Here is a 57068-nt window from a genome sequence, read left to right as displayed (position 1 = left end):
CAAAGTAGGGCAGAACCGCGGCGAATCTGCGTGCTGGGTGTGACTACCGGCGCCCGCGCCGGGCGGTGGCCTTCTTGGCCGGCGACTTCTTGGCAGCAGACTTGCGGGCCGGAGCCTTGGTTGCAGTCTTGCGCGCCGTCGACTTCGTCGCTTTGCGTGCCGTCGACTTAGTGGCTTTCTTGGCCGGCGTCCGCTTGGTTGCGGCCTTCTTGGCCGGTGTCCGCTTGGTTGCGGCCTTCTTGGCCGGAGCCTTCTTCGCGGCCGTCTTCTTGGCCGGAGCCTTCTTCGCAGCCTTCTTGGCGGTCGACTTGGTCGCCTTCTTGGCCGGTGATTTCTTCGCCGCCTTCTTGGCGCCGCTTGCTACCACACCACGTTTCACGGCAGGTCCTTCCGATGGGAGACGCTGTGCGCCAGAGACAACGGCTTTGAATTGTGCACCGGGGCGGAATGCCGGCACTGATGTCGGCTTGACCTTCACCGTCTCGCCGGTGCGGGGATTACGGGCAACGCGTGCTGCGCGACGCCGCTGTTCGAACACACCGAAGCCGGTAATGGTGACGCTGTCGCCCTTGTGCACCGCACGCACAATGGTGTCGACGACGTTCTCCACGGCGGCGGTAGCCGACCGACGATCTGAGCCCAATTTGTCTGTGAGTACGTCAATGAGCTCTGCTTTGTTCATCCAAACCCTCCGAAGCCAGTGGCCCTTGTTGGACCGACTAGTGGACACGGTAAACCCTGACACCACTGATTTCCAAGAGCCACGCGCAATTTCAGGCGGCAATAACGGACTTTTTTGGAATCCGGTTGCCGCCCTTGGTCGGTGGGGAGCCCGCCAAATGGGCCCGATGTAAGCCCGGAATTCGCGCCTTTCCGGTCGGGTCAGGAAGCCGGAAGAGTACGCGGTTTCCAGGCTTTCCGCGCCTCCTCGAAAGACTCAATCTGATCGAGTTTCTGCAGCGTAAGGCCTATATCGTCGAGTCCTTCGGCCAGTCGCCAGGCCGTGTAGTCGTCAATCGTGAACGGCACCACCACCGTTCCGGCGGCCACATTCCGATCTTGAAGATTGACAGTGATTTCCAACCCCGGATGCTCCTCGATGAGCTTCCAGAGCAGTTCGACATCATCTTGGGCGACTTCGGCCGCTAACAAGCCCGCCTTGCCCGCGTTGCCGCGAAAAATGTCGGCGAAGCGCGATGAGATCACCACCCGGAATCCGTAGTCCATCAGCGCCCACACCGCGTGTTCGCGGGATGATCCGGTTCCGAAATCAGGCCCGGCGACGAGTACTGAACCCCTGTCGAATGGACTGAGATTGAGCACGAATGACGGATCGGTGCGCCAGGCCGCGAACAATCCGTCTTCGAAACCCGTTCGGGTCACGCGCTTCAAATAGACGGCAGGAATGATCTGATCGGTATCGACATTGGACCGCCGCAGCGGAACCCCGATACCGGTGTGGGTACGAAACGCTTCCATGCCCGTTCCTTTCCTGCTACCTCAGTCCAAGTCGGCAGGGGCCGACAGTCTCCCGCGCACGGCGGTGGCGGCGGCGACCACCGGAGACACCAGATGGGTGCGTCCGCCTTTGCCCTGCCGCCCTTCGAAGTTGCGGTTGGAGGTCGCGGCGCACCGCTCCCCTGGCGCAAGTTGATCGGGATTCATCCCGAGACACATCGAGCAGCCGGCCTGCCGCCACTCGGCGCCTGCCGCGGTGAAAACCTCGGCCAGCCCTTCTGCTTCGGCCTGCGCACGCACTCGCATCGACCCCGGAACGACCAGCATCCGCACGCCGTCGGCGATGTGCCGGTCACGCAACACGTCGGCCACCGCACGCAAATCCTCGATGCGGCCGTTGGTACACGACCCGATGAACACCGTGTCGACGGCGATCTCGCGCATCGGGGTCCCGGGCCGAAGATCCATGTAAGCCAATGCCTTCTCGGCGGCCTGACGCTGCGCGTCGTCGGTCATCAACTCGGGGTCGGGCACCGAGGCGGCCAGCGGGACGCCCTGCCCGGGATTGGTGCCCCACGTGACAAATGGACTCAACTCGGCGGCGTCGAGATAGACCTCGGTGTCGAATTCGGCGCCCTCGTCGGTGCGCAGCCCTTCCCAGTAGGCCATCGCGGCATCCCAGTGAGCGCCGGTCGGTGCGTGCGGTCGGTCACGCAGAAACTCATACGTCGTCGCGTCGGGGGCCACCATTCCAGCGCGAGCGCCGGCTTCGATGCTCATGTTGCAAATCGTCATCCGCGCTTCCATCGACAGCGATTCGATGGTGCTGCCGCGGTATTCGATGACGTGGCCCTGGCCGCCGCCGGTGCCGATTTTGGCGATCACCGCCAAGATGATGTCCTTGGCGGTCACCCCCGGCGGCAATTGCCCGTCGATGTTGACCGCCATTGTCTTGAACGGCCGCAGCGCCAGCGTCTGGGTGGCCAGCACGTGTTCGACCTCCGATGTGCCGATACCCATTGCCAAAGCACCGAATGCGCCGTGGGTGGAAGTGTGGCTGTCGCCGCACACAATCGTCATGCCGGGCTGGGTGAGGCCCAGCTGCGGACCGATGATGTGCACGATGCCCTGGTCGATATCGCCCATCGGGTGCAGCCGGATTCCGAACTCGGCGCAATTGCGCTGCAGTGTCTCGACTTGAGTCCGCGATACCGGGTCGGCGATCGGTTTGTCGATGTCGATGGTCGGCACGTTGTGGTCTTCGGTGGCGATCGTCAGGTCGGGTCGGCGCACCGGGCGGCCGGCCAGCCGCAGACCCTCGAAGGCCTGCGGGCTGGTGACCTCGTGCACCAGATGCAAGTCGATGTAGATCAGGTCCGGCTCGGTGCCGCCGCCGGAGACCACGACGTGGTCGTCCCATACCTTCTCGGCCAGGGTGCGCGGGCGGTCCGTCGCTGATGTCGTCATTGCAAAGCCTTCTCGAGTCTTGTTCTCACTATATGAGACGTTAGTATCTCTATGTGAGACATGATAGCGGCATCGGCGTCCTCGACAAAGCCGTGGGCGTGCTGCACACGATCGCGGAATCACCGTGCGGGTTGGCCGAATTGTGTGACCGCACTGGTCTGCCCAGGGCGACCGCGCACCGGTTGGCCGCCGGCCTGGAGGTCCATCGGCTGCTGGTGCGCGACGGCGCGGGCCGGTGGCGGCTCGGGCCGGCGGTTAGCGAACTCGCGGCCGCGGTCAGCGATCCGCTGCTGACGGCCGGCGCAGCGGTGCTGCCGCAACTGCGCGAGATCACCGGCGAAAGCGTGCAGTTGTACCGCCGCGAGGGCATTTGGCGGATCTGCGTTGCCGCGCTGGAACCGCCTGCGGGCCTTCGCGATACCGTCCCGGTCGGGACGCGGCTACCGATGACCGCCGGGTCGGGAGCCAAAGTGCTGCTGGCTTACAGCGATGCCGCCACCCAGCAGGCGGTGTTGCCGGATGCGAAATTCACCGACCGGACACTGGCCGAGGTGCGCCGGCGGGGTTGGGCGCAAAGCGCCGCCGAACGCGAGCCGGGCGTCGCCAGCGTCTCGGCGCCGGTACGTGACGGACGGGGCGCGGTGATCGCCGCCATCTCGGTGTCCGGGCCGATCGACCGGATGGGACGACGGCCAGGCGCCCGGTGGGCGGCCGACCTGCTGGCTGCCGCCGACGCGGTGACTCACCAGCTTTAGCAGTTTCCTCGAGACTGCACCCACCGCGTGATCCGCCGCCGAAACCCGGCGCTGGGCGCAGTTTCGATGCCGTCGTCCCAGTCTCGAATCGCCGACCTGCCACACTGTCAAGCCATGGGTAGCAACCAGCGCGCGCAGATTGTCATGTCCGAAGCCGAGATCGCCGACTTCGTCGCCACGAGTCGTACCGGCACATTGGCCACCGTGGGCCGTGACGGGCAACCGCACCTGACCGCCATGTGGTACGGCGTGGTCGACGGCGAAATCTGGCTGGAGACCAAAGCGAAGTCGCAGAAGGCGCTGAACATGCGGCGTGATTCGCGAGTGAGTTTTCTACTCGAGGACGGCGACACCTACGACACACTGCGTGGAGTGTCTTTCGACGGACATGCCGAGATCGTCGAGGATCCCGAGGCGATCTTCCGGGTGGGCGTCAGCGTGTGGGAGCGCTACACCGGGCCCTACACCGACGAGATGAAACCGGCGGTGGACCAGATGATGAACAAGCGCGTCGCGGTGCGAATCGTCGCCCGGCGCGCCCGCTCCTGGGATCACCGCAAGCTTGGACTGCCGCAGATGCCGGTGGGCGGTTCGACTGCGCCGAGTGTGGTCGCGCCGTAACACCGCAACGGCCGGATAAGTAGCCCCGATGGGATTCGAACCCACGCTACCGCCGTGAGAGGGCGGCGTCCTAGGCCGCTAGACGACGGGGCCAGAACCGATCCGAGCTGTCAGCATAGCTCACAGCGGTATACCCACCTAATTGCTTGGGGTGGACAAACTTTGCTGGGGTACCAGGACTCGAACCTAGAATGGCTGAACCAGAATCAGCTGTGTTGCCAATTACACCATACCCCATTGGCTGCCTATAACTGCTGGTCAGCGCATCATGCGGCGGCTGCAGCCAGCGGTTGTGGGCCGACGTGCAGACTACCAAAGAATTCAGTCGCCATGCTCACGGCTGTGCCCGGGTGCTGGCGGCCCGCAATCGGTGCAGGCTGCGGTCGCGTCCCAGCAGCTCCAGCGACTCGAACAGCGGTGGGCTGATCAACGCCCCGGTGACCGCGACCCGGATCGGGCCGAAGGCCTTGCGCGGTTTGAGCCCCAGACCATCCAGCAGCGCACCTTTGAGGGCAGTTTCGATGCCGACGGTGGTCCATTCCGCCACGTCGTCCAGAGCCGCCGCAGCGGCGTCGAGCACCGGACCGGCATCCGGTCCCAATTCCTTGGCTTGCGCCTTCGGGTCGATTGCATACTCGTCGTCATTCAAAAACTTCAGCAACGCCCAGGCGTCCCCGAGCACGACAATGCGCGTCTGCACCAGTCCGGCCGCCGTCGCGAACGCGCCGTCGTCCAATCCCGTCCGGTACCCGTGCGCCGTGAAGTAGTTGCGCAGCCTGTTGGTGAACTCGTCGGGGGGCAGGAGCCGGATGTGCTCGGCATTGATGGCGTCAGCCTTCTTCTGATCGAACCTGGCCGGATTGGCGTTGACGTCGACGACGTCGAATGCGGCCACCATCTCCTCGAGGCTGAACACGTCGCGGTCGCCGGCGATCGACCAGCCGAGCAGGGCCAGATAATTCAGCAGTCCCTCTGGGATGAATCCGCGGTCTCGGTGCGCGAACAGATTCGACTGCGGGTCGCGTTTGGAAAGCTTGCGAGTCCCCTCGCCTAAAACCGTTGGCAGGTGGGCGAACTCGGGAACACGCTCGGCCACCCCGATGCGAATCAGCGCCTGGTACAGCGCGATCTGCCTCGGGGTGGACGGCAGCAGATCTTCACCACGTAGCACATGGGTGATCTTCATCAGCGCGTCGTCGACGGGATTGACCAAGGTGTACAACGGATCTCCGTTGGCGCGGGTCAACGCGAAGTCAGGTACGACGCCGGCCGCGAAGGTGGTTGGTCCGCGGACCAGATCGTTCCAGCCGAGATCCTCGTCGGGCATCCGCAAGCGCACCACCGGTTGGCGGCCTTCGGCCAGATATGCCGCGCGCTGTTCGGCGGTCAGATCTCGGTCGAAGTTGTCATAGCCCAGCTTGGGACTGCGCCCGGCCGCGAGATGGCGTGCCTCAACCTCCTCTGGCGTCGAGAAGGCCTGGTAGGCCTCGCCAGCAGCCAGTAGTTGCGTCACCACGTCGCGGTAGATCTCGCCACGCAGCGATTGCCGATAGGGGCCGTACTCGCCGCCGACCTCGGGGCCTTCGTCCCAATTCAGGCCCAGCCAGCGCAATGCGTCCAACAGCGCCAGATAGCTTTCCTCGCTGTCCCGCTGGGCGTCAGTGTCTTCCAGACGGAAGACGAAGGTGCCGCCGGTGTGGCGGGCATAGGCCCAATTGAACAGTGCAGTGCGGATCAGCCCGACATGCGGCACGCCCGTCGGCGACGGGCAGAACCGGACCCGCACGTCGCCGGTCATGACTTCCCTTTGCGGGCAACAGGATTGCTCAACGTACCGAGTCCCTCGATCGTGACGGTCACCGTGTCGCCGTCTTCGATGGGCCCAACTCCTTCGGGCGTGCCGGTGAGGATGAGATCGCCTGGCAGCAAGGTCATCACCGCCGAGATCCATTCCACGATCGCGCCGATGTCGTGGATCATCAGCGAGGTGCGGCTCCGTTGTTTGACCTGACCGTTGACCTCCGTGCACAGCTCGAGGTCGGACGGGTCGACGTCGGTGACGATCCACGGACCCACCGGGCAGAACGTGTCGTGACCTTTCGCCCGCGTCCACTGTCCGTCGGACTGCTGTTGATCGCGGGCCGTCACATCGTTGGCGATGGTGTAACCCAGGATGGACTCGGCAGCGCGGTCAGCGGTGACGTCCTTACAAGGCCGACTGATGACTGCGGCCAGCTCGCCTTCGAAATGTATGGGAGATGCGTTGGCGGGCAAGCGAATCGGCACATTGGGCCCGATGATCGCGGTGTTGGGCTTGAGGAAGATCACCGGGTCGGGTGCGGCTGCACCGCCGCCCATCTCGGCGATATGCGCGGCGTAGTTCTTGCCGACGCAGATCACCTTGCTGGCCAGCATCGGGGCCAACAGCCGCACATCGGCCAGGGGCCAGCTGCGACCGGTGAACGTCGGTGTGCCGAACGGGTGCTCGGCAATTTCGCGGGTGGTCATCCCAGCGGGATCTGACGGCTCGCCTTCGATGCTGACGAAGGCGACGCCGTCGGGGCTGGCAATTCGGCCAAGGCGCATTCGTCAGATGCTAGTGACGATGCGGTCACGACGCGCCGGTGCCATGGGCAGACACGGAAGAACCGACTACCTGGAACCATGGAAAAATGGTGACGGCTTCGATCAGTGCGACGCGGCGTTGGTCGTTGCTGGCAATTTCGCTGGTGGCGACATTGTCGGCGACCGTCTTCGTCAACGGCATCGCCTTCTTGATCCCGGCCCTAGACGCCGAACGTGGCATCAACCTGGCCCAAGCTGCGCTGCTTTCGGCGATGCCCAGTTTCGGCATGGTGGTCACGCTGATCGGGTGGGGCTACCTCCTGGACCTGATCGGCGAGCGGATCGTGCTCGGAGTCGGTCTGGCCCTGACCGCGGCGGCCGCGTTCGCCGCGGCGTCGGTACCTCCGTCGATGCTGGTCGAGGCGCCGTGCCTGTTCATCGGCGGCATGGCCGCCGCCAGCGCCAACACCGCCAGCGGCCGGCTGGTGACCGGTTGGTTCCCGCCGGACCAGCGCGGCCTGGCCATGGGTATCCGCCAGACCGCCCAACCACTGGGGATCGCCCTGGCGGCGCTGGTGCTACCCGAGCTGGGCGAACGCGACTTCTCGGTGGCACTGCTGTTCCCGGCGGCGCTGTGCGCGGGCGCGGCGGTGGTCAGCGTGATCGGTGTGCTCGATCCGCCGCGCAAGAAGCGGGCGACGGCCAACGCCGACGAGCTGGCCAACCCATACCGCAGCACGGCGGTGTTGTGGCGGATCCACCTGGCCTCGGCGCTGCTGATGGTGCCGCAGACAGTGGTGCTGACGTTCATGCTGGTCTGGCTGATGCGCGACCACGGTTGGTCCACGGCGTCAGCGGGCGTGTTGGTGAGTGCGTCGCAGCTGCTGGGCGCGCTGGGCCGGATTGCGGTGGGGCGGTGGTCGGATCGGGTCGGCTCCCGGATGCGGCCGATCCGCGTGATAGCGATGATCGCCGCGGCGGTCATGGCGCTGCTGGCGCTCACCGACCATCTGGGTTCCTCACTGGCGGTGCTGGTCATGGTGGCGGCCTCGGTGGTCACCGTGCTCGACAACGGGCTGGCGTTCACCGCGATCCCCGAGGTCGCCGGGCCGTACTGGAGCGGACGCGCGATGGGCGCACAAAACACCAGCCAGCGGCTGACGGCCGGCGCCGGACCGCCGATTTTCGGCGAGGTGATCGACGTCGCCGGCTATCCGCTGGCATTCGCGGTGTGCGCGCTGTTCCCGCTGTTGGCCCTGCCGCTAGTGCCGGTGGGCGCGCGACCGCGCGAGAAGAGCTGACACTACTGTCGGCGCGGTGACTAATTCCGCGGACCTCGACTTGCGCGCTCCGACCGTGGCCGACGGGCCGACGATGTGGCAGATGGCCTCCGACAGCACCACCCTCGACGTCAACCCGCCCTACGCCTACCTGCTGTGGTGCCGGGACTACGCGACCACCTCGGTGATCGCCCACATCGACGGCCGCCCGGCCGGATACCTCACCGGCTACCGCCGGCCCGAGCAACCCGACACCGTGATGGTGTGGCAGATCGCGGTCAGCTCCGCGCACCGGGGCGCCGGAGTCGCCGGGCAGATGCTCGACCATCTCGTGCAGCGCCTGCAGCCCGAAGGCGTCACCAATGTTGAGGCATCCATCACACCGGACAACGTTGCCAGCCAGCGGTTGTTCAGCGCATTCGCTCGTCGTTGGAACGCGCCGCTCGAGCGTGAGGAGCTGTTCGGCTCAGAGCTATTTCCGATCGATCATGCCTCTGAACAGCTGTTTCGCATCGGTCCGCTGCGGGTACCCCAGCACGGCTGAGCCGAGCAGACCCGCCGACGGAGGAGCTTGAGACCGGCTGTGGGTTCTCGGTAAGGTTGCTGATTGCGCGACGTGAAGCCCCCGGCAGACCGAGTCGGGGCGTCCGAGCGGGGTGGTAAGCCGAAAAAGATCGACGACTGGCAACGGAGCTCAGTCGTCTTCGCTTTTACCGACGTCGAAGACGAACCGGGACCCCGCTGCCGTACCGTCGCCGTGCGGATTCGGCTTTATCGCTCTCGCTCCGTCGTGTTGCACAAGCGGACGGAAGGTTAAACCACATTGTCCATTTTTGAGGCACTTGAATCCGAGGTGCGCAGTTATTGCCGCTCGTGGCCCGTGGTCTTCGACCGGGCATCCGGCAGTCACATGTGGGACACCGAGGGACGGAAATATCTGGACTTCTTCGCCGGTGCCGGCGCGCTCAACTACGGGCACAACCACCCTGACCTCAAAGCGGCTCTACTGGAATACCTGACCGCCGACCGGGTGGTGCACAGCCTGGACATGAACACCGTGGCCAAAGCCCGCTTCCTGGAACGTTTCGACGAGGTGATCCTGCGGCCCCGCGGGCTGGACTACAAGGTGCAGTTCCCCGGTCCCACCGGAGCCAACTCGGTGGAATCGGCGCTGAAACTGGCCCGCAAAATCACCGGCCGGGAGAGCGTGATCAGCTTCACCAACGCCTTTCACGGCATGACCCTGGGCGCGCTGAGCGTGACCGGCAACTCGATGAAGCGAGGCGGGGCCGGCATTCCTCTGGTGCATGCCACCCCGATGCCCTACGACCACTACCTCGACGACACCACGCCGGATTTCATGTGGTTCGAGCGACTGCTGGAGGACAACGGCAGTGGGCTGAACCAGCCGGCTGCGGTGATCGTCGAGACCGTCCAGGGCGAGGGCGGCATCAACGTCGCGCGGCTGCAGTGGTTGCGCGGGCTGGCCGAGCTGTGCCGTCGCCATGAGCTGCTGCTGATCGTCGACGACGTGCAGATGGGCTGCGGGCGCACCGGGCCGTTCTTCAGCTTTGAGGCGGCCGGCATCGTGCCCGACATCGTGTGCCTGTCCAAGTCGATCAGCGGCTACGGGCTGCCGATGGCGCTCACCTTGTTCAAGCCCGAACTCGACCAGTGGGAGCCCGGTGAACACAACGGCACCTTCCGCGGTCACAACCCCGCGTTTGTCACCGCCACCGCTGCACTGGACTTCTGGACCGACGACCAGCTCAGCAAAAACGTGTTACGCAAGGGCGAGCAGATCGAACGCACGCTGAGCGACGTCGTCGCCCCCGTCGACGGCGTCCAGGTCCGCGGACGCGGTCTGGTGCAGGGTCTGGCGTTTGATCAGCCCGAGCTGGCCGGCGCGGTGTGCCGCGCGGCCTTCGAGCGCGGAATGCTGCTCGAGACGTCCGGCGCGCAGAGCGAGGTGGTCAAGATGATGCCGCCGCTAGTGATCGAGGACGCCGAGATCGAGGAGGGCCTGACGATCCTGTCCGAGTCGATCAAGGCCGCCACGGCGCGACCACTGGCCGGGGTCGGCGCGAACGGAAAGGGCGACCGATGATCGTCCGTACCCTGTCCGAGATCAAGGGCACCGACCGCGACGTTCAGGCGAAAACCTGGAACAGCCAGCGGCTGTTGTTGGCCCGTGACGGGCAGTCGTTCTCGATGCACGAGACCGTGCTGTACGCCGGTACCGAAACCAGCATGTGGTACGCGAACCATGTGGAAGCGGTGTATTGCGTTGGCGGCGAAGGCGAATTGGTCAACGACGAGACCGGAGACGTGCACCCGCTGCGCGACGGGACCCTGTATCTCCTCGACGGCCACGAGCATCATCGGGTGCGGGCCCACTCCGACCTGCGCATGGTGTGTGTGTTCACCCCGCCGGTCACCGGCCGGGAGGTGCATGACGAGCACGGGGCGTATCCGCTGATCGTGGAAGAGAGGGAGGCGACTGCGTGACCGCGACAGTGATCGATCGCCACGACCGCTACCCGACCCGCAGCAACGTCAAGATCGGGATCGAACCACGGCACGACCCTGTGGTGTGGGCTCCCGATCGTGTCAGCGGCCCACTCGAGGGGCCGGTGCTCGACCGTTTCGACGCGGACGGGTTCCTCAGCGTGGACAACCTGCTCGACCCCGACGTCGTCGCCGACCTACGGGCCGAGCTGGACACCCTGCGAACCGATCCGATCTTGGCCGACGACGAGCGCTCGGTGCTCGAGCCCGACAGCCGCGAGATCAGGTCGATCTTCGAAGTCCACAAGGTGAGCCCGGCGTTCGCCGCACTGATCGCCGATCCGCGGCTGGTCGGGCCGGCCCGCCAACTGCTCGGCTCGGATGTATACGTGCACCAGAGCCGGATCAACTTCAAGCCCGGTTTCAACGGCCAGGAGTTCTTCTGGCATTCGGACTTTGAGACCTGGCACGCCGAGGACGGCATGCCCGCCCCGCGCGCGGTCAGCGTGTCGGTGGCGCTGACCGAGAACCTCGACTACAACGGCTCGCTGATGATCATGCCCGGCTCGCACAAGTGGTTCGTGTCCTGCCCGGGCGAGACACCGCCCGACCACTACCGCTCGTCGCTGCGGCGCCAGGAGATTGGCACCCCCGACGACGCCAGCCTCACCTGGCTGGCCGCCGAGCGGGGTATCCGCCAGTTCACCGGTCCGGCGGGTTCGGCGGTGTTCTTCGACAGCAACTGCATGCACGGATCGAACAGCAACATCACGCCCTATCCCCGATCGAACGTGTTCATCGTCTACAACAGCGTGGAGAACACGCTGGTCGAACCGTTCGGCGCTGCCGCTCCTCGACCCAGTTTCATCGCCAGTCGCAGCTTCCATCCGCTCTGATCTCCGGTGTTTCGCCAACCGCGCGCCGCGAAGGCGTGTGGAACGATGGATTGAATGGCGACGGACTCGATCGGTACCGGAGCGCGCTGGTCGATGGTGGCCATCTCGCTGGCCGTCACGGCAAGCGCCTTCATCTTCATCAACGGCGTCGCGTTTCTGATTCCGGCATTGGAAAACGACCGCGGCACGCCGCTGGCGCAGGCCGGTCTGCTGTCGTCGATGCCAAGCTTCGGCATGGTGGTGACCCTGATCGCCTGGGGGTACCTGCTCGACCGGATCGGCGAGCGGATCGTGCTCACGGTCGGGTCGGTGCTGACCGCGGCGGCCGCCTACGCCGCGACGACGGTGCATTCCATGATGGCGATCGGCGCGTTCCTGTTCGTCGGGGGCATGGCGGCCGCCAGCTGCAACGCGGCCGGCGGACGGCTGGTCTCCGGCTGGTTTCCCCCGCATCAGCGGGGGCTGGCGATGGGGATCCGCCAGACCGCGCAACCGTTGGGAATCGCGTTGGGCGCGTTGGTAATTCCCGAGCTGGCCGAGCACGGGCCGATGGCCGGGCTGACGTTTCCGGCGCTGATGTGCACCGTGTCGGCGGTGGCAAGCGCGATTGGTGTAATCGACCCGCCGCGTAAGCCGCGCACAGCGGCCAGCGAGGAAGAACTGGCCAATCCGTACCGCGGGCCGCAGGTGCTGCGCCGAATCCACGCGTCGTCGGCGCTGCTGATGATGCCGCAGACGGTGACCGTGACCTTCATGCTGGTGTGGTTGATCAACAACCACGGCTGGTCGATCGCGTCGGCCGGGACGCTGGTCACGGTGTCGCAGCTACTCGGCGCGGTGGGCCGCGTCCTGGTCGGGCGGTGGTCGGATCGCGTCGGATCCCGGTTGCGGCCGGTGCGCATGATCGCGATCGCCGGCGGCCTGGCGCTGGTGTCGCTGGCCATCGCCGATCATCTGAAGTCGGCATATGCCGTGCCGCTGATGGTGGCCGCGTCGGTGATCGCGGTGCTCGACAACGGGCTGGAATCCACCGCGATCACCGAGTACGCCGGACCGTATTGGAGCGGACGTGCGCTGGGACTGCAGAACACCTATCAGCGACTGATGGCAGCCGGCGGCCCGCCGGTGTTCGGCGCGCTGATCGTCGCCAGCGGCTATCCGGCGGCGTTTTTGGTGTGCGGGTTGTTTCCGTTGGTCGCGACGCCGCTGGTGCCGGCCTCGGTGCGGCCGCCCGAGTGGGAAGCTAAAGCTCAGCAGCGATCCGGTCGCCAACCTGACGGGTCGAAAACCGCTGCGTCCCACGAGTCTCCAGATGAGTCGCCACTGCCCGGTCCACTCGCGCAGCAGCGGCGTCTTCGCCGACGTGGGACAACAGCAGCGCCACCGACATAATCGCCGCGGTCGGGTCTGCGACGCCCTGCCCTGCGATATCGGGTGCGCTGCCGTGCACCGGCTCGAACATCGACGGATTGGTCCTGGTGGCGTCGATGTTGCCGCTAGCCGCCAACCCGATACCGCCGCACACCGCGGCGGCCAGGTCCGTGACGATGTCGCCGAACAGGTTGTCGGTGACGACCACGTCGAACCGGCCGGGGTCGGTGACCATGTAGATGGTGGCGGCGTCGGTGTGGCAGTAGGCGATCTCGACGTCGGGGTACTCCTCGGCCCTGAGTTGCTGCACCGTGCGCCACCACAGGTCACCGGCGAACGTAATCACATTCGTCTTGTGCAGCAGGGTCAGGTGTTTGCGCCGCCGCTGGGCGCGTTCGAACGCATCTCGCACCACCCGACGCACCCCGTAGGCGGTGTTGACGCTGACCTCGGTGGCGATCTCCTGCGCAGTGCCGCGCCGGATGATGCCGCCGTTGCCGGCGTAGGGGCCCTCGGTGCCCTCCCGCACCACCACGAAGTCGATTTTCGGCTCTCCGGCCAGGGGGCTGGTGACTCCCGGATACAAGCGGGCCGGGCGCAGGTTGACGAAGTGGTCGAGTTCGAAGCGCAGGCGCAACAGCAGGCCACGCTCGAGGACGCCGCTGGGCACCGACGGATCACCGACTGCGCCGAGCAGGATCGCGTCGTGCGCACGCAGCTCGCTGAGCACCGCGTCGGGCAGCACTTCCCCGCTGGCGTGAAAGCGCCGAGCGCCCAAGTCGTAGTTCGTCGTCTCCACACCCGGCAGCACCGCGTCGAGGACCTTGACCGCTTCGGCCACCACCTCCGGGCCGATACCGTCACCGCCGATAATCGCCAACTTCATTTGGCGCCGCTCCTCCTCATCGCTTCGCCGTCGCGCGTCACGACAGGTCCACCACCTCGAGTTTGTTGGCCTCGACGGCCGCGCCGATCGCCGACCGGACATCCTCGGGCACCTCGCGGTCCAGCCGCAACAGGATCGTCGCGCCCGGACCTTCGGCGTCCTCGGACAGTTGCGCGGCATGGATGTTGACGCCGGCCGCGCCGAGCAGCGTGCCGATCTTGCCCAGCGCCCCGGGCTGGTCGACATAGTTGATCACCAGGTTGGTGCCCTGGGCCCGCAGGTCGAAGTTGCGCTCGTTGATCTGCACGATCTTCTCGACCTGCTGCGGCCCGGACAACGTGCCGGCCACATTGACGACCGAGCCATCGGAGGCCACCGCGCGCACGTCGACGACACTGCGATGGTTGGGGCTTTCGGTGGCGGTGCTGATGTCGGCGGCAACCCCGCGCTCGGCGGCCAGCGCCGGCGCGTTGACGAATGTCACCGGGTCCTCGATCACCGCCGAGAACAGACCGCGCAGCGCCGAAAGTCGCAGCACCTCAACATCTTCGGCGGCCAGCTCGCCGCGCACCTGTACCGACAACGTCGCGGGGAGCTCGTCGGACAGCGCGCCCGCCAGTACCCCGAGCTTGCGGACCAGGTCCAGCCACGGCGCAACTTCCTCGTTGACCACCCCGGCGCCGACGTTGACCGCGTCGGGGACGAACTCGCCGGCCAGTGCCAGCTTCACGCTCGCCGCCACGTCGGTGCCGGCCCGGTCTTGGGCTTCGGCGGTCGAAGCACCCAGATGGGGAGTCACCACGACTTGCGGCAAGTCGAACAGTGGGCTGTCCGTGCACGGCTCGGTGGCGAATACGTCGATACCCGCAGCGCGGACATGCCCGCTGGACACCGCCTCGGCCAACGCGGCCTCGTCGACCAGCCCGCCGCGCGCGGCGTTGACGATGATGACACCCGGCTTGGTCTTGGCCAGTGCCTCCTTGCCGATCAGGCCCGCCGTCTCGGGTGTCTTGGGCAGATGCACCGAGATGAAGTCAGCGCGGCCCAGCAGCTCGTCGAGGGCCAACAGCTCGATACCCAGCTGCGCGGCCCGCGCCGGCGACACGTACGGGTCGTAGGCGACGACGTGGGCGCCGAACGCCGCCAGCCGCTGCGCGACCAGCTGCCCGATGCGCCCCAGGCCGACCACGCCGACGGTGTGGCCAAAGATCTCCGTGCCGGAGAACGACGAGCGCTTCCACTCGTGCGCGTGCAGCGACGCGTCGGCCACGGTGATCTGCCGCGCTGCGGCCAGGAGCAGCGCGATCGCATGCTCTGCGGCGCTGTGGATGTTCGATGTCGGCGCGTTGACCACCAGTACGCCGCGGGCGGTGGCGGCCTCGACGTCGACGTTGTCCAACCCGACACCGGCGCGGGCGACGATCTTGAGCTTGGGGGCGGCGGCCAGCACTTCGGCGTCGACGGTGGTGGCGGAGCGCACCAGCAACGCGTCGGCGTCCGGTACCGCAGCCAACAGTTTCTCGCGATCCGGGCCGTCGACCCAGCGCACTTCAACCTGGTCACCGAGGGCGGCGACGGTGGATTCAGAAAGTTTGTCAGCGATCAAAACAACGGGCAGGCTCACCCGGCCAGCGTAGCGGCGACCGTCAGCGCGGCGGAGCCGGGCGCAACGGGTCGCCGCCATCAGCTCCAACGGCGACCTCGGGCCCGGCGACGATGCGGGCCGCGCCGGCAACACCAATGCGTTGACTCTGCGCTGACCAGGCGAGCTACTCGCACTTTTGTCTGGTAGCCGCAGAGTCAATGGCGATGGGCGGCCTGTCGCCGCGTAACCCGCCGGTCCCTACCATCACGGGATGGACGTCACCGTCGTCGGAAGCGGACCCAACGGGCTGACCGCCGCTGTCATCTGCGCACGCGCCGGCTTGAGCGTGCAGGTCATCGAGGCGCAGCCGACGTTCGGCGGCGGCGCCCGCACCGCCGCCGACCCAGAGTTTCCCGGGGTATCGCACGACATCTGCTCGGCAGTGCACCCGCTGGCGCTCGCGTCGCCGTTTCTGGCGCAATTCGACCTGCCCGCGCGCGGTGTGCAGTTGGCGGTACCGGAGCTGGCATATGCCAACCCGCTACCCGACCGACCGGCGGCGATCGCTTACCACGATCTCGAACGGACCTGCGACGGCCTCGAGCACGGCGCGTCATGGCGGCGCCTGCTGGGCCCGCTGGTGGCTGACTCCGAAGCGGTGGTGGGACTGCTGCTCGGCGACAAACGCTCGGTGCCGACGGATGTGCTGCCGGCGCTGCGCTTGGGCCTACGGATGCTCGCGCAAGCCACCCCGGCGTGGCGGTCACTGGCCGGCGAAGACGCCCGCGCGCTCTTCAGTGGTGTTGCCGCCCACACGATTTCGCGGATGCCGTCTCTAGTGGCGGCAGCTGCCGGGCTGATGCTGTCGACGCTCGCCCATTCGGGTGGCTGGCCCATCCCGGTGGGCGGTAGTCAGGCGATCGCCGATGCGCTGATCGCCGATCTGCGAGCGCACGGCGGCGAACTGACCGCCGGTGTGGAGATCACCGAACCCCCGGGCGGTGTCGTGTTGTACGACACCGCTCCGACGGCGCTCTTGCGCATCTACGGCGATGCGCTGCCGGCCGGCTACGCGAAGGCGTTGCGCGGCTACCGCTTTGGCCCAGGGGTTGCCAAGGTCGATTTTGTGCTCAGTGATGACATCCCATGGTCCGACGAGCGGCTGGCGCACGTACCCACCTTCCACCTCGGCGGCACCCGCGCGCAGATGGCGCGTGCCGAATCGGAGGTAGCCGCCGGACGGCACGCCGAGTGGCCGATGGTGCTGGCTGCTACTCCGTACGTGTGCGATCCGGGCCGGATCGATACCGATGGACGCCGGCCGCTGTGGACTTACGCGCACGTGCCGTCGGGATCGCCAGTTGACCAAACCGATGCCGTCACAGCCATATTCGAGCGGTTCGCGCCCGGCTTCCGCGACGTCGTGGTCGCCGTTCGCAGCGTGCCCGCGGCACGGTTAGCCGATCACAACGCGAATTACGTCGGCGGTGACATCGGAATGGGCGGGAACTCCGCCTGGCGCGCGATCGTCGGACCGACGCCGCGGCTCAACCCGTGGACAACACCGATCCCTAAGGCGTACCTGTGTTCGGCGGCCACTCCCCCAGGCGGCGGCGTGCACGGCATGTGCGGCTACTACGCGGCGCGTACTGTGCTCAAGCGCGAGTTCGGGATCACCGCATTGCCTACCATGACGCCATGACGAAACTCGCGGTCATTTACTACTCCGCTACTGGCCACGGCACGACGATGGCGAAACGCGTTGCCGCCGCAGCCGAGTCCGCGGGGGCTGAGGTGCGGGTCCGCCCCGTCGCCGAAACCCGCGACCCGGAATCGTTTGCCAGCAATCCTGCCTGGACGGCGAACTATAAAGCCACCAAGCATTTACCGGTGGCCACCGGTGACGACATCGTCTGGGCCGACGCGGTGATCTTCGGCTCACCGACCCGATTCGGCTCGCCCGCATCGCAGTTGCGCAACTTCCTCGACTCGCTGGGCGGGTTGTGGGCCGACGGCAAGCTCGCCGACAAGGTGTATGCGGGCTTCACATCGTCGAACACCGTCCACGGTGGCCAAGAGACCACGCTGCTGGCGCTGTACATCACGTTGATGCATTTCGGCGGGATACTCGTGCCGCCGGGGTACACCGATCCGGCCAAGTTCGTCGACGGCAATCCCTATGGGGTGAGCCTGGTTTCCACCCACGACAACATCGAGGAATTCGACGACGCGACTAACGCGGCGCTTGAGCACCTGGCCCGGCGGGTGGTGTTAGTCGCCGACCGGCTGGCGCGTTGACCGCGCCGAGCGTGCGCTAACCCGGCGACACGCTCGGCGTGTCGGCCGGGGACACGCACGCTCGGCGCAAGCGGGGGGTTACGCCGTTTCGGTGATGGGGCGGTCGACCCAGCTCATCAGGTCGCGCAGTTTCTTACCGGTGACCTCGATGGGATGCTCGGCGTTCTCCTTGCGCAACCGCGCGAGTTCCTTGCCGCCGCCCTCGACATCGGCAACCAGCCTCTTGACGAAGCTGCCGTCCTGAATGTCGCGGAGGATTCCGCGCATCCGCTCCTTGGCGTCGGCGTCGATCACCCGCGGGCCCGACAGGTAGCCGCCGAACTCCGCGGTGTCGGACACCGAATAGTTCATCCGCGCGATGCCGCCCTCGTACATCAGGTCGACGATCAGCTTGAGCTCGTGCAGCACCTCGAAGTAGGCCATCTCTGGCGCGTAACCGGCCTCGACCATCACGTCGAACCCGGCCTTGACCAATTCCTCGGTGCCGCCGCACAACACGGCCTGCTCACCGAACAGGTCGGTCTCGGTCTCCTCTTTGAACGTCGTCTTGATGACGCCGGCGCGGGTGCCACCGATGCCTTTGGCGTAGGACAGCGCCAGCGCCTCGCCCTCGCCGGTGGGATCCTGGTCCACCGCGATCAGGCAAGGCACACCCTTGCCGTCGACGAATTGGCGGCGCACCAAGTGCCCCGGCCCTTTCGGCGCGACCATCCCCACGGTGATGTCGGCGGCCGGCTTGATCAGGTCGAAGTGAATGTTGAGCCCGTGGCCGAAGAACAGCGCATTGCCCGCCTCGAGGTTGGGCTCGATGTCGTTTGTGAAAATGTCGGCCTGCGCGGTGTCGGGCGCCAGCAGCATGATCACGTCGGCCCACTTGGCCACCTCGGCCGGGGTGTCGACCTCGAGCCCCTGCTCGGCGACCTTGGCCCGCGATTTCGAGCCTTCCTTCAGGCCCACCTTCACCTGGACGCCGGAGTCGCGCAGGCTCAGCGAGTGCGCGTGTCCTTGGCTGCCGTATCCGATGACGCCGACCTTGCGGCCCTGGATGATCGACAGGTCGGCGTCGTCGTCGTAGAACATCTGCACTGCCACTTGGCTTTTCTCCTATCTGTGGCGACCCGTCCCCCGCAAGCGGGCGTGCCCAGCGCCATTGCCACGCTGGCGATCGCCACGTCTCCTTATTAGTTATTTCGCGGTGCCGATGCCCCGCGGACCGCGGGACAGCGACACCAATCCGGATTGGACGATTTCGCGCACCCCGTAGGGTTCCAGCACCCGCAGCAGCGCCTCGAACTTCGCCGGGGTACCGGTTGCCTCGATGATGAGCGACTCCGGGGAGACGTCAATCACCCTGGTGCGGAACAGGTTCGCCGCTTCGATGATCTGGCCGCGAGTATTGGCGTCGGCGCGCACTTTGATCAGCGCCAACTCGCGGGCCACCGCATTGTCGTCCTCCTGTTCGACGATCTTGATGACGTTGACCAGTTTGTTGAGTTGCTTGGTGATCTGTTCCAGCACCGCGTCCTCGGCAGAGACGACGATCGTCATCCGGGACATGTCTTTTTGCTCGGTGGCGCCGACAGCCAGCGACTCGATGTTGAACCCGCGCCGGGAAAACAGCGCCGCAACGCGGGCAAGGACACCGGGTTTGTCTTCGACGAGGACCGAAAGGGTATGTGTCTTCATCAGGCATGCCCCTCGTTGCCTTCGTCGTCGAACAGCGGGCGGATTCCGCGGGCGGCCTGGATCTCGTCGTTGCTGGTGCCCGCGGCCACCATCGGCCACACCTGTGCATCGGCTCCGACGATGAAGTCGATCACCACCGGGCGGTCGTTGATCGCGCGGGCCTGGGCGATGACATCTGCCACGTCTTCCTCACGCTCGCAGCGCAATCCGACGCACCCGAGCGCCTCGGCCAGCTTGACGAAGTCGGGGATGCGGTGCGAGTGGGTCGCCAGATCGGTCTGCGAGTAGCGCTCTTGGTAAAACAGCGACTGCCATTGACGCACCATGCCCAGGTTGCCGTTGTTGATCAGCGCCACCTTGATCGGAGCGCCTTCGATGGCGCAGGTGGCCAGTTCCTGGTTGGTCATCTGGAAGCAGCCGTCGCCGTCGACCGCCCACACTTCGGCGTCGGGGCGGGCGATTTTGGCGCCCATCGCCGCCGGGATGGCGAAGCCCATGGTGCCCAGACCGCCGGAGTTGATCCAGGTGCGCGGATTCTCATAGGAGATGAACTGCGCAGCCCACATCTGGTGCTGCCCGACGCCGGCGACATACACGGCGTCGGGGCCGGCCATCTCGCCGAGGGTCGAGATCACGTATTCGGGGCTGAGGCTGCCGTCGCTCTGCGGCCCGTAGGACAGCGGGTAGGTGGACCGCACCTCCCGCAGGTATTCCCACCAGTCGTCGAGTTCGATGGCGGTCCCGTCGTGGCGCAGCGCCGCGATCAGATCGGTGATGACGGCTTTGACGTCGCCCACGATCGGCACATCGGCGTGCCGGTTCTTGCCGATCTCGGCCGGATCGATGTCGGCGTGGATGATCTTGGCCTCCGGCGCGAACGAGTCGAGCTTGCCGGTGACCCGGTCGTCGAAGCGGGTGCCCAACGCGATCAGCAGGTCACTGCGCTGCAGGCCCGCGACTGCGGCCACGGTGCCGTGCATTCCCGGCATGCCCAGATGCTGCGGGTGGCTGTCGGGGAAGGCGCCGCGGGCCATCAGCGTGGTCACCACCGGGATGCCGGTCAGCTCGGCCAGGTCACGCAATTGCTCGGTGGCGTCGCCGCGGATCACCCCGCCGCCGACGTAGAGCACCGGCTTGCGGGCGGCCGCGGTCAGCTTGGCGGCCTCGCGGATCTGCCGGTTGTGCGGCTTGGTGTTGGGCTTGTAGCCGGGCAGATCCATGCGCGGTGGCCAGCTGAACGTGCACTGGGCCTGCAGGATGTCCTTGGGAATGTCGACAAGCACTGCACCGGGGCGCCCGGTGGCCGCGATGTGGAAGGCCTCGGCGATCACCCGGGGGATCTCGTCGCCGTCGCGGACTAAAAAGTTGTGCTTGGTGATCGGCATCGTCACACCGGAGATGTCGGCCTCTTGAAAGGCGTCGGTGCCGATCAGCGACCGGCCGACCTGGCCGGTGATCGCCACCACCGGCACCGAGTCCATCTGCGCGTCCGCGAGCGGAGTGACCAGGTTGGTGGCACCGGGCCCTGACGTGGCCATGCAGACCCCGACTTTGCCGGTGGCGTGCGCGTAGCCGCTGGCGGCATGCCCGGCGCCCTGCTCGTGACGCACCAGCACGTGGCGCAGCTTCTGCGAGTCGAACAGCGGGTCGTATACCGGCAGCACGGCGCCGCCCGGAATGCCGAAGATGACCTCGACGTCGAGTTCCTCCAGCGACCTGATTACCGACTGCGCACCGGTAAGCTGGTGCGGCGCAACGTGGCTCGGCTGGGGGGCGACGGGTTTGGCTGCTGCAGACGCGCCGTTGGCAACCGGCGGTCTCGCCGATCGCTCCGATGGTCGCGTTATGGGTGCGCTCACTGTGTCCTCTTCAGGTGCTGGCAACAAAAAACCCCCGCCAGCTCTGCTGCACGAGGGGTTGCGCGTTGGTGCTCGAAGGCTAATCAGCTACCAACGCGCCGACCAAGTACTACGAGCATTTCGCGGCTGTCCATAGCGTTCGACGGTAGTCTCCGCACAGGTCAGCCGTCAAATCCGGGTTGCCGGCCCGCCCAGCGTTGAGATTGCGCACAGGGTCGCGGCTGCCCCTCCAGGCACAGCGCTGGACGCAATCTCACCGGGCGGTGACACAATGCAGCGGTGGCTTCCAGCTCACCCGCGACGTCCCCGGCGGTGATCAAGATATCGCCGATGGCCCACTTTGCGGTCGGCTTCTTCGCATTGGGTCTGCTGATACCGGTACTGACCTGGCCGCTGAGCGCGCCGCTGCTGGTGATACCAATTATCTTGTCGGCGTTGATCATTCGGCTGCGCACCGTCGCCGACCAGCAAGGCGTGAGGGTCCGCACGCTGCTCGGCACCCGGGCGGTGCACTGGGATCAGATCGACGGGTTGCGGTTCACCAAGAGTTTGTGGGCGCGGGCACAACTCAAGGACGACGGCGAACTGCGGTTGCCCGCGGTCACGTTCGCGACGCTCCCGGTGTTGACCGAAGCCAGCGGCGGCCGGGTACCCAACCCGTACGCCGGCTAGATCCGCTGGCCCCGGTTTACGTCAGCGGATTCGAGCCGTTGAGCAACACCCACATGCCGATACCGGCGCCGACACCTAACACCAGGGCCGCGAACGAGCCGATGAATGGCCGCCGCGCCCAGCCGCGACCAGCGTCGAACCCGTACCGGCCTGGGCCGATCAGGATGACGGCGGCGGCCATGACGATCAGCGTGAGCTCGTACTCGTGCCCATCAGGCAGGAAGAACGGAATCGATTGCGCGTCGGATTGGGCCGACACCCCGGCGATCAGGCCGTTGATCAGGTAGGCCAGCGCCCCGGCGGCAGCGACCGGCGTGAACAAGCCCAGCACCAGCAGAACTCCGGCGACGATCTGACCGCCGGCGGCGACATAGGTGAGGATGTCGGCGTGCTGGTAGCCGGCGTCAGCCAGGGAATTCTTGAATCCGGTCAGCCCCTGGCCGCCCCACCAGCCGAACAGTTTCTGCAGCCCGTGGGCGATCAGCACCGCGCCCAAGCCGACCCGCAGCACCAGCAAACCGAGATGCTGGGTGCCGCGACGGCCCGCTGCGCGGACGCGCTCGTCGTCGATACCCGGCCCGAGCTCGCCCGGCCCGAATACGGAGTGATGGCCGTTGTTCTGCGGCTGGACATACGGCAGGGCGCCTAGTGGTTCCTGGCCGCCGATGACGCCGTATCCGTTGCCGGGCAGCCGCATATTCCCGGAATCTGGGGACATGCCGGCGGCGGCGTCGTAGTGCGGAATGGTGGTCGTCTCGAAATCGCCTGCATAGGTGGCTGACGGCAGGTCGTCTTCCGGGTCGACCAGGCTCGCTACGGCCGGGCGTCCCGGAGTTGGCGCCTCGGAGCTGTCCGGCCGCCGCCAACGTGTGTCATGCGATTGACTCGTCACGCGTGTCAGGGTAAGGGCAGTTCGGCCGAGATTGGGGATTTGAGCGGCGCTTTTACCAGACTGATGCCTGTCTAGGGCGCCCTGACGGCCGCCGAGGGGCCTCCCGGGCGGCTCACGCCAGCGGGTTGGCGCCGTTGAAGAGCGCCCAGAACCCAATTCCGCCGCCGACGCCGACGAGCAGCGCCGCGGACGATCCGATGAACGGGCGACGGGCCCAGCCCCGGCCCGCATCGAACCCGTAAAGTCCCGGGCCGGCAAGGATAATCGCGACCAGCGCGATGATGAGCATGATGTGATATTCGTTGCCGCCGGGCAGGAAGAAGTTGAGATGCCCGTGCTGTCGCTGTGTCGTGATGTCCGCCAACAGGCTGTTGACCAGGTAAGCCAGCGCGCCGGCAGCGACCACCGGGGTAAACAACCCGAGAACCAAAAGCGCACCGGCCACGATCTGGGCACCGGCAGCCAGATAGCTCAGGATGTCGGCGTGCTGAAACCCCAATTCGGTCAGCGAGTTTGTGAATCCGTCGATGCCCGGCCCGTCCCACCAGCCGAACATTTTCTGCATGCCGTGAATGACCAGCACGACACCCACACCCACCCGCAGCACCATGAGGCCCAGATGCTGCGTGCCGCGCTGCCGCGCCATTTTCAGCCGCGGGTCGTCTAACAGCCGCGGCTGCACGGACGGCGGCAGTTCACGGTCGACGGCGGCCGGCTGGTCCAGGTCCTCCTCGACATCTTCGGCCGCCTCGTCGACGGGCTCGTCGCGCGCGATCGCCGTCGTTTCGGAGTCCTCGTCGTCGGCCGGCTCCACCTCGACCTCGGGCTCGACCACCTCGGGCTCGCGAGACTCCGGCGGACGGGTCTCCCGCGGCGGCTCCGGCGGACGGGATTCCCGCGGCGGCTCCGGTGCACGGGATTCCCGCGACGGCTCCGGCGGACGGGTCTCCCGCGGCGGCGGAGCGGGCTTGCGCGCCGGTGACGCCTCAACATCCTCAAGCCGGTGAAAGCGGGTGAAGCCATAGGGATCGCCGGTCACCGTGTCAGCCTAAGTGCAAGCAACCTGCGAGACGAGGGTTTTGTATCACGGCTTGATCGGTCCGTTATTCGCCGCTGGCGGCGCGTCGGCGGGACGCCATGGCGGGCGCCGCAGCGTTGTCCGTACCCTTGCGGACATGCAGGTATGGCGGTCGGCCCGGTGCGCGCTTGGCGCGCTGTCGGCGGCGCTGCTCGTCGTGAGTGGATGCGCACGGTTCAACGACGCCCAGTCGGAGCCGTTCACCACCGAGCCGCAGCGGCATGCGCCCGCGAGCTCGACGCCTCCGCCGCCGCCGCCGCTGCCGGCCAAGCCATTCCCCAAAAAGTGCCCGGCCCCGGGTGTGATGCAGGGCTGCCTGGAAAGCACCAGCGGCCTCATCATGGGCCCGGACAGCAAGTCGGCACTGGTCGCCGAACGCACCACCGGTGCCGTCAAGGAGGTCTCGGTCAGCGCCGAGCCCAAGGTCAAAGTCGTGATCCCGGTCGACCCCTCCGGCGACGGCGGGCTGATGGATATCGTGCTGTCGCCGACCTACCAGCAAGACCGGTTGATGTACGCCTACATCAGCACGCCCAGCGACAACCGGGTCATTCGGATCGCCGACGGCGACATCCCCAAAGACATTCTGACCGGAATCCCTAAGGGCGCCAATGGAAATACCGGGGCGCTGATCTTCACCAGCCCCACCACGCTGGTCGTGCTCACCGGCGACGCCGGCAACCCCGCGATGGCCGAGGACCCAGGCTCGATGGCGGGCAAGGTGCTGCGGATCGAGCAGCCGACCACTTTGAACCAGGCGCCGCCGACCACCGCGCTCAGCGGACTCGGCGCCGGCGGCGGGGTGTGCACCGACCCGGTTGACGGCTCGCTGTACGTGGTCGACCGCGCGCCCACTGCAGACCGTTTGCAGCGCATCACCCGCGATTCGAAGGTTTCTACCGTCTGGACCTGGCCGGACCGGCCCGGCGTTGCCGGATGTGCCGCGTTGGACGGCACCGTGCTGGTCAACCTGATCAACACCAAGCAGACGGTGGCCATCCACCTTGCTCCGGCAACCGGTGCGGTCACCGGCGAGCCCGACGTGGTCCGTCAGGACACGCACGCCCACGCCTGGGCGTTGCGGATGTCGCCGGACGGCAACGTGTGGGGCGCGACGGTCAACAAGACAGCCGGAGACGCCGAGAAACTCGACGACGTGGTGTTCCCGCTGTTCCCGCAGGGCGGCGGATTCCCCCGGGCCAACGAGGACAAAACGTAATAGCCGTTTGGTTCTAGGCTTCGTGGCCCGGTTCCATGTCGAGCACGTCGGAGAAACTGACGAGATCATCAGCGCGCTTCGGCGCATACCCGGCGATCGGTTCGAGCAAGTAGCCCATGTGGTCGCCGACGTCGAGCCGGCTCAGTGTTTTTCCGACGAACCAGGCGACGGCATCGTCGAGAATCGGCATCCCGGCCGGGCCGGTGTGCCAGGCGCACCGCTCGAATTTGTCGATCTCATCCCCGGTTTGGCCGCCGAAGAGGTGGGCTAACTCGAGGTCGCGCCGCGACAGCAGATGGACCGCCACATGCTCGGTCCGGCTCGCCACTCGAAAGGTGTGGTTGCGTTTGGATATGCCGACGAGAAACCGCGGCGGCGCCAAGCTGGTCTGGGTGGCGAAGCCGACCAGACAGCCCGACGAGTGGCCGTCGGCTTGGGTGGTGACCACGAACATCGTGTAGTCCAACAGGCCGACCAGCCGGTCGAATGAGTCATCGTCCACACAGCCATCATGGACCGCTGAGGGCTACCGGCGCGCGAGCCGCCGATTGGTGGCCGTCAGCTGGCGTGCCGTCGCATCGGACAATGCCTGAATCTGCTCGGGCCACAGCCGGCCGCACAGCCTGTCCCAATGCACCGCGACCTCGTCGCCAACGGCCACGTCGGGCACCGCGCTGTATCCGTCGGCCCATACATCGAGTCGCCGCACTGACGGTTGGGACAGGTCCAGCGCGTGGCCGTCCCACTGCAGCGCGCGACACGATACGTCGACGTCGTCACCATCGCGGGAAACAACTGTGCCCCAGGTAATTCGGCAACTATCCAGCACGTTCAACGGGTGCTCGTCGAGACCGCGGCCCAACAGCCGCGACCACGGATACACCGCAAATACATGGAAGCAGTGGTTGGCAGCGGCCTCGCCCACCAACTTCGAATCGAGATGCGACCAGTAGCGGCCGGCCTGCGGGCCGATGATCGAGAGCAGTTCGTCGATGAACTCGGCCGGGTTCAGCTCGGCGCCGAGACCACCGCCGAGCCAGTATGACTCGACGAGTCGGTAGTCCAGCGGATCGGCGATGCCGGTCATCCTGGACAGCACCTGCAAATAAGGCCATGCCCCAGAGAATTTCCGCGCGGCGATCCGCACGTCGTCGACCGAGCCGTCCCGCAGCGTGGCGCCCAACGGCGGCCCGCAATAACCCAGCGCGTTGGGAGCGTAGGCGTAGCGGGCGAACATCTCCGCCCCGCGGGTATCCACCGATGCGATCAGGTTCGGGATCCCACCAGCTTGACGGCATCACGGTGCATCCGGCCGAAGTTGTAGTAGGCCGCACACGCGCCCTCCGGAGACACCATGCAGGTGCCGATCGGGGTTTCGGGCGTACACGCGGTGCCGAAAACCTTGCACTCCCAAGGTTTGAGCACGCCCTTGAGTACTTCGCCGCATTGGCAGGCTTTGGGATCGGCGACCCGCACGCCGGGCATCGCGTAGCGCAGCTCGGCATCGAACTCGGCGAAATCATCATGCAGCCGTAGTGCGCTCTGCGAGATGAAGCCCAACCCGCGCCATTCGAAGTGCGGGCGCAGCGCGAAAACCGTCCCCATCAACTTCAACGCCGCGGGATTGCCCTGCTCGGGCACCACCCGCGAGTACTGGTTCTCGATTTCGCAACGGCCCTCGCGGATTTGGGTCAGCAACATCGCGACCGACGCCAAGATGTCCAGCGGTTCGAACCCGGACACCACCAGCGGCTTGTGATAGACGTCGTTGACGAACCGATACGGCCGTATCCCGACCACCGTCGACACATGTCCGGGGCCGATGAAGCCGGACAGCCGCAAATCCGGCGACTCGAGGATGGCTTTGATCGGCGGCACGATCGTGACGTGGTTGCAGAACACGCTGAAGTTGGTCAGGCTCAAATCGCGGGCCCGCACCAACGTCACCGCGGTGGACGGCACGGTGGTTTCGAACCCGACCGCGAAAAACACCACCTGCTTGTCTGGGTTGTCGACCGCGACCTTCAGGGCGTCCAGCGGAGAATAGACGAACCGCACGTCGGCGCCACGGGCCTTGGCGTTGAGCAGGTTTCCGTTGGAGCCGGGCACCCTCATCATGTCGCCGAAGCAGGTGAAGATCGTGTCGGGTTGCTCAGCCAGCCACATGGCGTCGTCGATGCGGCCCATCGGGATCACGCATACCGGACACCCCGGGCCGTGCACCAACTCGACATTCTCCGGCAGCAGATGTTCGATGCCGTGCCGGTAGATGGTGTGGGTGTGTCCGCCGCACACCTCCATGAACTTGAAGTGCTCGTCCTCACCGGCCAATCGTTTGATCGCGGCGATCAGTTTGCGTGCGGCCGCGGGGTCACGGAACTCGTCAACGAATTTCATAGCTATCCCTTCACACGATGGCCGAGGAATCGAAGGCTTCCATTTCGGTGGTATAGGCGTCACCGAGCTTCTTGACGGCCGCAAGCGTCAGCAGCGCTTCGGTCTCGTCGATCTTGGCCATCGCGAAACCGACATGTACCAGCACCCAGTCGTCGGGTTCAGGCATGTCCTTTTCCAGCAGCCGCACCGAGATGGTGCGCTGCACACCGCTGACGTCGACTTTGGCCAAATAGTTGTCGACATCGGTGATTTCGACGATCCGCCCCGGAATCCCAAGACACATTTCAGAGCTCCTTATCTCAACAGATCCGCGGCAGCGGGTCGCCGACAAGCATGTCGACGATCCGGGAACCGCCGAACCCGGTTTGCACCACCACGGTTTCCGCGGGTTCCTCGACGATTTCCCCAACCTCAGCCGCTTCGGCGCCAAGCGGGTGCGAGCGCAGGGCGGCCAGCCCGGCCTCCGCCTCGTCGGCGGCCACGACCGCGACGAACTTGCCCTCATTGGCGACGTAGAGCGGGTCGATGCCCAACAGCTCGCAGGCGCCGCTGACCATGGGGTGGATCGGCAACTTGTCCTCTTCGAGGACCACCGCCAACCCGCAGGCCTGGGCCAGTTCGTTGCAGACGGTCCCGACACCGCCGCGGGTCGGGTCGCGAAGCCAGCGGGTGGACGGCGCGGCAGCCAACAGCAGTTCCACCAGCGGGCTCACCGACGCGGTGTCGGAATGGATGTCGGCTTCGATGGCTAGATCGCCGCGGGCCAGCATCACCGCCATCCCGTGATCTCCCATCGACCCGGACAGCAGTACCTTGTCGCCCGGACGGACCGACTCCGCTGACAGGTGGCGGTCCGCCGGGATGACGCCGACGCCGGTGGTGGTGACGAACATGCCGTCGGCGGCGCCTTTGGGCACCACCTTGGTGTCGCCGGTGACGATCTGCACACCTGCCGCAGACGCCGCATCGGCCATGTCGGCGACGATCTCCTTCAGTTCCGCGATCGGAAAACCCTCTTCGAGGACGAACGCCGCTGAAATCCATTGCGGCACCGCACCGGCGACCGCAAGGTCGTTGGCGGTACCGTGCACGGCGAGCTCACCGATCGAGCCGCCCGGAAATCGCCTGGGCTGCACCACAAACGAATCGGTCGACATGACCAGCCGCTCGCCGCTGGGCAGCGTGAGGACTGCGCCGTCGCCGAGCGACTCCAGCAGCGGATTGCGAAACGCCTCCATGAACACCGCATCCACCAGCGCCGCCGACGCCTTTCCACCGGCGCCGTGCGCGGTCGTCACGTGATCGTCAAGCAGCCGGGGCCGGCGTTTACGGAACGTTTCGATCCGTTCGATCACCTCGCCTTCGGCGAATTTCGGCCCCGATGACAAGTATTCGTTGGCTGACTTAGTCATGCCACTCCCACCCCCAGCTGTTCGTGGACCCTCAGCCACAGCTCATAGCCCAGCAGCGCCTGCGACTCCTGTATCCGGTGCACGCTTTGCGAGTGGACGACAAAGCAGGCGTCCACGTCCCGGCTTGTCGCGAACGCACCGCCGTCGTAGCCGGCGAAGCCGATGGTGTACATGTCACGATGACGGGCTTCGGCCAGCGCTGCCATCAGGTTTGGGGAACTGCCGCTGGTCGACATCGCGATCGCGATGTCGCCGGCTTTCGCGCGGGCGATCAACTGCCGGGCGAACACCAACTCGAACCCGACGTCGTTGCCCAGCGCGGTCATGATCGCCTGGTCGGCGGTCAATGACCATGCGGGCAGCGGCTTTCCGAGCGGCGGGCGGGCGAACAGCCGCGCCAACGTGGTGCAATCGGTACAGCTTCCGCCATTGCCGAAGGTGAACAGCCGGCCGCCGGCGCCAAAACGAGCTGCCATCTCGGCGGCGGCAGCGGCGACGAGTTCGGTGTTTTCCTCCAGCGTGGAGCGGCGCAACCTCAAGCTTTCGGTCGCCTTCGCTTGCGCCGACGCGGTCAGGTCGGCGAGCAGCGACTTGGGGTCGTCCTCCTGGGCGTCGATGAACGGATACAGGAAGTTGGTGGGCTCGTCAGTCATGTCACCTCCTCACTAACGCGGCTGATCGCGGTGCCGGCATGCACCAGCACGAGCTCGCCGGCGGCGACGGGGTCGACAAGGGTGGTGGCGACGGACTCGACGCCCTTGGCGGTGCGCACCGCGGCCATGCCGTCGGTCGACGCCGCGACCACTTCACCGAGCCGACCTTCGTCGCTGCAGGTGACGCACACGTCGTCGGTGCATGCGGCGTCCTCCTTCAGCAGCCCGGGATGCTCGAAGCAGACGTGGGTCAACTCCCACAGCAGGTGGTAGAACAGCACGAAGCCGCCGGTCGCCGGCACCCTGGGGTCGGGGTCGTCGAGCCACAGCACATGGTCGGCCATTCCCGCCTCGGGTCGCTCGCCACTGCCGATCCAGATGGTGGTGGCGCCCCAGGCCGGGCATCGGCGCATCACCGAGCGCACGTCGGGGTCGTCGGCGCCCGACACCGCGATCACGATGTCGCCCGGCACTACCGAAATCCGAACCAGATCAACCAGGTCGGCTCCGATCAGAGCGACCGCCGGCAGTGCCCGCTTGCCCATGATCACCGGGTGCACGAACTCGACCGCGATGTGTAAGGCATGCGGCTCCCACGACGGAGCTATCGACCACATGGTGGCGCCGGCCGCGAACCGGCGGGCCAGCGTGAGTGCGGTGGCCGCGAGATCGGCGGTCAGCTCGGCGCCCAGCCCGCGGTCAATCGCGGTGGTAGTCATGTCAAATCAGTCCCCCTTAGCTCGGATTGCGATGCCAGCGCGGTCAGCACCGAGACCGCGGCCTGGCCGAGTGCGAGTCCACCGTCGTTGGGTGGGACCGCCCTGTGGATCAACACCTCAAAGCCTGCCTGCTGCAACCGTTGTCGGCATGCGCGCAGCAGCAGCACGTTTTGGAAGACGCCGCCGCTAAGACCCACCAGTCGCACGTCGCCGGCGGCCCGGTCGACCGACTCGGCAACCGCGACGGCGACCGCGTGATGGAACCCGGCTGCCAGCGACGCGGTTTCGACACCTGCGCGCAGGGCTGCAACGATCGCGCGAATCATGTCGCGCGGGTCGATCCCCCCGTCGTCGCCCACTGCCAGGCGCAGTTCGGCCGGGGTGTGCGCGGATTCGGCCAGCACTTCGAGTTCGATGGCGGCCTGCCCCTCGTAATCGATGTGGTGTCGCACCCCCAGCAGGGAAGCGACGGCGTCGAACAGCCGGCCCATGCTCGAACACGGCACGCAACCGACGCCGGTTTCCAATTGCGAACGGACGACCCCTAATTCGGCTTGGGTGGCCGCGGCCACCGGCGGCAGATCGGTGGCCCAGTCGATGCCGGCCGTCCATAACTGGGACAGCGCCATGCGCCACGGATTGCGCACGGCGGCGTCACCGCCGGGCAGCGGCACCGCAAGCAGGTGACCGGCCCGGGTGAACCGATGGCTCTGCGGTCCGAGGGCAAGGATCTCCCCGCCCCAGATGGTGGCGTCGCAACCGTAGCCGGTGCCGTCGAACGAGACACCGATGACGGGTTCGCCGAGCCGGCCGTGCTCGGCCAACAGCGAGACGACGTGCGCGTGATGGTGCTGCACGAGATCCAGCGGGCGCTCACCGACGTGCCCCTCGGCCCAGCTTCGGGTCTGATAACCCGGATGCAGATCGGCAGCCAACCGCACTGGCTGACAACGAATTTCGCTGAGCTGACTCACCGCACGCTCGAAGGCTCGTAGGGTTTCCAGGGTTTCCATGTCGCCGATGTGCCCGGACAGGTAGGCGCGGGAACCGTCGGTCAGGCAGAAAGTGTTCTTCAGTTCCCCGCCGACGGCCAGCACCGAGGGTCCTTCGTCGCCGAGGTCGACGGGCAGCGGCGCGTAGCCGCGGGAGCGGCGGATCGGTAGTTCGCGGCCGTCGACGACGCGGACCACCGAGTCGTCGCACGGCACGTGGATCGGCCGATTGTGGTCGAGCACCGCGTCGCAGAGCGGCGCCAGGCGGCGCGCCGCATCGTCGTCGGTGAAACAGATGGGTTCGTCGGAACGGTTGCCACTGGTCATGACCAGCGCGTCGAGTTCGGACGTCAGCAGCAGGTGATGAATTGGCGTGTAGGGCAGCATGATTCCGAGCAGCGGGCTGCCCGGCGCGACGGCGTCGGCGACCGGGGCGTCCATGCGGCGGCGCAGCAACACGATCGGTCGGGCCGGGCTGAGCATGATCGCGGCCTCGGTGTCGTCGATGTGCGCGTAGCGGCGTGCGACGTCGAGATCTCGGACCAACATCGCGAAAGGCTTGGCGCCGCGGGCCTTACGGCCCCGCAGCCCCGTTACCACCGCTTGGTCGTCGACCACGCAGGCCAGGTGGTAGCCCCCGATGCCCTTGATCGCGACGACGGCTCCGGTGGCCAGCGCCTGTTGGGCGGCGGCCAGCGCCGCGTCGCATCCGGGTATCCGCTCGGCGCCCCGCTGCAACCACAGCGATGGCCCGCAATCCGGGCAGGCGATCGGCTGGGCGTGGAACCGGCGGTCGGCAGGGTCGTGGTATTCGGCGGCGCAGCGGTCACACATGGCGAAGCTCGACATGGTGGTGCCCGGACGGTCATACGGCAGTTCGCGGATGATGGTGAACCGCGGTCCGCAGTTGGTGCAGGTGATGAACGGGTGCCGGTATCGGCGGTCGGCGGGGTCGAAGAGTTCGGCGAGGCACTCGTCGCACACCGCGATGTCGGGTGGAATCGGCGTGCCGGTCCCCGGGGCAATCCGGCTGTCCACAATGCGGAATCCGGTATCGCCGTTTGCCTGGATGTCGACGACGGAGACCGCGCTGATGCGCGCCAGCGGCGGCGCCTCGGATCGCAATCGGCGACCGAATTCGTCAACGCGCGCAGCGGGGCCCTGCGCTTCGACGAACACCGCACCCGAATCGTTGCCGACGAACCCGACGAGACCCAGTTCGCTGGCCATGCGGTGGACGAACGGGCGGAATCCGACGCCCTGGACGACACCGGTGACGGTGAAACGCTGCCGAACGTCGTCGGGGTGCAGCAACAGCGTGCCGGTCATAGCAGCCGCCGCAGGTCGGTGGGCAGTGGGCAGCCGGGCGGCTCAAGAACTCCGCCGCACCGATTAATCCACCCGTCAGCACACGTCGCGATCACACCGTTTCGTCAGTCACGGCTTTCCCCGACCAAACCCATCGTAGGCGCGTCAGACGCGCGTGGGTGGAGCTTTAGCGCATGCGATTAGCCAGGGCCAGAGTCGGCGCTACTGGCATGCGGCCAGCACCAGCTCGCGCACTCGCGCCGCGTCGGCCTGACCCTTGGTGGCCTTCATGACCGCACCGACGATCGCACCCGCCGCGGCGACTTTGCCGCCGCGAATCTTTTCGGCCACGTCAGGATTGGCGGCCAGCGCCTCGTCGACCGCCGCCTGGATCAGCGAATCGTCACGCACCACGGCCAAGCCTCGGGCGGTCATGACCTGTTCGGGCTCGCCTTCCCCGGCCAATACACCCTCGATTACTTGGCGGGCCAGCTTGTTGGACAGCTTGCCCTCGTCCACCAGCGCGATCACCGCGGCGACCTGCTTGGGGGTGATGGCCAGTTCGTCGAGGTCGACGCCGGCCTCGTTGGCCTTCTGCACCAGAAAGTTGCCCCACAGCGCACGCGCGGCCTCGCTCGGCGCGCCGTGTTCGACGGTCGCGATGACCAAGTCGACGGCACCGGCGTTGACCAGGTCGCGCATCACCTCGTCGGAAACGCCCCACTCCTGCTGAATTTGCTTGCGGCGCAACCACGGCAGCTCGGGGATGGTGTGGCGCAGCCGCTCGACGAGCTCGGCGTCGGGCGCGACGGGTTCCAGGTCCGGCTCCGGGAAATAGCGGTAGTCTTCGGCGGTTTCCTTGGTGCGTCCCGGGCTTGTGTAACCGCTTTCGTGGAAGTGCCGAGTCTCCTGGGTGATCCGGCCGCCGGCCGCCAGCACAGCGCCTTGGCGCTGCATCTCGTAGCGCACGGCGACTTCGACGCTTCGCAGCGAGTTGACGTTCTTGGTCTCGGTGCGGATACCGAATTCGCTGGCCCCGATTGGCTTGAGCGACACGTTGGCGTCGCAGCGCATGGAGCCCTGATCCATCCGCACGTCGGAAACACCCAACGCACGCAACAAGTCTCGCAACGCTGTCACGTAGGCACGGGCGATCTGCGGGGCCCGCTCACCGGCTCCTTCGATGGGTTTGGTGACGATTTCGATCAGCGGTACGCCGGCACGGTTGTAGTCGATCAGCGAACCGGTAGCGCCTTCGATGCGTCCGGTTTCGCTGCCCAGGTGCGTCAGCTTGCCGGTGTCTTCTTCCATATGCGCGCGTTCGATCTCGACGCGCCAGGTGGTGCCGTCTTCGAGTGGCACGTCGAGGTAGCCGTTGACGGCGATCGGCTCGTCGTACTGAGAAATCTGGTAGTTCTTCGGCATGTCCGGGTAGAAGTAGTTCTTCCGAGCAAACCGGCACCAGGGCACGATTTGGCAGTTCAGCGCCAGTCCGATCCGGATCGCCGACTCGACTGCGGCTTGGTTGAGCACCGGCAGCGAGCCGGGCAGGCCCAGACATACCGGGCACACCTGGGTGTTCGGCTCGGCGCCGAATGCCGTCGCGCAGCCGCAGAACATCTTGGTGGCCGTGGACAGCTCGACGTGCACCTCCAAGCCGAGCACCGGCTCGTAGCGTGCCAGGACATCGTCGTAGTCGAGCAGCTCAGCTGCGGCAACAGTCACAGCCCCGATCCTAATGACGACCGCGAGCCCGGCGACGCCGGGCGCTGCGGGTCAGATCAGGCCGGCGCGCCCGCCTGCTCGTCGGAACAGTCGACGATCCGTTCATGTGCGGTGAGCAGAAGATGGTCGAACGCCGATCGCGAGGGGATGGCCTCGCGCCCGGCCTCGCAGAAGTCCTCGGTGACCTGCTCGGCGAGCTACCGCAGCTTGACGTTGGTTTCTTGGGACCGCCACTTGAGCAGGTCGAAGGCGGCGTCGGCGTCGATCCCGTACACCAGCATCAGCATCCCCTTGGCCCGTTCGATGACGGCCCGGTTGCCGGTGATCTCCGCGACCCGCGCGGAGATGATGTCGTCGTCGCGCGACGGGCCTGAGGTCGCGGTGAGGTCCACGTAGTAGCCGTGGGTGCCGATGACCGCACCAGTGTCGTCGATGAGCTTGTCCCCCACCACCACGACATGGTGCACGGTGCCGCTGGTGTCAAGAATGCGATGGCGGGTGCTGAACGCCCGATGCGTGTGCAGAATGTCGTCGATGGTTGCGGCCACCTCACGCCGATCATCCGGATGCTTGTGCGACAGCACCAATTCCGTGGTGGGAGTCACTGTCCCGGGCTCGTAGCCGTGCATGCGCTGCACCTGCTCCGACCATTCCCAGCGCTGGTCTTCGAAGTAGAAACGGAACGATCCGACGCGTTGCGGCGCGCCGCCGGCAAGCGCCTGCTCCGTCTCAGCGGTCTCACCGTTTAGTTCGGCAGCCACCACGCCCGCCCTGTCCGGATCGGTTGGCGGTCGTGCGTCTGGTTTGCCGGCGAATGACCTTCGGCGCGTCGTCGCTCCGCAGCGGCGCCGCACTGTTCCAGGTAGTCGGTTGCGGCGCGCCGCAGATCGAGCGCCCGTTCGTGTTCCCGCTTGGCCCGTTTGATCGCGCCGGCCACGTCGGGTTTGCTGAACGCCCGCTGGTGACGGCCGGCCAGTGCGCCGAGTCGCCGGGCTGTGCGGGCTCGGTGCGCCTTCTGCCGACAAGCCGGCGAGCAATAAATCGCGTCCGAACGAGCGCAGAAGTCGATGCCGCAGACGCCGCAGGTCAACGTCCTTGCAACCATGGCCGTTACGTTACAGTTAAGTGTTACGTAACGGCTAGAGATTCAGCGGAAATCGGTGTCGAACGTCGTTGCGTCGCCGGCGGTGGGGAACAGGTCGGCCAGCGAGGCCGCCATCTGCAGGTAGCGCCGCCTGCTCTCCCGGCTCAACCGCTGCAGGGTGATCTCTTTGCCCTCATGCACGTGCCGATCAAACGGCAGCTCCACCACGCGTTCGGACGGGAACCGCCCGGCCAACTGCTGCAATTCTTTGCTCACGACGGGGCCCGGCTTTCCTGGCTCGGTGTGGTTGACCGCCAGGACCGTCGCCTCGATCAGTTTCCGATACTCGTTGTTTGCCAGCCACTGCATGGTGGTTCGGGTCTTCTTGATCGCGTCGACGGAAGCGCTGGTGACCACCACCAGCGCTCGTGCCTCGCGCAGAACTGCCTCCGTCACACCCGATTTCAGGTCCCGCCCGCAGTCGATCAGCATCACCGAATAATGTTGCCGCAGTAGCGAGAACGCCTTGACAACGTGGTCGCGGTCGATTCGCCAATCGCTGTACGCGTAATCGGGGATTCCCAAAACCTCTAAACCAGCACTGTTTTGGTAGGTGTGAGCTCGCAGGTCCGGATACTGCGTGACCGAGCGATCGGCGAGTAAGTCGACCAGGTTCAGCGAGTTGCGATGGCCATGACGATCGGCCAGACCGCCGGCGTCGAGATCCGCCGCCAGGACGTGGTCGTCGCGGGCGTCGGCGAACGTCGAGCCCAGTGCCTCGACGACGACGGTCTTGCCGACACCGCCCTTGAGGTTGAGAACCGCGATCGGAAATGGGCTGTCCACCGATGCCCGGATTCGGGTGCGCAGCGCGGGTTCGTCGGTGCGGGTTTTGCCGGGGCTGCTGTCGGTCGGCGTCAGTCGGACCAGCAGGCTCCGCCAGTCGCGTTTGGCCGGGGCCGGGGTGTCGTGGTCTGGGCGGCTGTCAGGGGCGACGGGGCTAGGCGCCGGCCGATCAACTACAGGCGGCTGCGCCCGGATCACCGGTACCGTCGCGCGGGTGTCCGCCGGCGACGGCGGCCGGTAGGTGGGGGTGTCGTCTCGGGGCTGTGACACGGCGCCCGGCGCGGACCGTGTTGGCCGAACCTGTCGGCCCGGCGAAGGCCGGCGCCGCGGCGGCGGACCTTGCGATTGCGCCGACGGGGCCGGCTGTTGAAGTACGCCGCGACCGGTACCGCGGTTGTTCATAACCCCGACCGTAGCACCGGTTGAGGGGTCGAAAACCCAAGGAATATCTGGAATTTCGTGAAGAATTCGTGGCCCGCGGGTAAACAGCAGGCGACAGGACCTGCGCTAGCCGAAGAAGGCGGCGGCGTCGTCGTAGCGGCTCTGCGGTACCAGCTTGAGTTGTCGCACCGCGTCGGCCAGCGGCACCCGGCCGATGTCCTGACCCCGCAATGACACCATCTGACCGTATTCGCCGGCGTGAGCGGCATCGGCGGCGTTCACACCGAACCGCGTCGCCAGCACCCGGTCGTAGGCGGTCGGGGTGCCGCCGCGCTGCACGTGGCCCAGCACGGTCACCCGCACGTCTTTGTTGATGCGCTTTTCGACCTCGACTGCCAGCTGTGCGGCCACCCCCGTGAACCGCTCGTGACCGAACTCGTCGAGGCCCCCTTCGGCCAGCGTCATCGAACCCGCGGCCGGTTTGGCGCCCTCGGCGACCACGCAGATGAAGTGCGAGTCGCCGCGTTGGAAACGCTGCTTGACCAGTCGGCACACCTCTTCGATGTCGAAGGGTTGTTCGGGAATCAGGGTCATGTGGGCGCCGGAGGCCAGCCCGGCGTTCAGCGCGATCCAGCCGGCGTGCCGGCCCATCACCTCCACCAGCATCACCCGCTGATGCGATTCGGCGGTGCTGTGCAAGCGGTCGATGGCGTCGGTGGCCACAGTCAGAGCCGTGTCATGGCCGAAAGTCACGTCCGTGCAGTCGATGTCGTTGTCGATCGTCTTCGGCACACCGACGACGGGCACGTTCTCCTCGGACAGCCAGTGCGCGGCGGTCAGCGTGCCCTCACCGCCGATCGGGATCAACACGTCGATGCCGTTGTCATCCAGCGTCTGCTTGATCTGGTTCAGGCCGGCCCGCAGTTTGTCGGGATGCACTCGGGCGGTGCCGAGCATCGTGCCGCCCTTGGCCAGCAGTCGGTCATTGCGGTCGTCGTTGCGCAGTTGGAGGCGGCGGTTCTCCAACAGCCCCCGCCAGCCGTCCTGGAACCCGACCACCGACGAGCCGTACCGGGCGTCGCAGGTGCGCACCACCGCCCGGATGACCGCGTTGAGCCCTGGACAGTCGCCGCCTCCGGTGAGAACCCCGATCCGCATAGCCCCATCTTGCCGGGTGGCGAGCGCCGAGATCGACGTTAGGGACACCTTCACTCGAACTTTTCCGCGCTGACGTCGATCTCGACGGCGCGAAGCGACTAGATCGCGGATGGCAGCGGGCCGCGGGCCGTTTCGTAGGCTGCCGCGACCCGGTAGAGCCGGTCGTCGGCCAGCGCCGGCGCCATGATTTGCAGCCCGACCGGTAGGTTGTCGTCCGGCGCGAATCCGGACGGCACCGACATCCCGCACTGGCCGGACAGGTTCAGCGGCAGCGTGCACAGGTCGAACAGATACATGGCCAGCGGGTCGTCGACCTTCTCGCCGAGTGCGAATGCGGTGGTCGGTGTGGTCGGCGACACCAGCACGTCGACGGATCGATAAGCCTCGTCAAGATCACGCGCGATCAGTGTGCGCACCTTCTGCGCCTGGTTGTAGTAGGCGTCGTAGTAGCCCGCCGACAATGCGTAGGTGCCGATCATGATGCGCCGCTTGACCTCTGGACCGAACCCGGCGGCGCGGGTCAGCGCCATGACCTCCTCGGCGCTGTGCGTGCCGTCGTCGCCGACCCGCAGCCCGTAGCGCATGGCGTCGAAGCGGGCCAAGTTGCTGGAGACCTCCGACGGCAAGATCAGGTAGTAGGCGGCCAGTGCGTAATCGAAATGCGGACAGTCGACTTCGGTCACCTCGGCGCCGAGCGCAGTCAGCTGCTCGACGGCACCGTGGAACGACTCCAGCACGCCGGGCTGATAACCCTCGCCCCGCAGCTGTCGCACAACGCCGACCCTCACCCCGCTGAGGTCGCCGGACGCGCCGGCCTTGGCCGCGGCCACGACATCGGGCACCGGGGCGTCAATGGACGTCGAGTCTTTGGCGTCGTGGCCGGCGATCACCTGGTGCAGCAGCGCGGTGTCCAAGACGGTGCGCGCACAGGGACCGCCCTGATCCAGCGACGACGCGCAGGCCACCAGCCCGTATCGCGACACGGTGCCGTAGGTGGGTTTGACGCCGACCGTCGCTGTCAGCGCGGCCGGCTGGCGGATCGAGCCGCCGGTGTCGGTGCCAATGGCCAGTGGCGCCTGAAACGCCGCCAGCGCCGCAGCGCTGCCACCGCCCGAACCACCGGCCACCCGTTCGACGTCCCAGGGGTTGCGGGTCGGGCCGTAGGCGGAGTTCTCCGTCGACGAGCCCATCGCGAACTCGTCCATGTTGGTCTTGCCGAGGATGGGAATGCCCGCTGCTCGCAGCCTGGCGGTGACGGTGGCGTCGTAGGGCGAACGCCAGCCGTCCAGGATTTTCGACCCGCAGGTGGTGGGCATGTCGATGGTGGTGAACACATCCTTGAGCGCCAGCGGCACCCCGGCCAACGGGGAGGGCAGCTCGTCGCCGGCGGCTACTGCCTTGTCGACCGCCTCGGCTGCCGCCAACGCTTTGTCAGCTGCGACATGCAAGAAGGCGTGATACCGATCATCGGTGGCCTCGATCTGGTCCAGGCAGGCCTGAGTGATTTCCACCGACGACAGTTCGTTGGCCGCGATCTTGGCGGCCAACGTCGCGGCGTCCAACCGAAGGATGTCGCTCACTGGCTTTCCCCGAGGATCTGCGGGACGGCGAAGCGGCCGTCGACGGCTTCGGGGGCCTGGTCGAGTGCTTCCTGCTGAGTCAGGCACGGCGCGGGCTCGTCGGGCCGGGTCACATTGACGTCCTTGAGCGGGTTGTCGGTCGGTTCGACGCCGGCGACGTCGACGGCCTGGATCGCGCTGACGTGGGTCAGGATGGCGTCGAGTTGGCCGGCGAAGCTGTCCAGTTCGGCGTCGGTCAACGCCAGCCGGGCCAGCCGGGCCAGGTGGGCCACCTCGTCACGGGAGATCTGGGACACGGGGGTTCAGCCTAGCTCGGCGACGATGCAGAGCGCGCAGCGCGATGAGGAGGAGCCGGGCCATCCAGCCGCGCCCGGCGACGATGCAGAGCGCGCAGCGCGATGAGGAGGAGCCGGGCCATCCAGCCGCGCCCGGCGCCGTCGAGCGTGAAGTTAGCGTGACGTTCGGCGCCGAGCGTGACGGTAGCGTGACGCTCGGCGGGCAGGGCGTCGACGGCTGTGCGACAGTGTGCGCGTGCCTTCCTATCTGCTGCGGGTCCGGCTGGCCGATCGACCGGGTAGCCTCGGCTCGCTGGCGGTCGCGCTGGGCTCGGCGGGCGCCGACATCTTGTCGCTCGACGTGGTCGAGCGCGGCTCCGGCTATGCGATCGACGACCTGGTGGTCGACCTGCCAGCCGGGTCGATGCCGGACAGATTGATCACCGCCGCTGAAGCGCTCAGCGGGGTGTGGGTAGACAGCGTTCGCCCGCACACCGGGCTGCTGGAGGCACACCGCGAGCTGGAGCTCATCGATCACATCGCCGCTGCCGGCGACACGGCGGCCAAGCTGCAGGTGCTGGCCGACGAGGCACCGCGCGTCCTGCGGGTGGGCTGGTGTGCGGTGCTGCGCCGTTCGGGCGAACAACTTCAGTTCGTCGTCGGCAGCCGCGGCGCCCCGGAAACCCAGCTCGACGAGGCGCCATGGCTACCGCTCGAACGTGCCATCGCTCTCGACGGCACCGCGAACTGGGTGCCGCAGCTGTGGCGCGATATGGACACCACCCTGGTCGCGGCGCCACTGGGCGAACCGCATACCGCGGTGTTGCTGGGGCGACCGGGCGGTCCGGCCTTCCGGCCGTCGGAGGTGGCGCGGCTCGGCTACCTGGCCGGCATCGTGGCGACGCTGCTGCGCTGAGCGCGCGGCTTAGCCTTTGGCCCGTTCGCGGGCAGCGCGAGCAGCAGGCGAATGCTGCAGATATTCCATCGCCATCTGGGTGGACGCCTCGGTGCTGGGGTGATGGCTGGGCCGTAGATAGCGGAGTTGCGCGGTCACGATCAGCTGCCACGGCCCCGGCAGTCGGTATTGCCGGGCGGCGCGCAGCCAGTCTCGCCAGCGTGGTTTGGCGTCGACGGTTGGGTCGCGGGCCATCAAGAACCGCGCTCCCGCGAGCCAGCGGAACAAGAAAATCGGCGCGGTGGCCAGCATCGTCGACGCCCTCAGCAGATAGTTGCCGCAGAGGTTTTGATAGACGTCGAACACCAGTGACCGGTGCTCGATCTCCTCGGCGCCGTGCCAGCGCAGCAAGTCGAGCATGACCGGGTTGGCTCCGGCGTAGTCGAGGCCACCGTTTTGAATCACCCACTGCCCCAACACCGCGGTGAAGTGTTCGAGCGCCGCGACGACCGCCAGGCGCCGGTACAGCCACCACCGCTGCAGTGGCTTCGGCCAATTCGGACGCTGATCACCGAGTCTGGACAACCATTTCTGGAGATTTTCGGTGTACGCCGTGGTATCGATGCCCTGCTCCGCCAAGTGGTCGAGCACCAACTGGTGGGCAAAGGCATGCCACGATTCCTGCTGGATGAATGGCTTGATGGCCGCCCGCAAACCCGGATCGTCCACCATCGGCTCGGCCTCGTTGACGACCTGGATGAACCACCGCTCGCCCGCCGGCAACAACAAGTGCAGCACGTTCATCATGTGGGTGGAGAACGGGTCGCCGGGCACCCAGTGCAGCGGGGTGTCCGACCAGTCGAAGCGAACTTTCCGGCGATACGTCGGCCATCCGTCTTGGTGTATCTCGACCTGAGTCATCGGCAATCCCCGTCCAACATGGCCCCGACCTGTTCAGGTTAGTACGGCCCGTCGGCCAACAACTTTCGAAATCCGTCCTCGTCGAGAATCGGCACACCCAGTTCGACGGCCTTGTCGTATTTGGAGCCGGGCGAATCGCCGGCCACCACGTAAGCCGTCTTTTTCGACACTGAGCCGGCGGCCTTGCCGCCGCGGGTCACGATGGCCTCCTTGGCGTCGTCACGCGAGAAGCCGGTCAACGAGCCGGTGACCACAATGGACAGCCCCTCCAAAGTGCGGGGCACGCTGGCGTCGCGCTCGTCGGCCATCCGCACCCCCGCCGAGCGCCACTTGTCGACGATCGCGCAATGCCAGTCGACGGTGAACCACTCGGTGACCGCGGCGGCGATCGTCGGGCCCACCCCCTCCACGGCGGCCAATTGCTCCGTCGACGCCGCCGTGATCGCGTCCAGGCTGCCGAACTCGGTGGCCAGTGCACGTGCGGCGGTCGGGCCCACATGCCTGATCGACAACGCGACCAGCACCCGCCACAACGGCTGCTTCTTCGCCTTGTCCAGGTTGGCCAGCAGGCGGTTGCCGTTGGCCGACAGCGCACCGGCTTTCGTCCGGAACAAGTCGGTGCGCAGCAGGTCGTCTTCGGTGAGGGTGAACAGATCGCCCTCGTCGGTGATGACGTGCGCCTTCAACAGCGCGATGGCCGCCTCGTAGCCCAGGCCCTCGATGTCGAGTGCGCCACGACCGGCGACGTGAAAAACCCGCTCGCGCAGCTGCGCCGGACAGGACCGCGAGTTAGGGCAGCGGATGTCGGCATCGCCCTCCTTGGCCGGAGCCAACGTCGTCCCGCATTCGGGACACGTCGTGGGCATGACGAATTCGCGTTCTGAGCCGTCTCGCAGGTCGACGACGGGACCGAGCACTTCGGGGATCACGTCACCGGCCTTGCGGATCACCACGGTGTCACCGATGAGCACGCCCTTGCGCCCGACCTCCGACGCGTTGTGCAGGGTGGCCAGCCCGACCGTCGAGCCGGCCACCTTCACCGGCGTCATGTAGGCGAACGGGGTGACCCGCCCGGTGCGGCCGACGTTGACGCGGATGTCCAGCAGCTTGGTCTGCGCCTCCTCGGGCGGGTACTTGTAGGCGATCGCCCACCGCGGCGCGCGTGACGTCGAACCCAGCCGGCGCTGCAGCGAGACTTCGTCGACTTTGACGACGACACCGTCGATTTCGTGCTCGACGTCGTGGCGGTGCTCTCCCCAGTACGTGATGCGCTCGTGTGCGCCGGCCAGCCCGTCGACCCGGGCGGTGTGCTCGGAGACCGGCAGACCCCAGGCCCGCAACGCCAGATAGGCGTCGTGCAGCGTGGCCGGTCGAAATCCCTCGGTGCGGCCCAGGCCGTGGCAGATCATCCGCAGCTTGCGGCGAGCGGTCACCGCGGGATCCTTCTGGCGCAGCGAGCCCGCAGCACTGTTGCGCGGGTTGGCAAACGGCGTCTTGCCGTCCTCGACCAACGCGGCGTTGAGCGCCTCGAAGTCGGCGAGCCGAAAGAACACCTCGCCACGCACTTCGAGGACATCGGGTACCGGATAGTCGTCGCTGGCGGTCAGCTGGGCGGGCACGTCGTCGATGGTGCGCGCGTTGAGCGTGACGTCTTCGCCGGTGCGGCCGTCACCGCGGGTCGCCGCGCGAGCCAGGCGCCCGTTTCGGTACACCAATGACAGGGCGACCCCGTCGATTTTGAGCTCGCACAGGTAGTGCGCGTCGGTGCCGATCTCGGCGCGCACCCGCGCCGCCCAGGCGTCGAACTCCTCGCTGCTGAACACGTTGTCCAGCGACAGCATCCGCTCCAGATGCTCGGCTTCGGTGAACTCGGTGGCAAACCCGGCGCCGCCGACCAGCTGAGTGGGCGAGTCCGGGGTCCGCAACTCGGGATAGCGCTCCTCGAGCGCGGCCAACTCCCGCAGCAGCGTGTCGAACTCGGCGTCGGTGATGATCGGGGCGTCGCGCACGTAGTAGCGGAACTGGTGTTCGCGCACCTCGTCGGCCAGTTCGCGCCATTGCCGCCGCACGTCGGGCGGGACCGGGTCAGCTTCTGGTGAGCTCACCTTGGCAGGCTATCGGAGGGCGCTGACATGGCGACCACCTCAGATCGCCTCGGGGTCATCGACGAACGCCTCGGCAACGTTGCGGGCCAACTCGACGGCCGCGCGGGCCCACGCGGGGGTCGCGCCGGCCAGGCCGCAGGCCGGGCTGATGCCGATCCGCTCGCGCAAGGCCGATCGGGCGAAGCCGAGCCGGTCGATCACGGCGACCGCAGTGGCGGCGACCTCTTCTACCGAGGGCCGCCGCGTCGGCGCCTCCGCGGCGACCACCCCCAGCATGACCGTGCGGCCCGCGTCGACGAACTCGGCGAGCCCGTCCAAATCGGCAGCCTGCAATGTTGCAGCATCCACCGATACCGCGTGAATACCGCTACGCAACAACACCTTCCACGGTAATTCGGCTGCGCAGCTATGCACCATCACGTCGGCTCCGGCGGCGGCAGCACAGCTGTCGAGCAGCGTGGTGGCGAGCGCCTCGTCGATCGGATGCACCGGGCTCAGCGCGGTCACACCCGCCAGCCGCCCGGCCAGCGCCGCCGGCAGCGACGGCTCGTCGAACTGCACCACGACCGGGGTGTCCAGCCGGCGCGACACCGTGGCGCGGTGTGCGGCGACGCCTTCGGCCAGCGACGCGGCCAGATCGCGCACCGCGCCCGCGTCGGTGATCGCGCGGTGCCCGTTGGCCAGCTCCAACTCGGCGGCCAGCGTTACCGGCCCGGGCGCCTGCACCTTGACCGCACGCCCGCTGCCACGCAGGCCCGCCGTCTCCCAGGCCTCTTCCAGCGCGTCGATGTCCTCGTCGAGCAGGCTGGCGGCCCGACGGGTGACCGCGCCGGGGCGGGCGGTGATGCGGTAGCCGCGCGGCACGGTGTCGATGGCCACATCGATCAACAGTCCGCCCGCTCGCCCGATGGTGTCGGCGCCCACTCCCCTGGCGGGCAATTCGACGAGATGGGCCAGCGCGCCCGCCAACTCGCCGACCACCACCTCGGCGGCCTGCCGCGCAGAAGTTCCCGGCCACGACCCGGTTCCGCTGCCGGTTGCGAAAACGCTCACCGGCCAACCGTACTGGCAGCCCGCGACTACCCTTGAGACAATGTGGCGCCCACTGCTGATGTGTGGTGCGGCGTTGCTGGCCGCAGCATGTACGCGAGTGGTGGGCGGCACGGCGCTACCGGCGTTCGGTGCTGGACCCGTTCCAAGTGTCGACGTCGACCGGGTCCTCCTCGACCAGTTCCGGATGCGCGCGATCACCGGCGCCGACGAGCGGCTGACGATCATCCCGTCGATGGATGGCAAGTCGCCGATCGACATCGACACGCTTGCCGACACCGCGCCGCCGGAGTGCCGGTTCGTCTACGCCGAGACCATTACCTTCGGGCAAGACGTCGAAGAGTTCCACAAGACCACCTTTCAGTACCCGCCGCGGGGCGGGCTGATCTCTGAAGGCGCCGCCGCCTACCGTGATGCCGACACCGCGCAGCGCGCCTTCGACGCCCTGGTCGAAACCGTCGACCACTGCGGCTCCAGTTCGGTCGGCAAGGCATTCGTCGGCCGTTGGCGCGCCGACGCCCAGTCGCTGCAGACCCGGCCGGGCGACTGCGGGCGCGACTACCGGGTCAAGTCGGTGGTGTTGATGGAGGTCACCTTCTGCGGGTTCCCGGAATCGGTGTCCGAGCTGGTGATGACCAACATCGCCGCCAACGTCCCTTAGCGGCGAAGAGCTCAGGACGCGTCGGCGATCGTGGCGCTGCCGATCACCTCATCGCCGTCGGGATCGCGACGGTAGAGCACCAAGGTCTGACCGGGTGCCACCCCGCGCAGCGGTGCCCGCAAATTCACGTCGAGCCGGTCGCCGGCCACTGCCGCGACGGCGTCGACGGTGTCGCCGTGCGCGCGTACCTGGACCGCGCATTCGACGGGCCCGGACGGGGCCGTGCCGGCGGTGAACACGGGTTGGTGGCCGGTCAGTTTCCACACGTCGAGGTCGGCCGCTGCGCCCACCCGCACTGTGCCGCTCTCAGCGTCGATGGCGGTGACGTAGCGCGGGCGGCCGTCGGCGCCGGGGCCGGCGATGCCCAGGCCCTTGCGCTGCCCGATGGTGAAGCCGTGCACCCCGTCATGCTCGGCCAGCACGGTGCCCTGGCCGTCGACCACGGTGCCCCGCCGCACTCCGATACGGGCGCCCAGGAAGGCCCGGGTGTCACCGGACGGGATGAAGCAGATGTCGTGGCTGTCCGGTTTCTCGGCCACCGCAAGACCGCGGCGGTTGGCCTCCGCGCGGATCTGCGGCTTGGCGGTGTCGCCGATCGGGAACGCGGCGTGGCGCAACTGCTCGGCGGTGAGCACCGCCAGCACGTAGGACTGGTCCTTGTCACGGTCGACGGCGCGGCGCAGCCGGCCATCGGACAGCCGGGCATAGTGCCCGGTGGCCACCGTGTCGAAACCCAGCGCAAGCGCGCGGGCTGCCAGCGCCGAGAACTTGATCCGCTCGTTGCACCGCACACAGGGGTTGGGGGTTTCTCCCCGCGCGTAGGACGAGACAAAGTCGTCGATCACGTCTTCTTTGAACTTGTCGGCGAAATCCCAAACGTAGAACGGGATTCCGAGCACGTCGGCGACACGGCGGGCATCGCCGGCATCCTCCTTGGAGCAGCAGCCCCGCGAGCCGGTACGCAGCGTCCCAGGTGCTTGCGACAGCGCCAGATGCACACCGACCACATCGTGGCCGGCGTCGACCATCCGCGCGGCGGCCACCGAGGAGTCCACGCCGCCGCTCATTGCGGCCAGCACCTTCATCGGGCCACCCCCGCTGCGGCCAACGCGGCCTGCCGCGCGCGGGATACCGCACCCGGCAGCACCCGCAGGGCAGCATCGATGTCGGCTTCGGTGCTGGTGTGCCCCAACGACAGTCGCAGGGATCCACGGGCGCTGGCCGGGTCGGCGCCCATCGCCAACAGAACGTGCGACGGCTGGGGTACCCCGGCCGTACAGGCAGACCCGGTCGAGCACTCGATTCCGTTGGCGTCCAACAACATCAGCAGCGCATCGCCTTCGCATCCTTCGAAGGTGAAGTGGGCGTTGCCCGGCAGCCGCGGCTCGCGGGCGCCGTTGACGCGAACGTCGTCGACTTCGGCCAGCACACCGTCGATCAGCCGGTCGCGTAACGCGCGCAGCCGGGCACTGGTGGCCTCCAGCCCGTCGACCGCGATCTGCACGGCGGCGGCCATTGCGACGGCGCCCGCGACATCTGGTGTGCCAGAACGGATGTCACGCTCTTGGCCACCACCGTGTGACAGCGAGACGCAGGAGACGTCTCGGCGAAGTAGTAATGCGCCGACACCGGGAGGGCCACCGAACTTGTGTGCCCCCATACTCAGCGCGGACAACCCGCTGGCCGCGAAGTCGACCGGCAGCTGACCGACCGCCTGCACGGCGTCGCTGTGCATGGGCACATCGAATTCCGCGGCGATCGCGGCGAGCTCGGCGATCGGCATGATGGTGCCGACTTCGTTGTTGGCCCACATCACCGACACCAGCGCCACGTCGTCGTGGGTTTCCAACGCGTCGCGCAGCGCAGCCGGTGACACCGAGCCGTCGGCGGCTGTGGGCAGCCAGCTGATCTCGGCACCTTCGTGCTCGGCCAGCCAGCCCACCGCATCCAGCACGGCGTGGTGCTCGACGGCGGTGGTGACGATGCGGCGGTGTCGCGGCTGGGCGTCGCGGCGTGCCCAGTAGATGCCCTTGACGGCCAGGTTGTCGCTCTCGGTGCCGCCGGCGGTGAAGATCACCTCGGACGGGCGCGCACCCAGCTTGGCCGCGATCAGCTCGCGGGACTCCTCCATCCGCCGTCGCGCCGCCCGGCCCGTGGTGTGCAGCGAGGAGGCGTTGCCGACGGTACCCAGCACAGCCGTCATCGCCTCGATAGCAGCGGGATGCATCGGGGTGGTCGCGGCGTGATCCAGGTAGACCATGACCCGCCCAGAATACCGACGCTATTCGGCGGGCCGGTCTGCCAGGACGTAGCCGGCGAGACTGCCCAGCAACCCCGCGCAGTGCTCGACGAGCTGATCCGGGGTGTAGTCGAGTTCGCCGTCGGCCCAGCGGCGCAACACTTCGAACACTCCGCCGACGCCCACGATCGCGGCCAGTTCGCCGACTTTGACCGCGGCATCGGAGATGTTCAGGTGCAGCCGGGCCTGTTGCCAGACCAAATCGGCGAAGCTGGCCATCAGCTCGCTGCGCAGTTGGCGCAGGGTGGGCTCGGTGCCGGACTCCACGAACAGAATCCGGCCCAGCCGTGGATCGTTGTGCATCATCATCAACAGCGCGCGAATCGGGGCTTGCGCCAATGCATCGGCCGCAGCGCTCCCGTGGGGAATGGCCGCCACGATGGCCTCTTGCATGGTGATGCGCAGTTGCTCGGCCACTGCGCGCAGCAACGCGTCGCGGTCGGCGAAGTGCTGGTAGAAGTAGCGCGAGGTGACCCCGGACGTGGCGCAGACGGCGGTCACCGTGGTGTCCGCGGCGCCTCGGGTTCCCATCAGCTCGATCGCCGTGTCAATCAGGCGCGCCCGTCGCCCGGCTTCGCGCTGTTCGGCGGTCATGCCGCCATAGATCCGCGCCGGACTCACGGGCTACAGTCTGTCATTCTTATCTGACTAGGCGTAAAGTCAGATGTGAGCTTCGTAACGACAGGAGACCGGTATGCCGAGCAAGCCCCCCGCACTGAAGGCCCGTCGCGTCCAGTTCACGCTTCCCACCGGCGCCCGCAAGCATTACGCCGGCGACGACCTGGTGATGAGCCACTTCATGGCGATGCTGTCTGCGGCGTTTCCCGAGGGCGAGGACTTTTTCATCCGGTCCGTGCGCAACTATCGCGACCAGATCACCGACCCGGAACTGCAGCAGGCGGTCAAGGGATTCATCGCCCAGGAGGCCACCCACCGCCACCAACACCGGATGCTCAACGAGCGACTCCAGGACATGGGCTATCCCACCGAGCGGATGGACCGCCACGTCACATGGTTGCTCGCCAAGCTGGAAAAGATGTTCTCCACGGAGATGGCTCTGGCCGGCACCGCCGCCCTGGAGCACTACACCGCGACGTTGGCGGAGCTCCTGCTCACCGACGACGAGATGCTTGACCTGCTCGACCGATCGGACGTGCGCCAGATCCTGCTGTGGCACGCTTTCGAAGAGTGTGAACACAAAGCGGTGGCCTTCGATGTCTACCAAGCCGCCGGCGGAACCGAGCGGACCCGGGTGCGGGCCATGCGGATAGCCACCGTGATCTTCCTGGTCGAGATGGTCATCCAGACGGTCCGGTCGATGGCCCGCGATCGCGCGTCCTACAACCCGCGGCGGCTGCTGCGCAGTCTCAACGATTTCCGCAAATCGCCATTGCTGAGCGCCGAGACCCGTCGTCGCATCGCCGCCTACACCCGCCCGGGTTTCCACCCGAACGACTGGGACAGCACCGAACTCCTCGACCGCTGGTCCAAGGAACTCTTCGACGCGGACGGAACGCAGCTCATCCAGGCGCAGTAAGCCTGCTACGGCAGGCATTGCCGTGTCGTGAAAATTAGTTCACTATTCAGCCGTGGCCAACGTCGACGGCGCGACTTTCGATCCCGCTGCGCTGCGCGCCAAATACGCCGAAGAACGCCGACGACGGTTGCGGCCGGACGGAATCGATCAATATGTCGAAATCAGCGGCGCGTTCGCCCGATTCGGCGACGACCCGTGGGCTGATCCCGGCTTCACACGCGAGCCGCTGACCGACGCGGTCGACGTGGCGGTCGTCGGCGCCGGTTTCGGAGGGTTACTCATCGGCGCGAGGTTGAAAGAACTCGGCGTCGACGACGTCCGGCTGATCGACAAAGCCGCTGACGTCGGCGGCACCTGGTACTGGAACCGCTATCCCGGTATCGCCTGCGACGTCGAATCCTACGTCTACCTACCGCTGCTGGAGGAGCTCGGTTATATCCCGACCGAGAAGTATGCCAAGGGGGCGGAAATCTTCGCCCACTGCCGCCGCATCGCCGAGCACTACGACCTGTACCGAAACGCCTGCCTGCAGACCGAGGTGCGCGAAATCCGTTGGAATCCAGCAGAATCACGATGGGTTATCAGTACCGATCGTGGCGATCGTATCCGCGCCAGGTTCGTGGCGATGGCCAACGGGTATCTGCAGAAGCCGAAACTGCCAGGGATTCCGGGTATTACGAATTTCAGCGGCCACGCCTTCCATACCAGTCGGTGGGATTACGATTACACGGGCCCAGAACTCGCCAGATTGTCAGACAAGCGGGTGGGCATCATCGGGACCGGCGCGACAGCCATCCAGTGTGTTCCCCGCCTCGCCGAAGCGGCCCGGCGCCTCGTCGTCTTCCAGCGGAGCCCGTCAACGGTCGACGTGCGGGCCAATCGGCCCACCGATCCGCACTGGGCAGCGGCGTTGCAGCCGGGCTGGCAACGGCGACGGATGGAGAATTTCCAAATCCTCACGGCAGGAGGACAATCCGACGAGGATCTGGTCGACGACGCCTGGACCAGCCTCACCAAGAAGATGCCGATCGTGAACGCCGACGGTGCGAACGCGGCGGAGCTGGCCGATTTCGCGAAGATGGAAGAGATTCGGGCCCGGGTGGATTCGCTGGTCACCGATCCCGCCACCGCCGAGGCGCTTAAACCCTGGTACGGGTATTACTGCAAGCGGCCGTGTTTCCACGACGAATACCTGCAGGCGTTCAACCTCCCCAATGTCACCTTGGCCGATACTCGCGGCCGCGGGGTCGACCAAATCAACGAGAACGGTGTCGTCGTCGACGGCGTCGAATACGACTTGGACTGCTTGATTTTCGCCACCGGATTCGAAGTCGGCACCGATTACCGGCAACGAACCGGCTTCGAGGTCGTCGGCCGCGACGGTGGCACCCTCACCGACAAATGGGCCGACGGGATATGCACATTCCACGGCCTGCAGATCAACGGATTCCCGAACTGCTTTATCGAAAGCATCGCGCAGTCCGGGTTTACAGTGAACTTCCCCTACCTCATCGACACCCAGTCCCGCCACATCGCGTGGGTGATCGCCTGGGCATTGCAGCACGGCGTGGCGGAGTTGGAGGCCACCGCCGACGCCGAGGCAGCATGGGTCGACGCTGTGGTGCAGCGCTCCAGCGTCATCGCCGGACGGCGTGAGTCGTGCACACCGGGCTACTACAACCGCGAGGGCCAAGCGAACAAGAGGCTCAACCAGGACAGCTTCTTTTTCGGCAGCCCAACCGAATACGCCGACATTCTCGCCGCGTGGCGGGACGCCGGCAACCTTGATGGGCTTGAGATATGGGCCGCTGAGGGCCGCCCGTTGATGACGACCGTCGCCGGCGACGTCGACGTTTAGGCAGCGGCACCGCCGCCATCGGCGTGCAGGGTGGAGCCGGTGATGAAGCTCGAGCGAGGCGAGGCCAAAAACAGCACAGCCTGAGCAATCTCGGCTGGGTTGGCGGTGCGACCGAGTGGTAGCGCCCGGCCCAGTTCGTCATTGGTGTCGCCCCACTCGGCGGCGACGCCGGCGGTGGCGGTGGGGCCGGGCGCGACGCTGTTGACCCGTACCCCGCGTGGTCCGAATTCGGCGGCCCAGGTGCGGGTCAGCGATTCCAGCGCGGCCTTGGACGCGCTGTAACTCGAAGCGCCGGGGATGCCTTTGAACGCGGCCATCGTGGTGACGTTGACGATGCTGCCGTGTCCGCGGCGCAACATGCCCGGGACCAAAGCCGCAACCAGGAAGTAGGCGCCGCGCACGTTGGTGTCGAAGGTCGATTCGAACGATGCGACGTCCTGTTCCACGGTCAACGCACCGGGGAAGCTGGCCGCGTTGTTCACCACGATGTCCACGTCACCGCATTGCCGGACAAGGGCTTTCACCGACTCCAGGTCCGACAAGTCGGCGGCCACGAAACGCGCCCCGGCGCCCAGTTCGGCGACGGCCGCGGCGCCGCGGTCACGGGAGCGCCCCGTGATGATCACCGCGGCGCCCTCAGCCGCAAGCAGCCGAGCGGACTCGAGGCCGATGCCCGCCGTCCCTCCGGTCACCAGCGCGGTCTCGCCGTGCAGTTCACTCACTGCGCTGCCAGCCAATCAGCCAACCGGGTGCTGGCCAACACGGCGTCCTCTCCGGTGACCAGCCCGGTGTCACCAACCTGGGTGCCGAAGTAGACCGCCGACGGGTCAACGACAATCGGCAGATCCTCGTCGCGGTGCGCCAGCGCCAGCTTGGCCAACTCGGCGAAGCTCATCTTCTCCGGTCCCCCGATGTTGACGATGCCGTCGACCGGCGCCCCCTGCGCAGCGCGGGCCACTTCGGCGGCCACATCGGCGCCGGCGATCGGCTGGATCAGCCCTTCGGGCACCCGCACTTCACCGTTGGCGGTTAACGATGCCGTGATCGCGTCGGCGAACTCGTGGAATTGGGTGGCGCGCACGATCGTGTACGGCAGCCCCGAGTCGGCGATGATGCGCTCCTGGGCCACCTTGGCGCGCATGTACCCGCTGTCGGGCAGGCCGTCGCAGCCCACGATCGACAGCGCGACATAGTGACCGACATCGGCGGTCTTGGCCGCGGCCACTTGGTTGGTCGCCGATGCGGTGAAGAACTTCAGCACCGGATCGTCGTCGAAATTCGGCGAGTTGACCACGTCGACCAACACGTCGGCGCCCGACAGCGCCTCCACCAGGCCCGTGCCGGTGAGCACGTCGGCGCCGGTATCGCGGGAAGCGGCCACCGTCTCGTGGCCGGCGGCGCCCAGCAGCGCGACGACCTTGGAGCCGATCTGTCCGCTGGCGCCCATCACTGTGATCTTCATTGGTTCCCTTCCCAGTTCGTCAATCCCGGTTGGTGATGGGACAACACTGGCACCCGCAAGGCTGTGGGGAAACCCTGGAAAGTCCGTGGTCTAACGCCAGGGCCCGTCGCGCAGTTCGCGACGCGACCGGATTCCGAGCTTGGCGAACACCTTGCGCAGATGCCATTCGACGGTGTGTGCGCTGATGAACAACTGGGCACCGATTTCGGGATTGGTCAGACCCGCGCCGGCCAGTTCGGCGATCTGCTGCTCCTGGGGAGTCAACACGCCACCGGAGGCACTTGGCCGCGTGCTGGTGGTGTCGCCGGTCGCCTGCAGTTCGCGCCGGCTGCGGTCGGCGAACGCGTGAGCTCCCATCCGGCTGAACATCTCGTGGGCGGTGCGCAGTTGGTCGCGCGCGTCGGTGCGGCGCTTCTCGCGGCGCAACCATTCCCCGTACACCAGGTGCGCGCGGGCCAGCTGTATCACAATGCGGGTGCGGCCCAGCCGCTCAATGGCCTCGACGTAGAGCTGTTCGGCGGCGTGGCCCTCACTGAGCAGTGCCCGCGAGCGGGCCAGCGCCCCCAGCGCGAAATCGGTACCGGCGGCCAGAGTGCGATCCTCGAGTTGGGCCAGCGCATCGAGAGCGATCGCGCGTTCGTCGGCGCGCACGCCGGCCTCCACCAGCTCGAAAAGATTCCAGCCGTACAGGCCCAGATCCTCGTATTCGCATGCCTGACGCAGCACCGCGCAGGCCACCGGATAGTGGCCCAGCCCGATGTGCAACACCGCGGTGGCGTACCCGACGAGGGCGTTGACCCGGCCCTCACCGCGTGCGTCCGCGTCGCGCGTGGCGGTCTCGATCAGCTCGGTGGTCTCTGCTTCGTCACCGACCCAGGCCGCCAATGCCAGTTCGTGGTAGCGCACCGGCGTGTGGCCCGCAGCAGCGGACAGGGTTCGGGCGTCGGCGATGAGCGCCCGCGCTGACGTGAATTCACCGGCCTGCACATGCACACCGGCGCGCGTCGTCAACGCCGCCGGCAGCATCGCCAGCGCACCGCTGTCGGTAGCGACCCGCACCGCGTCGGTGGCGATCCGATACCACGATTCGTCGTCCCACAGATCGTGCACGACAGCCTCGTGAGCAATCGGAAACGCCTGCCACGACCAGGTTTCGGGGGTAATCGCCGCAACCGCCGCGCGCATCGGCGCCACGCCGGCCGCGCAGCCCTTACTGATCCGGATGGTCAGGCCACGCAGCAGCAGGTCGGCCGGACGGGTGGAGTCGGTGTGCGGCCGGGCGAGCAGGGCCGCCACGGTGTCCTCGCGGGCCGCGGCGCCGAACCGCCGGCCGGCGTACATGGCCGCGCTGACCGCTTCCAACAGGGTCTCCTGCGCCATAGCGGCATCGAGTGGCTCTAAAGCCTTTGCGGCGTCGAACAATTGATGCACCGAACTGATCAGCGCGGGTGCATCGGCGCTGCCGCGGCTGCGGGTGAACGTCAGCTGCGCGCGCATTCGCGCCAGCCTGGCTCGCTGCAACTCGTCCAGCGGCGCCAGTTCCGCGATGCCCAGCAGCTCACCGGCGGCGTCGAGTTCCGCCGACGCGCGCTTGGTCTCGGCGGCGTCGAGCGCACGGGCTCCGCGCACCGCGGCGTCGGGAGTCAGTTCGGTGGCCCGGATCAAAAACGCTGCCGCTGCGGCTGTTCCACCGCGCAGCGCAGCTCTGCCCGCGGATTGTTCCAGCTCCGCGGCGACGGACTCGTCGGGAGCGGCCGCCGCATAGGCGCGATGCCAGGCGCGACGGTCGGGGTCGTGTGCCGGGTCGGTGACCTCGGCCAGTGCACGGTGGGCGTCGCGGCGATCCGCACCCGTGGCCGCACGATAGGTCGCCGAACGCACCAGCGGATGGCGAAACCGCACTCGTGCACCGATGTCGATGAGGCCGGCCTCCTCGGCCGGGGCCAGCGCACCGGGGGCGATCCCCATCGACTCGGCCGCCCGCAGCAGCAGCGTCGCATCACCCACCGGCTCCGCGGCGGCCACCAGCAGCACCCGCTGGGTGTCGTGCGGCAATGACCGGATCTGGGTCAGGAAGTGCTGTTCGATCTGCCCGGCGACGGGCTGCACGTCCGGGCGGTAGTAGCCGCCGGCCAGCTCGGCGGCGGACAACCCGCGGGGCAGCTCCACCAGCGCCAGCGGATTGCCGTGGGTTTCGGCGACGATCCGGTCGGCGACCTGCGGGTCGATCCGGCCGGGCAGCGCCGATTCCAGCAGCGCGTGGGCGTCTGGGTCGGCCAGGCCGCGCAGCATCAGCTTGGGCAACCCGGTCAGCCCGTCGACGGGCTCGCGCAGCGCGCACACCAGCGCGATCGGCTCGGCCAGCAGCCGACGCGCCACGAACCCCAGCGTCTGGGCGGAAACCCGATCCAGCCAGTGGGCGTCGTCGACGACGCAGCACACCGGGCGGTCCCCCGCGGCCGCGGCGAGCAGTCCCAGCACCGCCAGCCCGACCAGAAACCGGTCCGGGGCGGGCCCGGTGCTCAATCCGAACGCGATACACAGCGCCTCGCGCTGCGGGTCGGGCAGTATTCCGAGGCGGTCCATCAGCGGGGTGCACAGCTGCTGCAGCCCCGCGTAGGCCAGTTCCATATCGGAGTCCACTCCGGCCGCGCGGATCACCTCGAAATCGGCGGCCGCGTCGCTGAGGTACCCCAGCAGCGCCGTCTTGCCGATGCCGGCTTCCCCACGCAGGACCAGTACCCGGCTGTGGCCGGTGCGGGCCGCGGCAAGGAGTTCGTCCAGCTGCGCACACTCGACGCCGCGGCCGGTGAGCGCAGGCCGAGCAGACGCAAAAGCCCCCGACACACCGGGTGTGCGGGGGCTTCTACGTCTGCTCACGCAGCAAAAGTTAACCCTTGCGGGCCTTGACCGCCTCGGTCAGTTGCGGGGTGACCTTGAACAGGTCGCCGACCACGCCGTAGTCGGCGATCTCGAAGATCGGCGCCTCTTCGTCCTTGTTGACCGCGATGATCGTCTTGGAGGTCTGCATGCCGGCGCGGTGCTGGATGGCGCCGGAGATGCCCAGCGCGATGTAGAGCTGCGGCGACACCGTCTTACCGGTCTGGCCCACCTGGAACTGGCCCGGGTAGTAGCCGGAGTCCACCGCGGCGCGCGAGGCACCGACCGCAGCGCCCAGCGCGTCGGCCAATTCCTCGACCACGCTGAAGTTCTCGGCGCTACCGACACCACGGCCACCGGACACCACGATGGTGGCCTCGGTCAGCTCCGGGCGATCGCCGGCGACTGCGGGCTGACGGGAAGTGATCTTGGCGGCGTTCTCGGCCGGTTCGGGCACCTCGACGGTGACCTGCTCGCCGGCGCCGTCGGCCGGTTCGGCGTCGATCGCGCCGGCCCGCACGGTGATTACCGGGGTGTCGCCGGTGACCTCGGCCTCGACGGTGAACGCGCCACCGAAGATGGAGTGCACCGCCTTGCCGCCGGCCTGGACGTCGACGACGTCGACCAGCAGCCCCGAGCCGATCCGCGCGGCCAGCCGGCCGGCGATTTCCTTGCCGTCGGCGCTGGCGGCCAACAGCACGCCCGCCGGGGAAGCCGACTCGGCCAACGCGGCCAGCACGTCGACGGCCGGAGTGATCAGGTAGTTGTCGACCGTCTCGGATTCGCCGACGTAGATCTTGGCGGCGCCGGCCGACTTCAATCCGTCGACCAGCGGCTCGGCCGTTCCGGGCGCGCCGAGCACGACGGCGGCCGGCTCGCCCAGCGCGCGGGCGGCGGTGATCAGTTCGGAGGTGACTTTCTTCAGCGCACCTTCAGCGTGCTCGACGAGCACGAGTACTTCTGCCATGAGGTATGTCCGTATCTTTCGCGTCTAGGGGTCTTAGATGATCTTCTGGCCGACCAGGTATTCGGCGACCTTGGTGCCGCCGTCGCCCTCATCGGTGACCTTCTCACCGGCGGTTTTGGGTGGCTTCGGGTTCGACGCCAGCACCTTCGACCCGGCGTTGCCCAGCCCGACCTCGTCACTTTCGACGCCGATCTCGGCCAGCGTCAAGTTGGTGACTTCCTTCTTCTTGGCGGCCATGATGCCCTTGAACGACGGGAAGCGCGGCTCGTTGATCTTCTCGTTGACGCTGACCACGGCCGGCAGCGAGGCCTCGACGGTGAAGACGCCGTCGTCGGTCTCCCGCTCACCGGTGATCTTGCCGCCCTCGACCGACAACTTGCGCAGGTGGGTGAGCTGCGGCAAACCCAGGTACTCGGCGATGATGGCCGGCACCGCTCCGCCGACGCCGTGCTGGACGAGATCAACGAGCGCGCCGTCGAAGAGGCGCTGCTCATCCGGGAGAAAGAGGCCGCCGACGGAACCGAGGGCTCGGTGACCGTGCTGACTGCGGGCCCGGAGCGCGCCACCGAAGCGATCCGCAAGGCGCTGTCGATGGGTGCCGACAAGGCCGTCCACCTGCTCGACGACGGGATGCACGGCTCCGACGTCGTGCAGACCGGTTGGGCGCTGGCCCGGGCGCTGGGCACCATCGAGGGCACCGAGCTGGTGATCGCCGGCAACGAGTCCACCGACGGCGTCGGCGGAGCGGTGCCGGCCATCATCGCCGAGTACCTGGGTTTGCCGCAGCTCACCCACCTGCGCAAGTTG

The 57068-nt window shown here is 67.1% G+C and carries 52 protein-coding genes, 2 tRNA genes and 3 pseudogenes; 17 read left to right on the top strand and 40 right to left on the bottom strand.

Going from position 1 to position 57068, the window contains the following annotated elements; all coding sequences use genetic code 11:
• Positions 1-43: 43 nt before the first annotated feature.
• The 3 genes from A5707_RS09895 to leuC all read right to left on the bottom strand — a co-directional run bounded on the left by A5707_RS09895 (position 44) and on the right by leuC (position 2925).
• Positions 44-682 (bottom strand): HU family DNA-binding protein, encoded by a 639-nt coding sequence (locus tag A5707_RS09895; RefSeq protein WP_065014316.1) that lies wholly within the window; start codon positions 680-682, stop codon positions 44-46.
• Between the two features lie 200 nt (positions 683-882).
• Positions 883-1479, bottom strand: a complete 597-nt coding sequence (gene leuD / locus A5707_RS09890; RefSeq protein WP_065014315.1) for a 3-isopropylmalate dehydratase small subunit — start codon at positions 1477-1479, stop codon at positions 883-885.
• A 21-nt stretch (positions 1480-1500) separates the two neighbouring features.
• Positions 1501-2925 (bottom strand): 3-isopropylmalate dehydratase large subunit, encoded by a 1425-nt coding sequence (leuC, locus tag A5707_RS09885; protein ID WP_065014314.1) that lies wholly within the window; start codon positions 2923-2925, stop codon positions 1501-1503.
• A gap of 53 nt (positions 2926-2978) precedes the next feature.
• Between leuC and A5707_RS09880 the strand changes: the two genes are divergently transcribed.
• Entirely contained in the window at positions 2979-3680 is a 702-nt protein-coding gene (locus tag A5707_RS09880) for an IclR family transcriptional regulator (protein ID WP_065014313.1), read from the top strand.
• A gap of 114 nt (positions 3681-3794) precedes the next feature.
• A complete protein-coding gene (locus tag A5707_RS09875) occupies positions 3795-4301 on the top strand; it encodes a pyridoxamine 5'-phosphate oxidase family protein (RefSeq protein ID WP_065014312.1) in 507 nt (168 codons plus the stop codon).
• A 20-nt stretch (positions 4302-4321) separates the two neighbouring features.
• Here the strand turns inward: A5707_RS09875 and A5707_RS09870 are convergent.
• The 4 genes from A5707_RS09870 to A5707_RS09855 form a co-directional block, all read right to left on the bottom strand.
• Positions 4322-4394, bottom strand: a tRNA-Glu gene (locus A5707_RS09870).
• A 72-nt stretch (positions 4395-4466) separates the two neighbouring features.
• Positions 4467-4538 (bottom strand) — tRNA-Gln (locus tag A5707_RS09865).
• A gap of 97 nt (positions 4539-4635) precedes the next feature.
• Positions 4636-6099, bottom strand: coding sequence for a glutamate--tRNA ligase (gltX, locus tag A5707_RS09860; RefSeq protein WP_065014311.1), 1464 nt, complete (start codon positions 6097-6099; stop codon positions 4636-4638).
• On the bottom strand, positions 6096-6887 hold the full coding sequence (locus tag A5707_RS09855) for a fumarylacetoacetate hydrolase family protein (RefSeq protein WP_065014310.1): 792 nt from the start codon (positions 6885-6887) through the stop codon (positions 6096-6098). The genes gltX and A5707_RS09855 overlap by 4 nt, the downstream gene beginning before the upstream one ends.
• A gap of 86 nt (positions 6888-6973) precedes the next feature.
• Between A5707_RS09855 and A5707_RS09850 the strand changes: the two genes are divergently transcribed.
• From A5707_RS09850 to A5707_RS09825, 6 genes and pseudogenes are all read left to right on the top strand, one after another.
• Positions 6974-8167, top strand: a complete 1194-nt coding sequence (locus A5707_RS09850) for an MFS transporter (protein WP_065014309.1) — start codon at positions 6974-6976, stop codon at positions 8165-8167.
• A gap of 16 nt (positions 8168-8183) precedes the next feature.
• Positions 8184-8690 carry a diaminobutyrate acetyltransferase gene (ectA, locus tag A5707_RS09845; protein ID WP_082969370.1) on the top strand — a complete coding sequence of 169 codons (507 nt, stop codon included), beginning with the start codon at positions 8184-8186 and terminating at the stop codon, positions 8688-8690.
• 279 nt (positions 8691-8969) lie between these two features.
• Positions 8970-10253: a diaminobutyrate--2-oxoglutarate transaminase gene (ectB, locus tag A5707_RS09840; protein WP_065014308.1), complete on the top strand. Its 1284-nt coding sequence runs from the start codon at positions 8970-8972 to the stop codon at positions 10251-10253.
• A complete protein-coding gene (locus A5707_RS09835; protein WP_065014307.1) occupies positions 10250-10654 on the top strand; it encodes an ectoine synthase in 405 nt (134 codons plus the stop codon). Before ectB ends, A5707_RS09835 begins: the two co-directional genes overlap by 4 nt.
• Positions 10651-11550, top strand: coding sequence for an ectoine hydroxylase (gene thpD, locus A5707_RS09830; protein WP_065014306.1), 900 nt, complete (start codon positions 10651-10653; stop codon positions 11548-11550). Before A5707_RS09835 ends, thpD begins: the two co-directional genes overlap by 4 nt.
• Before the next feature lie 54 nt (positions 11551-11604).
• Positions 11605-12612, top strand: a pseudogene (locus tag A5707_RS09825) (MFS transporter); the annotation flags it as partial.
• A 181-nt stretch (positions 12613-12793) separates the two neighbouring features.
• Here the strand turns inward: A5707_RS09825 and A5707_RS09820 are convergent.
• Positions 12794-13807, bottom strand: coding sequence for a 3-isopropylmalate dehydrogenase (locus A5707_RS09820; protein WP_065014305.1), 1014 nt, complete (start codon positions 13805-13807; stop codon positions 12794-12796).
• A 37-nt stretch (positions 13808-13844) separates the two neighbouring features.
• Positions 13845-15431: a phosphoglycerate dehydrogenase gene (gene serA / locus A5707_RS09815; protein WP_065014344.1), complete on the bottom strand. Its 1587-nt coding sequence runs from the start codon at positions 15429-15431 to the stop codon at positions 13845-13847.
• A 232-nt stretch (positions 15432-15663) separates the two neighbouring features.
• Here serA and A5707_RS09810 point away from each other — a divergent pair, with 232 nt between their 5' ends.
• A complete protein-coding gene (locus A5707_RS09810; RefSeq protein WP_065014304.1) occupies positions 15664-17094 on the top strand; it encodes a phytoene desaturase family protein in 1431 nt (476 codons plus the stop codon).
• Complete coding sequence (gene wrbA / locus A5707_RS09805) at positions 17091-17690, top strand: NAD(P)H:quinone oxidoreductase (protein WP_065014303.1); 600 nt, start codon at positions 17091-17093, stop codon at positions 17688-17690. Before A5707_RS09810 ends, wrbA begins: the two co-directional genes overlap by 4 nt.
• A gap of 78 nt (positions 17691-17768) precedes the next feature.
• Here wrbA and ilvC read toward each other — a convergent pair whose 3' ends face one another.
• The 3 genes from ilvC to A5707_RS09790 all read right to left on the bottom strand — a co-directional run bounded on the left by ilvC (position 17769) and on the right by A5707_RS09790 (position 21235).
• Positions 17769-18770, bottom strand: a complete 1002-nt coding sequence (gene ilvC, locus A5707_RS09800) for a ketol-acid reductoisomerase (protein ID WP_156657741.1) — start codon at positions 18768-18770, stop codon at positions 17769-17771.
• Positions 18771-18875: 105 nt separating this feature from the next.
• Positions 18876-19376 carry an acetolactate synthase small subunit gene (gene ilvN, locus A5707_RS09795; RefSeq protein ID WP_065014301.1) on the bottom strand — a complete coding sequence of 167 codons (501 nt, stop codon included), beginning with the start codon at positions 19374-19376 and terminating at the stop codon, positions 18876-18878.
• The gene (locus A5707_RS09790) at positions 19376-21235 is read right to left on the bottom strand and encodes an acetolactate synthase large subunit (protein ID WP_065014300.1); all 1860 of its coding nucleotides are present in this window, start codon (positions 21233-21235) and stop codon (positions 19376-19378) included. Before A5707_RS09790 ends, ilvN begins: the two co-directional genes overlap by 1 nt.
• Before the next feature lie 330 nt (positions 21236-21565).
• On the opposite strand from A5707_RS09790, the gene A5707_RS09785 reads away from it, so the two are divergent.
• Complete coding sequence (locus tag A5707_RS09785; protein ID WP_065014343.1) at positions 21566-21907, top strand: PH domain-containing protein; 342 nt, start codon at positions 21566-21568, stop codon at positions 21905-21907.
• Positions 21908-21923: 16 nt separating this feature from the next.
• Here the strand turns inward: A5707_RS09785 and A5707_RS09780 are convergent, their stop codons facing one another.
• A complete protein-coding gene (locus A5707_RS09780) occupies positions 21924-22799 on the bottom strand; it encodes a DoxX family protein (protein WP_065014299.1) in 876 nt (291 codons plus the stop codon).
• Positions 22800-22911: 112 nt separating this feature from the next.
• Positions 22912-23634, bottom strand: a complete 723-nt coding sequence (locus A5707_RS24435) for a DoxX family protein (protein ID WP_065014342.1) — start codon at positions 23632-23634, stop codon at positions 22912-22914.
• Positions 23635-23974: 340 nt separating this feature from the next.
• On the opposite strand from A5707_RS24435, the gene A5707_RS09770 reads away from it, so the two are divergent.
• Positions 23975-25096 (top strand): PQQ-dependent sugar dehydrogenase, encoded by a 1122-nt coding sequence (locus A5707_RS09770; protein ID WP_065014298.1) that lies wholly within the window; start codon positions 23975-23977, stop codon positions 25094-25096.
• Positions 25097-25109: 13 nt separating this feature from the next.
• On the opposite strand, the gene A5707_RS09765 is transcribed toward A5707_RS09770, so the two are convergent.
• From A5707_RS09765 to gatC, 15 genes and pseudogenes are all read right to left on the bottom strand, one after another.
• On the bottom strand, positions 25110-25598 hold the full coding sequence (locus tag A5707_RS09765) for a flavin reductase family protein (RefSeq protein WP_156657736.1): 489 nt from the start codon (positions 25596-25598) through the stop codon (positions 25110-25112).
• A 24-nt stretch (positions 25599-25622) separates the two neighbouring features.
• A complete protein-coding gene (locus tag A5707_RS09760) occupies positions 25623-26354 on the bottom strand; it encodes a DUF6390 family protein (RefSeq protein ID WP_269455145.1) in 732 nt (243 codons plus the stop codon).
• Positions 26355-26362: 8 nt separating this feature from the next.
• Positions 26363-27493 carry a hydrogenase formation protein HypD gene (gene hypD, locus A5707_RS09755; protein ID WP_065014296.1) on the bottom strand — a complete coding sequence of 377 codons (1131 nt, stop codon included), beginning with the start codon at positions 27491-27493 and terminating at the stop codon, positions 26363-26365.
• A 10-nt stretch (positions 27494-27503) separates the two neighbouring features.
• The gene (locus A5707_RS09750; protein ID WP_065014295.1) at positions 27504-27776 is read right to left on the bottom strand and encodes a HypC/HybG/HupF family hydrogenase formation chaperone; all 273 of its coding nucleotides are present in this window, start codon (positions 27774-27776) and stop codon (positions 27504-27506) included.
• Positions 27777-27792: 16 nt separating this feature from the next.
• Entirely contained in the window at positions 27793-28905 is a 1113-nt protein-coding gene (gene hypE / locus A5707_RS09745; protein ID WP_082969369.1) for a hydrogenase expression/formation protein HypE, read from the bottom strand.
• Complete coding sequence (locus A5707_RS09740) at positions 28902-29558, bottom strand: D-sedoheptulose-7-phosphate isomerase (RefSeq protein WP_065014294.1); 657 nt, start codon at positions 29556-29558, stop codon at positions 28902-28904. Before A5707_RS09740 ends, hypE begins: the two co-directional genes overlap by 4 nt.
• Positions 29555-30277 carry a HypC/HybG/HupF family hydrogenase formation chaperone gene (locus A5707_RS09735; protein WP_065014293.1) on the bottom strand — a complete coding sequence of 241 codons (723 nt, stop codon included), beginning with the start codon at positions 30275-30277 and terminating at the stop codon, positions 29555-29557. The genes A5707_RS09740 and A5707_RS09735 overlap by 4 nt, the downstream gene beginning before the upstream one ends.
• Positions 30274-32598: a carbamoyltransferase HypF gene (gene hypF, locus A5707_RS09730; RefSeq protein WP_065014292.1), complete on the bottom strand. Its 2325-nt coding sequence runs from the start codon at positions 32596-32598 to the stop codon at positions 30274-30276. The genes A5707_RS09735 and hypF overlap by 4 nt, the downstream gene beginning before the upstream one ends.
• A 201-nt stretch (positions 32599-32799) precedes the next feature.
• Positions 32800-34317 carry an Asp-tRNA(Asn)/Glu-tRNA(Gln) amidotransferase subunit GatB gene (gene gatB / locus A5707_RS09725; RefSeq protein ID WP_419866408.1) on the bottom strand — a complete coding sequence of 506 codons (1518 nt, stop codon included), beginning with the start codon at positions 34315-34317 and terminating at the stop codon, positions 32800-32802.
• A gap of 41 nt (positions 34318-34358) precedes the next feature.
• A pseudogene (locus A5707_RS09720) lies at positions 34359-35063 on the bottom strand (PAS and ANTAR domain-containing protein).
• On the bottom strand, positions 35048-35407 hold the full coding sequence (locus A5707_RS09715; RefSeq protein WP_065014290.1) for a hypothetical protein: 360 nt from the start codon (positions 35405-35407) through the stop codon (positions 35048-35050). Before A5707_RS09715 ends, A5707_RS09720 begins: the two are co-directional and overlap by 16 nt.
• 42 nt (positions 35408-35449) lie before the next feature.
• Positions 35450-36502, bottom strand: a complete 1053-nt coding sequence (locus tag A5707_RS09710; RefSeq protein WP_232000684.1) for a MinD/ParA family ATP-binding protein — start codon at positions 36500-36502, stop codon at positions 35450-35452.
• A 237-nt stretch (positions 36503-36739) separates the two neighbouring features.
• Positions 36740-37771, bottom strand: coding sequence for an ATP-dependent 6-phosphofructokinase (locus tag A5707_RS09705; protein WP_065014288.1), 1032 nt, complete (start codon positions 37769-37771; stop codon positions 36740-36742).
• 98 nt (positions 37772-37869) lie between these two features.
• Positions 37870-39351: an Asp-tRNA(Asn)/Glu-tRNA(Gln) amidotransferase subunit GatA gene (gatA, locus tag A5707_RS09700; RefSeq protein WP_065014287.1), complete on the bottom strand. Its 1482-nt coding sequence runs from the start codon at positions 39349-39351 to the stop codon at positions 37870-37872.
• Positions 39348-39647, bottom strand: a complete 300-nt coding sequence (gene gatC, locus A5707_RS09695; RefSeq protein ID WP_065014286.1) for an Asp-tRNA(Asn)/Glu-tRNA(Gln) amidotransferase subunit GatC — start codon at positions 39645-39647, stop codon at positions 39348-39350. The genes gatA and gatC overlap by 4 nt, the downstream gene beginning before the upstream one ends.
• Before the next feature lie 235 nt (positions 39648-39882).
• Here gatC and A5707_RS09690 point away from each other — a divergent pair, with 235 nt between their 5' ends.
• Positions 39883-40542: an amino acid-binding protein gene (locus tag A5707_RS09690; RefSeq protein WP_065014339.1), complete on the top strand. Its 660-nt coding sequence runs from the start codon at positions 39883-39885 to the stop codon at positions 40540-40542.
• A gap of 9 nt (positions 40543-40551) precedes the next feature.
• Here A5707_RS09690 and A5707_RS09685 read toward each other — a convergent pair whose 3' ends face one another.
• From A5707_RS09685 to A5707_RS09675, 3 genes are read right to left on the bottom strand one after another with little or no spacing between them, the layout of a single operon-like run.
• On the bottom strand, positions 40552-41442 hold the full coding sequence (locus A5707_RS09685) for a metal-dependent hydrolase (RefSeq protein WP_065014285.1): 891 nt from the start codon (positions 41440-41442) through the stop codon (positions 40552-40554).
• Positions 41443-41480: 38 nt separating this feature from the next.
• Positions 41481-43547, bottom strand: coding sequence for an NAD-dependent DNA ligase LigA (gene ligA / locus A5707_RS09680; RefSeq protein WP_065014284.1), 2067 nt, complete (start codon positions 43545-43547; stop codon positions 41481-41483).
• Between the two features lie 39 nt (positions 43548-43586).
• Complete coding sequence (locus A5707_RS09675; protein WP_065014283.1) at positions 43587-44600, bottom strand: methionine synthase; 1014 nt, start codon at positions 44598-44600, stop codon at positions 43587-43589.
• 40 nt (positions 44601-44640) lie between these two features.
• On the opposite strand from A5707_RS09675, the gene A5707_RS09670 reads away from it, so the two are divergent.
• Positions 44641-45258, top strand: coding sequence for a sensor domain-containing protein (locus A5707_RS09670; protein WP_065014282.1), 618 nt, complete (start codon positions 44641-44643; stop codon positions 45256-45258).
• A gap of 11 nt (positions 45259-45269) precedes the next feature.
• On the opposite strand, the gene mnmA is transcribed toward A5707_RS09670, so the two are convergent.
• From mnmA to A5707_RS09655, 3 genes are read right to left on the bottom strand one after another with little or no spacing between them, the layout of a single operon-like run.
• The gene (gene mnmA, locus A5707_RS09665; RefSeq protein WP_065014281.1) at positions 45270-46343 is read right to left on the bottom strand and encodes a tRNA 2-thiouridine(34) synthase MnmA; all 1074 of its coding nucleotides are present in this window, start codon (positions 46341-46343) and stop codon (positions 45270-45272) included.
• On the bottom strand, positions 46340-47518 hold the full coding sequence (locus tag A5707_RS09660) for a cysteine desulfurase family protein (protein ID WP_065014280.1): 1179 nt from the start codon (positions 47516-47518) through the stop codon (positions 46340-46342). Before A5707_RS09660 ends, mnmA begins: the two co-directional genes overlap by 4 nt.
• Before the next feature lie 21 nt (positions 47519-47539).
• Positions 47540-48178 carry a TetR/AcrR family transcriptional regulator gene (locus A5707_RS09655; protein ID WP_197495298.1) on the bottom strand — a complete coding sequence of 213 codons (639 nt, stop codon included), beginning with the start codon at positions 48176-48178 and terminating at the stop codon, positions 47540-47542.
• A 73-nt stretch (positions 48179-48251) separates the two neighbouring features.
• Here A5707_RS09655 and A5707_RS09650 point away from each other — a divergent pair, with 73 nt between their 5' ends.
• A complete protein-coding gene (locus A5707_RS09650) occupies positions 48252-49094 on the top strand; it encodes a metal-dependent hydrolase (RefSeq protein WP_065014279.1) in 843 nt (280 codons plus the stop codon).
• A 52-nt stretch (positions 49095-49146) separates the two neighbouring features.
• On the top strand, positions 49147-50952 hold the full coding sequence (locus A5707_RS09645) for a flavin-containing monooxygenase (protein ID WP_065014278.1): 1806 nt from the start codon (positions 49147-49149) through the stop codon (positions 50950-50952).
• On the opposite strand, the gene A5707_RS09640 is transcribed toward A5707_RS09645, so the two are convergent.
• The 5 genes and pseudogenes from A5707_RS09640 to A5707_RS09620 all read right to left on the bottom strand — a co-directional run.
• On the bottom strand, positions 50949-51674 hold the full coding sequence (locus A5707_RS09640) for an SDR family NAD(P)-dependent oxidoreductase (protein WP_065014277.1): 726 nt from the start codon (positions 51672-51674) through the stop codon (positions 50949-50951). The two genes, A5707_RS09645 and A5707_RS09640, sit on opposite strands and share 4 nt — an antisense overlap.
• Complete coding sequence (locus tag A5707_RS09635; RefSeq protein WP_065014276.1) at positions 51671-52414, bottom strand: SDR family oxidoreductase; 744 nt, start codon at positions 52412-52414, stop codon at positions 51671-51673. The genes A5707_RS09640 and A5707_RS09635 overlap by 4 nt, the downstream gene beginning before the upstream one ends.
• 90 nt (positions 52415-52504) lie before the next feature.
• Complete coding sequence (locus tag A5707_RS09630; protein ID WP_232000683.1) at positions 52505-55294, bottom strand: helix-turn-helix transcriptional regulator; 2790 nt, start codon at positions 55292-55294, stop codon at positions 52505-52507.
• A 10-nt stretch (positions 55295-55304) separates the two neighbouring features.
• A complete protein-coding gene (locus A5707_RS09625) occupies positions 55305-56261 on the bottom strand; it encodes an electron transfer flavoprotein subunit alpha/FixB family protein (protein WP_065014275.1) in 957 nt (318 codons plus the stop codon).
• A gap of 33 nt (positions 56262-56294) precedes the next feature.
• Positions 56295-56708 (bottom strand): annotated as a pseudogene (locus A5707_RS09620) (electron transfer flavoprotein subunit beta/FixA family protein); the annotation flags it as partial.
• Here A5707_RS09620 and A5707_RS09615 point away from each other — a divergent pair.
• On the top strand, positions 56709-57068 hold a 360-nt coding region (locus A5707_RS09615), incomplete at its 3' end, for an electron transfer flavoprotein subunit beta/FixA family protein (RefSeq protein WP_419866407.1).

Origin of the sequence: Mycobacterium kyorinense (assembly GCF_001672775.1) — a bacterium.
In the GTDB taxonomy this organism is placed as follows: Bacteria; Actinomycetota; Actinomycetes; order Mycobacteriales; family Mycobacteriaceae; genus Mycobacterium; species Mycobacterium kyorinense_A.
This window is presented reverse-complemented; position numbering and strand designations above follow the sequence as displayed.

Bases quoted from the DNA above. Each gene is read 5' to 3' on its own strand.
- A5707_RS09715 (WP_065014290.1), bottom strand. From the start codon at position 35,407: ATGGTTGCAAGGACGTTGACCTGCGGCGTCTGCGGCATCGACTTCTGC.
- A5707_RS09850 (WP_065014309.1), top strand. From the start codon at position 6,974: ATGGTGACGGCTTCGATCAGTGCGACGCGGCGTTGGTCGTTGCTGGCA.
- A5707_RS09650 (WP_065014279.1), top strand. From the start codon at position 48,252: ATGCCGAGCAAGCCCCCCGCACTGAAGGCCCGTCGCGTCCAGTTCACG.
- A5707_RS09770 (WP_065014298.1), top strand. From the start codon at position 23,975: ATGCAGGTATGGCGGTCGGCCCGGTGCGCGCTTGGCGCGCTGTCGGCG.
- A5707_RS09625 (WP_065014275.1), bottom strand. From the start codon at position 56,261: ATGGCAGAAGTACTCGTGCTCGTCGAGCACGCTGAAGGTGCGCTGAAG.
- A5707_RS09740 (WP_065014294.1), bottom strand. From the start codon at position 29,558: ATGACTGACGAGCCCACCAACTTCCTGTATCCGTTCATCGACGCCCAG.
- A5707_RS09820 (WP_065014305.1), bottom strand. From the start codon at position 13,807: ATGAAGTTGGCGATTATCGGCGGTGACGGTATCGGCCCGGAGGTGGTG.
- A5707_RS09670 (WP_065014282.1), top strand. From the start codon at position 44,641: ATGTGGCGCCCACTGCTGATGTGTGGTGCGGCGTTGCTGGCCGCAGCA.
- A5707_RS09855 (WP_065014310.1), bottom strand. From the start codon at position 6,887: ATGCGCCTTGGCCGAATTGCCAGCCCCGACGGCGTCGCCTTCGTCAGC.
- A5707_RS09660 (WP_065014280.1), bottom strand. From the start codon at position 47,518: ATGGTCTACCTGGATCACGCCGCGACCACCCCGATGCATCCCGCTGCT.
- mnmA (WP_065014281.1), bottom strand. From the start codon at position 46,343: ATGAAGGTGCTGGCCGCAATGAGCGGCGGCGTGGACTCCTCGGTGGCC.
- hypF (WP_065014292.1), bottom strand. From the start codon at position 32,598: ATGACCGGCACGCTGTTGCTGCACCCCGACGACGTTCGGCAGCGTTTC.
- leuD (WP_065014315.1), bottom strand. From the start codon at position 1,479: ATGGAAGCGTTTCGTACCCACACCGGTATCGGGGTTCCGCTGCGGCGG.
- A5707_RS09750 (WP_065014295.1), bottom strand. From the start codon at position 27,776: ATGTGTCTTGGGATTCCGGGGCGGATCGTCGAAATCACCGATGTCGAC.
- A5707_RS09685 (WP_065014285.1), bottom strand. From the start codon at position 41,442: ATGACTCAGGTCGAGATACACCAAGACGGATGGCCGACGTATCGCCGG.
- hypD (WP_065014296.1), bottom strand. From the start codon at position 27,493: ATGAAATTCGTTGACGAGTTCCGTGACCCCGCGGCCGCACGCAAACTG.
- A5707_RS09785 (WP_065014343.1), top strand. From the start codon at position 21,566: ATGGCCCACTTTGCGGTCGGCTTCTTCGCATTGGGTCTGCTGATACCG.
- A5707_RS09635 (WP_065014276.1), bottom strand. From the start codon at position 52,414: ATGAAGATCACAGTGATGGGCGCCAGCGGACAGATCGGCTCCAAGGTC.
- A5707_RS09875 (WP_065014312.1), top strand. From the start codon at position 3,795: ATGGGTAGCAACCAGCGCGCGCAGATTGTCATGTCCGAAGCCGAGATC.
- gltX (WP_065014311.1), bottom strand. From the start codon at position 6,099: ATGACCGGCGACGTGCGGGTCCGGTTCTGCCCGTCGCCGACGGGCGTG.
- A5707_RS09835 (WP_065014307.1), top strand. From the start codon at position 10,250: ATGATCGTCCGTACCCTGTCCGAGATCAAGGGCACCGACCGCGACGTT.
- ilvN (WP_065014301.1), bottom strand. From the start codon at position 19,376: ATGAAGACACATACCCTTTCGGTCCTCGTCGAAGACAAACCCGGTGTC.
- ilvC (WP_156657741.1), bottom strand. From the start codon at position 18,770: ATGTTCTACGACGACGACGCCGACCTGTCGATCATCCAGGGCCGCAAG.
- hypE (WP_082969369.1), bottom strand. From the start codon at position 28,905: ATGACTAAGTCAGCCAACGAATACTTGTCATCGGGGCCGAAATTCGCC.
- A5707_RS09735 (WP_065014293.1), bottom strand. From the start codon at position 30,277: ATGACTACCACCGCGATTGACCGCGGGCTGGGCGCCGAGCTGACCGCC.
- leuC (WP_065014314.1), bottom strand. From the start codon at position 2,925: ATGACGACATCAGCGACGGACCGCCCGCGCACCCTGGCCGAGAAGGTA.
- A5707_RS09810 (WP_065014304.1), top strand. From the start codon at position 15,664: ATGGACGTCACCGTCGTCGGAAGCGGACCCAACGGGCTGACCGCCGCT.
- wrbA (WP_065014303.1), top strand. From the start codon at position 17,091: ATGACGAAACTCGCGGTCATTTACTACTCCGCTACTGGCCACGGCACG.
- A5707_RS09705 (WP_065014288.1), bottom strand. From the start codon at position 37,771: ATGCGGATCGGGGTTCTCACCGGAGGCGGCGACTGTCCAGGGCTCAAC.
- A5707_RS09895 (WP_065014316.1), bottom strand. From the start codon at position 682: ATGAACAAAGCAGAGCTCATTGACGTACTCACAGACAAATTGGGCTCA.